This window comes from Clostridium sp. 1001271B_151109_B4 (assembly GCF_015670405.1).
In the GTDB taxonomy this organism is placed as follows: Bacteria; Bacillota; Clostridia; order Clostridiales; family Clostridiaceae; genus Clostridium.
This window is the reverse complement of the sequence record NZ_JADPBQ010000001.1, coordinates 42,271-99,941: the sequence shown is the minus strand read 5'-3', so window position 1 is coordinate 99,941 and position 57,671 is coordinate 42,271. Positions and strand designations below refer to the sequence as shown.

Annotated in this window: 56 protein-coding genes, 1 tRNA gene, 1 riboswitch and 2 other annotated features (1 of these 60 running past the window's edge); of the genes, 17 read left to right on the top strand and 40 right to left on the bottom strand. The window is 27.8% G+C overall.

Features of this window, described 5'->3' with window-relative positions; all coding sequences use genetic code 11:
- From pheT to ytxC, 6 genes are all read right to left on the bottom strand, one after another.
- Positions 1 to 314, bottom strand: the 5' portion of a protein-coding gene (gene pheT / locus I4V63_RS00480; protein WP_195999350.1) for a phenylalanine--tRNA ligase subunit beta. The gene continues 2,065 nt to the left of window position 1, outside the view; only the first 314 of its 2,379 coding nucleotides appear in the window; it begins with the start codon at positions 312 to 314; its stop codon lies off the left edge, out of view.
- Positions 315 to 331: 17 nt separating this feature from the next.
- Positions 332 to 1,351, bottom strand: a complete 1,020-nt coding sequence (gene pheS, locus I4V63_RS00475; protein WP_042401310.1) for a phenylalanine--tRNA ligase subunit alpha — start codon at positions 1,349 to 1,351, stop codon at positions 332 to 334.
- Between the two features lie 125 nt (positions 1,352 to 1,476).
- Positions 1,477 to 1,697: a binding site (T-box leader), on the bottom strand.
- 60 nt (positions 1,698 to 1,757) lie between these two features.
- Complete coding sequence (locus tag I4V63_RS00470) at positions 1,758 to 2,540, bottom strand: RNA methyltransferase (RefSeq protein WP_195999534.1); 783 nt, start codon at positions 2,538 to 2,540, stop codon at positions 1,758 to 1,760.
- Between the two features lie 11 nt (positions 2,541 to 2,551).
- Positions 2,552 to 3,223: a TrkA family potassium uptake protein gene (locus I4V63_RS00465; protein WP_195999349.1), complete on the bottom strand. Its 672-nt coding sequence runs from the start codon at positions 3,221 to 3,223 to the stop codon at positions 2,552 to 2,554.
- Positions 3,224 to 3,233: 10 nt separating this feature from the next.
- Positions 3,234 to 4,580 (bottom strand): TrkH family potassium uptake protein, encoded by a 1,347-nt coding sequence (locus I4V63_RS00460; protein ID WP_195999348.1) that lies wholly within the window; start codon positions 4,578 to 4,580, stop codon positions 3,234 to 3,236.
- A 337-nt stretch (positions 4,581 to 4,917) separates the two neighbouring features.
- Positions 4,918 to 5,808 (bottom strand): putative sporulation protein YtxC, encoded by an 891-nt coding sequence (gene ytxC, locus I4V63_RS00455; RefSeq protein WP_195999347.1) that lies wholly within the window; start codon positions 5,806 to 5,808, stop codon positions 4,918 to 4,920.
- Between the two features lie 143 nt (positions 5,809 to 5,951).
- Here ytxC and I4V63_RS00450 point away from each other — a divergent pair, with 143 nt between their 5' ends.
- A complete protein-coding gene (locus I4V63_RS00450; protein ID WP_195999346.1) occupies positions 5,952 to 6,653 on the top strand; it encodes a DUF6873 family GME fold protein in 702 nt (233 codons plus the stop codon).
- A 124-nt stretch (positions 6,654 to 6,777) separates the two neighbouring features.
- Positions 6,778 to 6,849, top strand: a tRNA-Cys gene (locus I4V63_RS00445).
- A gap of 92 nt (positions 6,850 to 6,941) precedes the next feature.
- Here I4V63_RS00445 and hslO read toward each other — a convergent pair.
- From hslO to I4V63_RS00430, 3 genes are all read right to left on the bottom strand, one after another.
- Positions 6,942 to 7,826 carry an Hsp33 family molecular chaperone HslO gene (gene hslO, locus I4V63_RS00440; protein WP_195999345.1) on the bottom strand — a complete coding sequence of 295 codons (885 nt, stop codon included), beginning with the start codon at positions 7,824 to 7,826 and terminating at the stop codon, positions 6,942 to 6,944.
- A gap of 13 nt (positions 7,827 to 7,839) precedes the next feature.
- Positions 7,840 to 8,580: a class I SAM-dependent methyltransferase gene (locus I4V63_RS00435; protein WP_195999344.1), complete on the bottom strand. Its 741-nt coding sequence runs from the start codon at positions 8,578 to 8,580 to the stop codon at positions 7,840 to 7,842.
- Between the two features lie 118 nt (positions 8,581 to 8,698).
- The gene (locus I4V63_RS00430) at positions 8,699 to 8,950 is read right to left on the bottom strand and encodes a small, acid-soluble spore protein, alpha/beta type (protein ID WP_042401284.1); all 252 of its coding nucleotides are present in this window, start codon (positions 8,948 to 8,950) and stop codon (positions 8,699 to 8,701) included.
- 184 nt (positions 8,951 to 9,134) lie between these two features.
- Positions 9,135 to 9,307, top strand: a riboswitch (Lysine riboswitch).
- Between the two features lie 150 nt (positions 9,308 to 9,457).
- Here I4V63_RS00430 and I4V63_RS00425 point away from each other — a divergent pair.
- The 4 genes from I4V63_RS00425 (at position 9,458) to I4V63_RS00410 (ending at position 12,407) form a co-directional block, all read left to right on the top strand.
- Positions 9,458 to 10,453 (top strand): aspartate-semialdehyde dehydrogenase, encoded by a 996-nt coding sequence (locus I4V63_RS00425; protein ID WP_195999343.1) that lies wholly within the window; start codon positions 9,458 to 9,460, stop codon positions 10,451 to 10,453.
- A gap of 10 nt (positions 10,454 to 10,463) precedes the next feature.
- Complete coding sequence (gene dapA, locus I4V63_RS00420; RefSeq protein ID WP_195999342.1) at positions 10,464 to 11,342, top strand: 4-hydroxy-tetrahydrodipicolinate synthase; 879 nt, start codon at positions 10,464 to 10,466, stop codon at positions 11,340 to 11,342.
- Between the two features lie 14 nt (positions 11,343 to 11,356).
- Positions 11,357 to 12,109, top strand: a complete 753-nt coding sequence (gene dapB / locus I4V63_RS00415) for a 4-hydroxy-tetrahydrodipicolinate reductase (RefSeq protein WP_195999341.1) — start codon at positions 11,357 to 11,359, stop codon at positions 12,107 to 12,109.
- 133 nt (positions 12,110 to 12,242) lie between these two features.
- Positions 12,243 to 12,407: a hypothetical protein gene (locus I4V63_RS00410; protein ID WP_172676180.1), complete on the top strand. Its 165-nt coding sequence runs from the start codon at positions 12,243 to 12,245 to the stop codon at positions 12,405 to 12,407.
- A gap of 32 nt (positions 12,408 to 12,439) precedes the next feature.
- Here the strand turns inward: I4V63_RS00410 and I4V63_RS00405 are convergent, their stop codons facing one another.
- The 6 genes from I4V63_RS00405 to I4V63_RS00380 all read right to left on the bottom strand — a co-directional run bounded on the left by I4V63_RS00405 (position 12,440) and on the right by I4V63_RS00380 (position 19,812).
- Positions 12,440 to 14,095 (bottom strand): peptide ABC transporter substrate-binding protein, encoded by a 1,656-nt coding sequence (locus tag I4V63_RS00405; protein ID WP_195999340.1) that lies wholly within the window; start codon positions 14,093 to 14,095, stop codon positions 12,440 to 12,442.
- Positions 14,096 to 14,297: 202 nt separating this feature from the next.
- A complete protein-coding gene (locus I4V63_RS00400) occupies positions 14,298 to 15,278 on the bottom strand; it encodes a dipeptide ABC transporter ATP-binding protein (protein ID WP_042401249.1) in 981 nt (326 codons plus the stop codon).
- Positions 15,278 to 16,285, bottom strand: coding sequence for an ABC transporter ATP-binding protein (locus tag I4V63_RS00395; RefSeq protein ID WP_195999339.1), 1,008 nt, complete (start codon positions 16,283 to 16,285; stop codon positions 15,278 to 15,280). The genes I4V63_RS00400 and I4V63_RS00395 overlap by 1 nt, the downstream gene beginning before the upstream one ends.
- Before the next feature lie 12 nt (positions 16,286 to 16,297).
- On the bottom strand, positions 16,298 to 17,254 hold the full coding sequence (locus I4V63_RS00390; protein WP_195999533.1) for an ABC transporter permease: 957 nt from the start codon (positions 17,252 to 17,254) through the stop codon (positions 16,298 to 16,300).
- A 26-nt stretch (positions 17,255 to 17,280) separates the two neighbouring features.
- Positions 17,281 to 18,198 carry an ABC transporter permease gene (locus I4V63_RS00385; protein ID WP_195999338.1) on the bottom strand — a complete coding sequence of 306 codons (918 nt, stop codon included), beginning with the start codon at positions 18,196 to 18,198 and terminating at the stop codon, positions 17,281 to 17,283.
- A gap of 480 nt (positions 18,199 to 18,678) precedes the next feature.
- Positions 18,679 to 19,812, bottom strand: a complete 1,134-nt coding sequence (locus I4V63_RS00380; RefSeq protein WP_195999337.1) for an aminotransferase class I/II-fold pyridoxal phosphate-dependent enzyme — start codon at positions 19,810 to 19,812, stop codon at positions 18,679 to 18,681.
- A gap of 182 nt (positions 19,813 to 19,994) precedes the next feature.
- On the opposite strand from I4V63_RS00380, the gene dapD reads away from it, so the two are divergent.
- Complete coding sequence (gene dapD, locus I4V63_RS00375; RefSeq protein ID WP_042402852.1) at positions 19,995 to 20,705, top strand: 2,3,4,5-tetrahydropyridine-2,6-dicarboxylate N-acetyltransferase; 711 nt, start codon at positions 19,995 to 19,997, stop codon at positions 20,703 to 20,705.
- A gap of 38 nt (positions 20,706 to 20,743) precedes the next feature.
- Here dapD and I4V63_RS00370 read toward each other — a convergent pair whose 3' ends face one another.
- Both I4V63_RS00370 and I4V63_RS00365 read right to left on the bottom strand, forming a co-directional pair.
- On the bottom strand, positions 20,744 to 21,412 hold the full coding sequence (locus I4V63_RS00370; RefSeq protein ID WP_195999336.1) for a single-stranded DNA-binding protein: 669 nt from the start codon (positions 21,410 to 21,412) through the stop codon (positions 20,744 to 20,746).
- Positions 21,413 to 21,527: 115 nt separating this feature from the next.
- The gene (locus I4V63_RS00365; protein ID WP_195999335.1) at positions 21,528 to 22,286 is read right to left on the bottom strand and encodes a polysaccharide deacetylase family protein; all 759 of its coding nucleotides are present in this window, start codon (positions 22,284 to 22,286) and stop codon (positions 21,528 to 21,530) included.
- Positions 22,287 to 22,411: 125 nt separating this feature from the next.
- Between I4V63_RS00365 and I4V63_RS00360 the strand changes: the two genes are divergently transcribed.
- Complete coding sequence (locus tag I4V63_RS00360; RefSeq protein ID WP_195999334.1) at positions 22,412 to 22,945, top strand: DUF4364 family protein; 534 nt, start codon at positions 22,412 to 22,414, stop codon at positions 22,943 to 22,945.
- Here I4V63_RS00360 and I4V63_RS00355 read toward each other — a convergent pair.
- Entirely contained in the window at positions 22,942 to 23,817 is an 876-nt protein-coding gene (locus tag I4V63_RS00355) for a YncE family protein (RefSeq protein ID WP_195999333.1), read from the bottom strand. The genes I4V63_RS00360 and I4V63_RS00355 overlap by 4 nt on opposite strands.
- 149 nt (positions 23,818 to 23,966) lie before the next feature.
- Here I4V63_RS00355 and I4V63_RS00350 point away from each other — a divergent pair, with 149 nt between their 5' ends.
- Positions 23,967 to 24,218 (top strand): TIGR03905 family TSCPD domain-containing protein, encoded by a 252-nt coding sequence (locus I4V63_RS00350; RefSeq protein WP_195999332.1) that lies wholly within the window; start codon positions 23,967 to 23,969, stop codon positions 24,216 to 24,218.
- A gap of 65 nt (positions 24,219 to 24,283) precedes the next feature.
- Here I4V63_RS00350 and deoD read toward each other — a convergent pair whose 3' ends face one another.
- From deoD to I4V63_RS00320, 7 genes are all read right to left on the bottom strand, one after another.
- Entirely contained in the window at positions 24,284 to 24,994 is a 711-nt protein-coding gene (deoD, locus tag I4V63_RS00345) for a purine-nucleoside phosphorylase (protein WP_195999331.1), read from the bottom strand.
- Positions 24,995 to 25,242: 248 nt separating this feature from the next.
- The gene (locus tag I4V63_RS00340) at positions 25,243 to 26,547 is read right to left on the bottom strand and encodes a folylpolyglutamate synthase/dihydrofolate synthase family protein (protein WP_195999330.1); all 1,305 of its coding nucleotides are present in this window, start codon (positions 26,545 to 26,547) and stop codon (positions 25,243 to 25,245) included.
- Between the two features lie 102 nt (positions 26,548 to 26,649).
- A complete protein-coding gene (locus tag I4V63_RS15865; RefSeq protein WP_347707707.1) occupies positions 26,650 to 26,907 on the bottom strand; it encodes a hypothetical protein in 258 nt (85 codons plus the stop codon).
- 833 nt (positions 26,908 to 27,740) lie between these two features.
- A complete protein-coding gene (locus I4V63_RS00335) occupies positions 27,741 to 27,950 on the bottom strand; it encodes a hypothetical protein (protein WP_195999329.1) in 210 nt (69 codons plus the stop codon).
- Positions 27,951 to 28,321: 371 nt separating this feature from the next.
- Entirely contained in the window at positions 28,322 to 28,549 is a 228-nt protein-coding gene (locus I4V63_RS00330) for a DUF3892 domain-containing protein (protein ID WP_042402826.1), read from the bottom strand.
- Positions 28,550 to 29,091: 542 nt separating this feature from the next.
- Complete coding sequence (locus I4V63_RS00325) at positions 29,092 to 31,734, bottom strand: valine--tRNA ligase (RefSeq protein ID WP_195999328.1); 2,643 nt, start codon at positions 31,732 to 31,734, stop codon at positions 29,092 to 29,094.
- Between the two features lie 259 nt (positions 31,735 to 31,993).
- Positions 31,994 to 32,224, bottom strand: a binding site (T-box leader).
- 192 nt (positions 32,225 to 32,416) lie between these two features.
- The gene (locus I4V63_RS00320; RefSeq protein WP_195999327.1) at positions 32,417 to 33,112 is read right to left on the bottom strand and encodes a Crp/Fnr family transcriptional regulator; all 696 of its coding nucleotides are present in this window, start codon (positions 33,110 to 33,112) and stop codon (positions 32,417 to 32,419) included.
- Between the two features lie 136 nt (positions 33,113 to 33,248).
- On the opposite strand from I4V63_RS00320, the gene I4V63_RS00315 reads away from it, so the two are divergent.
- The 4 genes from I4V63_RS00315 to I4V63_RS00300 are packed head-to-tail and all read left to right on the top strand — an operon-like array spanning position 33,249 to position 36,619.
- Positions 33,249 to 34,094 (top strand): DUF3100 domain-containing protein, encoded by an 846-nt coding sequence (locus I4V63_RS00315; protein ID WP_195999326.1) that lies wholly within the window; start codon positions 33,249 to 33,251, stop codon positions 34,092 to 34,094.
- Positions 34,084 to 34,530: a hypothetical protein gene (locus tag I4V63_RS00310; RefSeq protein ID WP_195999325.1), complete on the top strand. Its 447-nt coding sequence runs from the start codon at positions 34,084 to 34,086 to the stop codon at positions 34,528 to 34,530. Before I4V63_RS00315 ends, I4V63_RS00310 begins: the two co-directional genes overlap by 11 nt.
- A 10-nt stretch (positions 34,531 to 34,540) precedes the next feature.
- Positions 34,541 to 35,854, top strand: coding sequence for an amidohydrolase family protein (locus I4V63_RS00305; protein ID WP_195999324.1), 1,314 nt, complete (start codon positions 34,541 to 34,543; stop codon positions 35,852 to 35,854).
- Between the two features lie 12 nt (positions 35,855 to 35,866).
- Positions 35,867 to 36,619: a sulfite exporter TauE/SafE family protein gene (locus tag I4V63_RS00300; RefSeq protein WP_243280413.1), complete on the top strand. Its 753-nt coding sequence runs from the start codon at positions 35,867 to 35,869 to the stop codon at positions 36,617 to 36,619.
- 76 nt (positions 36,620 to 36,695) lie between these two features.
- Here I4V63_RS00300 and I4V63_RS00295 read toward each other — a convergent pair whose 3' ends face one another.
- From I4V63_RS00295 to I4V63_RS15740, 6 genes are all read right to left on the bottom strand, one after another.
- Positions 36,696 to 37,130, bottom strand: coding sequence for a hypothetical protein (locus tag I4V63_RS00295; protein ID WP_195999322.1), 435 nt, complete (start codon positions 37,128 to 37,130; stop codon positions 36,696 to 36,698).
- Between the two features lie 103 nt (positions 37,131 to 37,233).
- Positions 37,234 to 39,474 (bottom strand): ATP-dependent Clp protease ATP-binding subunit ClpA, encoded by a 2,241-nt coding sequence (gene clpA, locus I4V63_RS00290; protein WP_195999321.1) that lies wholly within the window; start codon positions 39,472 to 39,474, stop codon positions 37,234 to 37,236.
- 3 nt (positions 39,475 to 39,477) lie between these two features.
- A complete protein-coding gene (locus tag I4V63_RS00285; protein WP_195999320.1) occupies positions 39,478 to 39,777 on the bottom strand; it encodes an ATP-dependent Clp protease adaptor ClpS in 300 nt (99 codons plus the stop codon).
- A 227-nt stretch (positions 39,778 to 40,004) separates the two neighbouring features.
- Positions 40,005 to 40,175 carry a hypothetical protein gene (locus I4V63_RS00280; RefSeq protein WP_195999319.1) on the bottom strand — a complete coding sequence of 57 codons (171 nt, stop codon included), beginning with the start codon at positions 40,173 to 40,175 and terminating at the stop codon, positions 40,005 to 40,007.
- 20 nt (positions 40,176 to 40,195) lie between these two features.
- Positions 40,196 to 40,465, bottom strand: coding sequence for a hypothetical protein (locus I4V63_RS00275; protein ID WP_347707700.1), 270 nt, complete (start codon positions 40,463 to 40,465; stop codon positions 40,196 to 40,198).
- Between the two features lie 8 nt (positions 40,466 to 40,473).
- Positions 40,474 to 40,605 carry a CPC_1213 family protein gene (locus I4V63_RS15740; protein ID WP_260457803.1) on the bottom strand — a complete coding sequence of 44 codons (132 nt, stop codon included), beginning with the start codon at positions 40,603 to 40,605 and terminating at the stop codon, positions 40,474 to 40,476.
- A 216-nt stretch (positions 40,606 to 40,821) separates the two neighbouring features.
- On the opposite strand from I4V63_RS15740, the gene I4V63_RS00270 reads away from it, so the two are divergent.
- Positions 40,822 to 41,508, top strand: coding sequence for a hypothetical protein (locus tag I4V63_RS00270; protein ID WP_195999317.1), 687 nt, complete (start codon positions 40,822 to 40,824; stop codon positions 41,506 to 41,508).
- A gap of 97 nt (positions 41,509 to 41,605) precedes the next feature.
- Here I4V63_RS00270 and hypE read toward each other — a convergent pair whose 3' ends face one another.
- The 6 genes from hypE to I4V63_RS00240 form a co-directional block, all read right to left on the bottom strand.
- Positions 41,606 to 42,619 carry a hydrogenase expression/formation protein HypE gene (gene hypE / locus I4V63_RS00265; RefSeq protein ID WP_195999316.1) on the bottom strand — a complete coding sequence of 338 codons (1,014 nt, stop codon included), beginning with the start codon at positions 42,617 to 42,619 and terminating at the stop codon, positions 41,606 to 41,608.
- A gap of 22 nt (positions 42,620 to 42,641) precedes the next feature.
- Positions 42,642 to 43,721: a hydrogenase formation protein HypD gene (gene hypD, locus I4V63_RS00260; protein WP_195999315.1), complete on the bottom strand. Its 1,080-nt coding sequence runs from the start codon at positions 43,719 to 43,721 to the stop codon at positions 42,642 to 42,644.
- Positions 43,705 to 43,953, bottom strand: coding sequence for a HypC/HybG/HupF family hydrogenase formation chaperone (locus I4V63_RS00255; RefSeq protein WP_195999314.1), 249 nt, complete (start codon positions 43,951 to 43,953; stop codon positions 43,705 to 43,707). The genes hypD and I4V63_RS00255 overlap by 17 nt, the downstream gene beginning before the upstream one ends.
- Before the next feature lie 86 nt (positions 43,954 to 44,039).
- A complete protein-coding gene (hypF, locus tag I4V63_RS00250) occupies positions 44,040 to 46,319 on the bottom strand; it encodes a carbamoyltransferase HypF (RefSeq protein ID WP_195999313.1) in 2,280 nt (759 codons plus the stop codon).
- Positions 46,320 to 46,485: 166 nt separating this feature from the next.
- The gene (locus I4V63_RS00245) at positions 46,486 to 47,436 is read right to left on the bottom strand and encodes a carbohydrate kinase family protein (protein WP_195999312.1); all 951 of its coding nucleotides are present in this window, start codon (positions 47,434 to 47,436) and stop codon (positions 46,486 to 46,488) included.
- A 219-nt stretch (positions 47,437 to 47,655) separates the two neighbouring features.
- On the bottom strand, positions 47,656 to 51,945 hold the full coding sequence (locus I4V63_RS00240; RefSeq protein WP_195999311.1) for a 2-hydroxyacyl-CoA dehydratase: 4,290 nt from the start codon (positions 51,943 to 51,945) through the stop codon (positions 47,656 to 47,658).
- A gap of 218 nt (positions 51,946 to 52,163) precedes the next feature.
- Here I4V63_RS00240 and I4V63_RS00235 point away from each other — a divergent pair, with 218 nt between their 5' ends.
- Positions 52,164 to 52,520, top strand: a complete 357-nt coding sequence (locus tag I4V63_RS00235) for a tetratricopeptide repeat protein (RefSeq protein ID WP_195999310.1) — start codon at positions 52,164 to 52,166, stop codon at positions 52,518 to 52,520.
- Positions 52,521 to 52,529: 9 nt separating this feature from the next.
- On the opposite strand, the gene I4V63_RS00230 is transcribed toward I4V63_RS00235, so the two are convergent.
- From I4V63_RS00230 to I4V63_RS00220, 3 genes are read right to left on the bottom strand one after another with little or no spacing between them, the layout of a single operon-like run.
- Complete coding sequence (locus I4V63_RS00230; protein WP_195999309.1) at positions 52,530 to 53,585, bottom strand: transglutaminase-like domain-containing protein; 1,056 nt, start codon at positions 53,583 to 53,585, stop codon at positions 52,530 to 52,532.
- Between the two features lie 14 nt (positions 53,586 to 53,599).
- Positions 53,600 to 54,238, bottom strand: a complete 639-nt coding sequence (gene recX, locus I4V63_RS00225; RefSeq protein WP_195999308.1) for a recombination regulator RecX — start codon at positions 54,236 to 54,238, stop codon at positions 53,600 to 53,602.
- Positions 54,239 to 54,251: 13 nt separating this feature from the next.
- Entirely contained in the window at positions 54,252 to 55,493 is a 1,242-nt protein-coding gene (locus tag I4V63_RS00220; protein ID WP_195999307.1) for a pitrilysin family protein, read from the bottom strand.
- A gap of 243 nt (positions 55,494 to 55,736) precedes the next feature.
- On the opposite strand from I4V63_RS00220, the gene I4V63_RS00215 reads away from it, so the two are divergent.
- Both I4V63_RS00215 and I4V63_RS00210 read left to right on the top strand, forming a co-directional pair.
- The gene (locus tag I4V63_RS00215; RefSeq protein WP_195999306.1) at positions 55,737 to 56,423 is read left to right on the top strand and encodes a response regulator transcription factor; all 687 of its coding nucleotides are present in this window, start codon (positions 55,737 to 55,739) and stop codon (positions 56,421 to 56,423) included.
- A partial coding sequence (locus tag I4V63_RS00210; RefSeq protein ID WP_347707699.1) for a histidine kinase dimerization/phospho-acceptor domain-containing protein occupies positions 56,401 to 57,671 on the top strand: 1,271 nt, incomplete at its 3' end. The genes I4V63_RS00215 and I4V63_RS00210, both read left to right, overlap by 23 nt.

The following is a 57,671-nucleotide window of genomic DNA, read 5'->3' as shown; positions in this document are numbered from 1 at the left end:
ATTTCAGTTCCATCAGCTAAAATTGACTTATGTAGAGCAACTGGTACTATGTCTTGCTCCTTCATATTAGTAGCAGCTGTAACTATTTGTATTTCCTCATCTGCTCCTATATTAACTTGACAAACATTTAATCTATCAGCATCTGGGTGCTTTTCTATTTTTGTAATTTTACCAGTAACAACATTTTTTATGTTATCCCCTTGTATTATAACCTCTTCTAAAGCTGAACCTGAAAGAGTTAATTTATCTCCTAATGTATGTGGGTCTACGTTAACTTCAGCGTAGTCCTTTAACCAATTATATGGTACTTTCATATTACTTTACCTCCTAATTAAAATTGATTTAAAAATCTCATATCACTTTCGTATAATGCTCTTATATCATCAATTCCATACTTAAGCATAACCATTCTATCCACACCAAATCCAAAAGCAAATCCACTATATACTTCAGGATCAATTCCACAGTTTCTTAAAACATTAGGATGAACCATTCCACAACCTAAAATTTCAATCCATCCGCTTCCTTTACAAACTCTACATCCTTTTCCTTCACAAACGAAGCAAGTTGCATCCATTTCAGCTGATGGTTCAGTGAATGGGAAGTGATGTGGTCTAAACTTAGTTACAACCTTGTCTCCAAACATCTTTTTAGCAAATAACTCTAAAGTACCTTTTAAATCTGCAAAAGTAACTCCCTTATCGATTACTAATCCTTCCATTTGATAGAATATTGGTGAATGTGTAGCATCTACAGCATCTGATCTATATACCTTACCTGGAGATATCATCTTTATAGGTGGTTCTTGATTTTCCATTGTTCTAATTTGAATTGGTGAAGTTTGAGTTCTTAAAACTATATTATCATTAATATAGAAAGTATCTTGTTCACTTCTTGCTGGATGATCCTTTGGTATGTTTAAAGCTTCAAAATTATAATGATCAAGCTCAACTTCTGGACCATCTTCTATACTGAATCCCATTGAAATAAATATTTCTTTCATTCTTTCTAATGTTAAATCAAGAGGATGTCTCTTTCCTATAACTTGCTTCTTCCCTGGAAGAGATATATCAATTACTTCACTTGCAAGTTTAGCATTTTTTTCTTTAGTTTTGATTGCAGTTCCAACCTCTTCTAATTTTGCTTCAACTTCACTTTTAGCTTCATTAACTAATTTACCAACTATTGGTCTTTCTTCTGGTGTTAATGAACCCATACCTCTTAATATTGTAGTAAGCTCACCCTTTTTACCAAGGTATTTAACTCTTATTTCTTCTAATGCTCCACTATTTTCAGCAGCAGATATTTCATTAAAAGCAGCTTCTTTAATTGCTAATAATTTTTCTTGCATTGTTGTTCTCCCTTCTTACTTTAATAAAATTTTAATGGGCGTATTTATTTTTAATATCTTCATTTATTTATAAAAACTTAAATACTTTTATAAATTTTCCCATAAAAAAAGGATACCCTGCCCCACAAAGGGACGGAATATCCGCGTTACCACCCTAATTGATATGAAAAATAATTTCATATCCATCTTAATTAAATAACGGCTTCAACCGCTAACTACTACTATTACTTCACAGTTAGGACTCCTGAGGGAACTTCAATAAGATTCCATGTAAAAAGACTTCCAGTCTATGATCTTTTCTCCCTGAACACTTTCTCAAATTTACTTTCTCATTCACAGTCTTTAAATATTTATTTACAATTTATTATACAAATAACCAAGATTTTTTTCAATACCCAGTTTTAAATTAATTTTTACAAAGTTTTTGTCTTACTTTTTCGAATAAAATAATTGATGTTGCAACGCCTACATTTAAAGACTCTGCCCCACCAGGCATTGGAATCTTAACTTTCTTATCAGCTAGATTAAATATTTCATCACTTATCCCATTACCTTCATTTCCAACTGATAAAATTACTTTTCCACTTAAATCTTCATCAAAAAAGTTTTTTGATTCTTCTAGTGATGTTGCAACTAAGCTACAACCATCACTTTTAAGATTTTTCAAGAAACTTAAATCATTATCGTAAATAATAGGGACATAAAATATTGACCCCATAGTAGATCTTATTGTTTTATCATTATATATATCTACAGTACCCTTTGTTAATATTATTGCATTAACTCCTGCAGCATGGGCTGTTCTAATAATAGTTCCCAAATTGCCTGGGTCTTGAACCTTATCACATAATAAATAAAAATCCCCTTTTATATCTTTAATAGAGTTATTTATATTTACTACAGCTATAATACCTTGTGTATTTTCTGTAGAAACTAATTGTGAAAATAAATCATTTTTTAATTCATATATTTTTATATTATCCATATATTCTTGCAAATAATCATTTATTTTATCTTTTCCATGTTCATTTACAATTAAATACTCAATGTCACATTTAGCTTTAAATGCTTCTTGAACTAATCTAAAGCCTTCTATTATATATTTATTTTCTTTAGTTCTGTATTTTCTTTCTTTTAATTTTCTTGTATTTTTAAATAATGCGTTGTCTTTACTTTCAATAACTACCAACATTACACCTCTTATTTTTTTCTTACTAACATATCTTCTAAATTACTTAAATCATCTGTTGATCCTATTGCTACAATAATATCATCAGATGATAATACTTCTTCTGCCTTTGGTGAAATATCAATATTTTCACCCTTCTTTACAGCCATAATATTTATTCCGTAGCTACTTCTAAGCTTTAATTCTTTTAAAGTTTTACCATTCCATTCATTTAGTACCCTTAATTCCATAATACTATAATCTGGTGATAACTCTATAAAATCTAAAATACTTGCTGATACTAAATTATGAGCAACTCTTACTCCCATATCTTTTTCAGGTAATACTACCCTATCAGCTCCAATTTTATATAATACCTTTGCATGTAAATCGCTTTGTCCTTTTGCAATTATATACTTTACACCAAGCTCTTTAACTAATAAAGTAATCATTACACTAGCCTGAATATTTGATCCAATGGTTACTACAGCAACATCAAAATTTCTTAATCCTAATGTTCTTAATGCATTTTCATCAGTCGCATCCATTTGTACCGCATGTGTAACGCTATCTGATATTTCTTGTACTGAATCTTCGTCCATATCAATTGCTAAAACATCATGTCCTAGTGAATATAAAGTTTTAGCAACTGATTCTCCAAATCTACCTAATCCTATAACTACAAACTGTTTAGTATTTGCCATATTTATTCCCCTAACCTATTAAAATTTTTCCTTCTGGATATTTAATACCAGAGTTTACCTTTTTCCTTGTTATAGATAATACAACTGTTAAAGGACCCACTCTTCCTAAATACATCATCATTATTATTAGAACTCTTCCTACACTACTTAATTCTGGTGTTAAACCTAAAGTTAAACCTGCTGTTCCCATTGCTGAAACTGTTTCATAAAATAATGCTATAAAATTTGCACCTTTCTCTGTATATGATAATAGCATAGTGACAACAATAACTAAAGTAAATGCAACAAATAATAATGTAAATGCCTTATATACTAAATCTTTACTAAATCTTCTTTGGAATACTTCTGAATCCTCTCTTCCTCTTATTACTGAAATTACAGTTACAATTAAAACTCCTATTGTAGTAGTTTTTACCCCACCAGCAGTAGAACCAGGAGAACCACCAATAAACATTAAAATTATAGTTAAAAACTGTCCAGCTGTACTCATTCCTTCTGTAGAAATACTATTAAATCCAGCTGTTCTTGGTGTAACAGAAGCAAATAAAGAGTTCATTAATTTATCAATAAATGACATACCCGCAATAGTATTCTGATTATTATGCTCAAATAAAAACATTAATATAGCTCCGCCTACAACTAATGCAGCAGTCATTAAAATAACCATTTTTGAATGAATTGAAACGCGTCTTATACTTTTACATGTATATAATTCACTCCAAACTGTAAAACCTAATCCTCCTATCATTATTAATATAGAAATAACCATCATTACTACTATATTATTATTAAAAGACATTAAGCTATTTCCTTTTCCAAAAACATCAAATCCAGCATTACAAAAAGCTGAAATTGAGTGGAAAATACTATAAAAAATTCCTTTGCCCGGCCCAAACTGCGGTACAAATTGAGTTGACAATAATAATGCACCAAAAAATTGTACTGAAATAGTAAATATTAAAACATATCTAACCATTCTTACAAGTCCTTGAATATTAAATGTATTCATAGCATCTTGTAAAACTAATCTTTCTCTTAAGGTAATTTTTTTACCTAAAAGAATTGCAAGCAAAGTAGTAAAAGACATAAACCCAAGTCCACCAATTTCTATAAGAATCATAATTACCGTTTGTCCAAACATGTTCCAATAGCTCCCAGTATCCACTACAACTAATCCAGTAACACATACAGCTGATGTTGAAGTAAATAGTGCATCTAAAAAATCTGTACTTTCTCCACTAACACTAGAAATCGGAAGAGTAAGTATTATTGCTCCTACTAAAATTACTACCATAAAGCCTAAAGCTAATATCTGCACTCCTTTTAATTTTATATTTTTTTTAAAATTCCATTTCATTGCTCCACCTCCTAATTATAAAAATCATAATATTATTTTGTTCTATTCTTTTCTTTTTATTATTTAAAAGTTCATCATGTATTTTACCACCTTTAATTAACTTTTCATAGTTATTCCACGGTAAATTTTATACTATTTTATACTTTTAACAATAACAATCTTCTACTATTTACCCAATACTTGATTATTACTTAATTTTTCTAATGTAAAGCTAAAGAATAAAATTTAAATTACACTAATATTTAATTAATATTTTTTTATTATAATCATATTTAAATGATAAAAGGGTTGTTTATAAAATAATACAACCCTAAATTTTCAATTTTATTATTAACTTTTAAATTTTCAATTTTGATGTTTCACAATTTGTACATCCTGTACAATAAAAAACTCTATCCCCAAATACATTTACTATAGTTTCTATAAATTCTGCATTTAGACAATTTTCTTTGTGATGTATAATTACTTGCTTTGGTGCATTAGTTATTAAACCACTAATAATAATATCTTCTATTTTAGCTTCAGTATCAATTTTACATTCTGATAATTCTTTCATAAACTCATTAAAAATGTCATTTCCATATCCGTCTTTTAATTCATATCCCCCACCTTGGTGGATATAAATATTAATTTTTTCTATTTTACTTTCTTGTATATCCACAAAGTATTTCAATAGTTTTACAAACTCCTTATATTCCTTTTCTACCATGTACTCTTCTACTACTTTATCTATAATTTCTTCTATATCCTCTCTTAACTCTTTCATTCTAAATGTAATAAAGCCTTTAATATTAATTTCTTCATTTTCTTCAAGACAAGTTTTTATCTTTTCAATTATTGAATTTATTTTACTAATACAGAAAATCATTTTTTCATCTTTTAAATTTTCTTCACTTCTTAAAACCTTCATGATCATTTCTTCAACTTCTAATATTTCTTCTTGTTTTAAGAAGAAATAAGTTTCTGTCAAAAAATTAAAAAGTTCTTTTTCTCTGTATTTTTCAATTACTATATTATATAAAATATTACTTATATATAAATATATCATTCTTTTAATTTTCTCATTATAACACTCTTCATCGCACATAACCTTTATCAAATGTGAACTTCCTTCTCCACTCTCCACAAGACCTATAGTTATATTTTTCTTTTTTAGTATTTCTCTTAACTCTTGTAATTCATGGACTAAATCTATTTCATCATTATGCACTATCTTCATCACAAGCATGGATTTCACTCCTTTCTTAATATTAGTATGTATTAAAATTTTTTCTATATACTAAGTTGAGTGTACACTTATTATAAAATATTGATTTTTTTATGAATATTTTATATCTTATAATAAATACATTTATATCAAGGAGAAAAATAATGATAAGTTTTGTTGATTATAGAACCTCATTTGATGAAATTAATTCATTAAAAAATATGAATTATGAAGTAATTAAAATTCCTCGTGCTGATAATCTCTATTCAGCTATTGATGGTCATGTTGATATACAGTTAAATATTTTAAGCAAAAAAAATAAGACCGTAATTATAAATAAAGATATTAATAATAATTTTAAAAAATTATTAAATGAAAAAAATATTAAATACATAAATAGTTCTTCTTCATTACATGAAAATTATCCAAATAACATATCACTAAATGCTTATATTTCTGAAAAATATTTAATTCATAACTTAAAGTATACCGATAATGAACTTTTAAACTATTGTAAGGACAAAAAGCATATAAATATTAAACAAGGATATTCAAAATGCTCTATATTACCTCTAAGAGAAGATGCTATCATAACTAATGATGCTGGAATTTATAAAGCTTTAACTAAAATAAACTTTGATGTATTACTAATTCCATTTGGAGATATTGAACTCCCTGGACTTAATTATGGATTTATCGGTGGTGTTGGAGGTATGATTTCCGATGATTGCATGGCGTTCTTCGGATCCTTAGAACACTATGCCTTTGGTTCGATGGTCAAAGAATTTCTATATAAATATGATATAAAGCCATTATATCTAAGAAATAGTAAACTCTTTGATAGGGGAAGTTTATTAGTTTTATAATCTCTTATATAATACGTATATATAATTAAATTGTTGATTATTATTTATATTTTCTCAATTCTAATAAATTTTATTTTATGAATATTTTTATAGACATTAGCATATATTAAAGTATAAGTGATTTGGCGCTATAGCCAAGTGGTAAGGCAGAGGTCTGCAAAACCTTTATTCCCCAGTTCAAATCTGGGTGGCGCCTTTTTTACTATAAAAAATAAATAACCATAAGCTATAACTCTTTAACTAAAAAAATAAAACCAAGTAGTAAAATACTTGGTTTTATTTTTTTAGTTATTTAGTAATCTTTGATAATAGCTCTCCAATTTCTTCTTTCTCAAATACATATGTCTTGTTACAGAAGTGACATTTTAATTCTTCATTTTTTCCATCTTCATATATTTCTCTTAGATCTTTTTCTCCAATAGAAATTAAAGCTTTTTCTACTTTTTCTCTTGAACAATTACAATTAAATTCAGGTGTTATTTCTTCAAGTATTTTTAAATCCATGTCTCCAAAAATATACTCTAGTATATCATCCATGCTCTTTCCTTCATCTAACATTGTTGTTAAAGACGGAATTTCCTCTAATCTATAAGTTATTATATCAGCTAAAAATTCATCTGCTCCTGGTAACATTTGAATTATGAATCCACCAGCTACCTTAATAGAATAATCCTTATCTACTAAAACTCCTAATGAAACAGCTGATGGTGTTTGTTCAGAAACAGTGAAATAATATGCTAAATCTTCAGCAATTTCACCAGAATGTATTGGTACTTGACCAACATATGGATCTTTCATACCTAAATCTTTAATAACCATAAGTGTTCCATTTTTACCTACATATCCACCAACATCAAGCTTTCCATTTGCATTTAACGGTAAATCACCATAAGGATTTCCAATATACCCCTTTACTTTAGCACCTTCATAAGCAGTTACAACTACTCCTTCTGCATCTCCGCCACCATTTATTCTTAAAGTCATTACTTCATTTTCAGACTTTAATGTAGCTCCTAATAAAGCCCCTGCTGTTAACATTCTCCCTAATGCTGCTGAAGCTACTGGCGTACATTCATGTATAACTCTTGCATCTTCTACTAAATTAGTAGTTGTTCCTGCAATTATTCTTACCATTCCATCTTTAGCTACTGCTCTAATTATTTTATCGCTCATATTTGACCTCCAACTATTGAATTTTCTTTACAACATATACTATTCTCTCACTATTTGCTTGTACATTATCATTAGAATATCCATCAAATTTATTAATAACCTTAAAATCTAACTCTTCTAAGATACTTTCTAACTGAGACTCTTTATAAGCCCTTTCAAGATGTTCTTCTTCAAATCTTTCATATAATTCTCCCTTTTTAACAAAGAAAGTTAAAAACATGGATAATAAGTCATCTTCAAAAACATTTTCCCAAGTATAAAAGACATCTTCCTCACTATATGTATAAATATTATTACCTAGTATCTCTGATAATTTATAATACGAATTAACATCAAATATAAATAATCCGTCATCTTTTAAATGTTCATATACACCTTTAAAATAGTTTTTTAAACCCTCTATATCTGTTACATAATTTGTAGAATCTAATACCGAAGTAATTAAATCAAACTTTCTATTTAAAGAAAGCTCGGTCATGTCTTGACAGATTATCTTACCTTTAATACGTTCACTTTTTAACTTATCAAAAGCCTCTCTAAGCATATCTTCAGATAAATCTACTCCGTAAATATTTTTAAAATGTTTTGCTATTCTTACTGTAACATTACCTGTACCACATGCTATATCTAAATAATCATTAAATTCTATATTACTTTCATCACAAATTCTTAATATACAATCTACCATTTCATCATAATTTATATCTTCATTTATTAATTCATCATATATCTTTGCAAATTCTCCATAAGCCATAATATCCCCCCTCACTTCATTAAATTGTGAGAAAATCTTATAATAATGTAAATTATAATACAAAAAAATAAATTTCTATGTTTTATATTACTATGATACTAAATATTAAGTCAATCTATTATTTTCTTCCTAAAATCTGATCATTAGTTGGTAACTTTAATTCTTTTTTTCTTTTTGTCATAATTCCACCTATTCTACCTGTTTCTTCAGCAGTTAATCCTCCCCATCCACACTCATCTACTTTTTCACTTAAGCCTAATTCTTCTGCAATTTCATATTTTATCTTTTCACGCATTTTTTCTTGTGGTGTAAGTTCTTTATTAGTCTTAATTTTTGACTTTATTATCTTCTTTAGTGGTGTTTTACTCATGAAAATTCCCCCTATATAAAATTTATAAAAATATTTTCTCCTATATCCTTTATATTTATACAAAATACGCTGTTACAATTTTGTAATACATTCATATAATAAAATTAAGTATATATGAATAAATTACTAAATATTCCTTGAAAGTTTTGTATATAAAAGGTATAATCTAAATCATATAAGTTTATAAATAGATAGAGGTGCGGTACTTAAGAGTATTATTATGGATTTAAGCGTGTTAAAATAATAGGAAAGGATTTATCGCCGAAGTATATAGCCTAAGCTTTACAGCTATATAACTGGGGGTATGTATAATATGCATATTTCTGTCACATTTTTATGTGGTGAGCTATCATTTAAGGATCTTTTGTATTTATATGTACAGTATACCTTGAGTGATAACTCAAGGTTTTTTTAATAGTAAATTTAATCTTCCTAAATTTGGACAGAATATTTTCTATTATTAAATTTATATATGCAAATATTAAGAGTAAAAAAGGGGGAACCAAAATGTACAATATTGCAATTATTGGTAGTACTGGTAATGTAGGTAGAAAATTTTTAGAAATATTAGAGGAAAGAAATTTCCCTATTAAAAATCTATATCTTTTTGCTTCTCAAAGATCAGCAGGATCTTATTTAGAATTTAAAGGTCAAAAATATATAGTAGAAAATACTTGTGAAGAAAATATCAAAAATAAGAAAATAGACATTGCATTATTTTCAGCAGGTGGAGATACAAGTTTAAAATTTGCTCCTATTTTCTCATCATATGGAGCAGTTGTTATAGATAACTCAAGTGCTTGGAGAATGGACAAAAACGTTCCTTTAGTTGTTCCTGAAGTTAACCCTGAGGATTTAAAAAATCATAATGGAATTATTGCTAACCCAAATTGTTCTACAATTCAAGCAATGGTACCATTAAAAGCTTTATTAGATAAGTATGGAATAAAAAGAGTTGTGTATTCAACATACCAAGCTGTTTCAGGGGCAGGAATGCAAGGTATAGCTGATTTAGAAGATGGTTTAAATGGAGTTGCTCCTAAAAAATTCCCATACCCAATAGCTGGTAACTGTCTTCCTCACATAGACGTATTTTTAGATAACGGTTATACTAAAGAAGAAGAAAAAATGATTAACGAAACAAGAAAGATTTTACACGATGAAAATTTAAGAATAACTGCTACAACTGTAAGAGTCCCTGTTTTAAATAGCCATAGTGAAAGCATTAATGTTGAATTAAATAATCCATTTGAAATAGAAGATATATTTACATTATTTGAAAATACCCCTGGATTAACAGTTTATGATAATGTTAGCGAACTTAAATATCCAACACCATTAGAAGTATCAGGAAAAGATGATGTTTACGTTGGTAGAATAAGACGTGATTTTAGTATAGATAATGGCTTGAATTTATGGGTTGTTGCAGATAACATAAGAAAAGGAGCAGCATTAAATGCTGTACAAATTGCCGAAGTATTAATTAATAATAACTGGCTTTAGGAGGAATATAATGTCAATTTTTAAAGGCTCAGGTGTAGCTATAATTACACCTTTTAATGAAAATGGTATAGATTTTGAGAAATTCAGAGAATTACTTGAATGGCATATAAAAGAATCTACTGATGCTATTATCGTTTGTGGTACAACAGGCGAAGCAACTACAATGACAGAAAAAGAAAAAAAAGATGCTATTAAATTCACAGTTGATACTGTAAATAAACGAATCCCTGTTATTGCTGGTACTGGTGGAAATAATACCAGAACTTCTATAGAAATGAGTCTTTATGCAGAAAGTGTTGGTGTTGATGGTTTACTTGTTATTACACCATATTATAATAAAACAAATGCTGAAGGATTATTTATGCATTTCAAAGCAATTAACGATGCTGTAAAGACTCCAATAATACTTTATAATGTTCCAAGTAGAACTAATATGAACATTACAGCTGAGACATTATTAAAACTTACAGAGCTTAATAATGTTGTAGCAATAAAAGAAGCAAGCGGAAACTTAAGTCAAATAGCTAAAATGAAAGCTTTATGTGGTGACAAAATTGATATTTATTCAGGTAACGATGACCAAGTAGTTCCAATAATGTCACTAGGAGGAGTTGGTGTAATTTCTGTTGCAGCTAATATCGTTCCGAAAACTATTCATGATATGTGTAAATATTATTTAGAAGGTGATTGTTCTAAAGCAACAGCTTTACAATTAGAATATTTAGATTTAATTAACGATTTATTTATTGAAACAAATCCAATCCCTGTAAAAACAGCTATGAATATTATGGGAATGAATGTTGGCGAATTAAGATTGCCTCTTTATAAAATGAATGACAAGAATCAAGAAACTTTAGTTAATACACTAAAGAGACACAATTTAGTATAGAAGGAGTATATTTTATGGTTAAAGTACTATTAAGTGGATGTTGTGGGAAAATGGGAACTGTTATTACTAATTTAGTAAGTGAATTTCCTAATTTAGAGATTGTTGCTGGTATTGATAAATTTCCTAAGGAAGAAAAATATCCTGTATTCACTTCACCAGATGATGTTAATATAGAATATGATGTTCTTTTAGATTTTTCTAATGTCAGCACTCTACACAAATTATTAGAATTAACAGAAAAAACAAAAAAACCTTTAGTAATTTGCTCTACTGGTTATAATCAAGATGATTTAAATTTAATAAGTGAAAAAAGTAAAACTTTACCTTTATTTAAATCAGCTAATATGTCTTTAGGTATTAACCTTATTAACTCATTATTAAGAAAAGTTACTCCTTTATTATATGGAAATTATGATATTGAAATAATTGAAAAACATCACAATCAAAAATTAGATTCTCCAAGTGGTACTGCATTACTTTTAGCTGATACTATAAAGGAATCAATTTCAGATGAAACTCACTATGTTCACGGTAGAGATGGGCATAAAAAGAGAGAGAAAAACGAAATAGGAATTCATGCAGTTAGAGGTGGATCTATAGTTGGAGATCATGATGTAATATTTGCTGGAACTGGTGAAGTTATCGAATTATCTCATAAAGCAATTTCAAGAGATGTATTTGCCATTGGTGCTTTAAAAGCATGTGAGTATATGGCTACAGTATCAGAAGCTGGACTATACAATATGGATGATGTTTTAGGTTTATAAAAATAGAGCTACTTAATGTAGCTCTATTTTTATATTGTTTTATTGGCTTATGAAATATTTGGATATATATTTTTTTTGCTTTTGTATATACTAAGGTTGTAAGTTATATTATTAATATTTAGGAGGAAAAATAATGCCAAAAGATAGTCAACCAGATAACAAAGTTGCCAGAATGGAAAAATGCAATTATCAAACTCCAATTACTGAAGAAGGCCATAATCATAATCCAAATTTAAAACATAAATCTGTAAAAAGAGAAGGAGTTTCTAGCAATCATTATAATCCTGCTGGAAATTAAAAAGAGAGTCATATTTGACTCTCTTTAATTCATTATTCCTTATATGCATATTTGAAAGAAATTTTTCCTAATGTAGAAATTCTAACACCTTTAACATTTTCATTTGCAGCTGTTACTGTTGTATAGTAATATATTGGTAATATTGGCATTTCATCCATTAATATATCTTCAGCTTCTCTTAACATTTCAAGTCTTTTTTCAGAATCTGTTTCAACTTTTGCAGCAGCAATTAATTCATCATATCTAGCATTGCTAAATCCAGTGTCGTTGTTTCCTCCACTCGTAGTCCATAAATCTAGGAATGTCATTGGATCTATATAATCCCCACTCCATCCATGTCTTGCAATTTGGTAATCCCCTTGTTGTCTAGTATTTAAGAATACAGCCCATTCTTGGTTTGTCAATTCAACATTTACACCAATTTCTTCCCAATTTTGTTGGATTATTTGGCATATATCTTTATGAGCACCTTCTGAATTGTACATTAATTCTATTGTTGGTATTCCCTTACCATCTTCATAACCAGCTTCTTTTAATAACTCTTTAGCTTTTGCAATATTTCCTTCCATATCTGATGGATCATAATATTCTTTTGAAGCAAAATCATTACCATTTTCATCTGTAATACCTTGAGGAACAAAGCTATAAGCAGGTACTTGTTCAGCTTTACCAACGTTATCAATTATCTCTTGTCTATCTATAGCAAGATTTAATGCTTGTCTAACTAATTTATTACTTAATACTTCTTTTACATCTTCACTTAATGTATCTTGTTTACCAACATTTATTGCGAAATAATAGCTTCCTAATTTAGGGTTAACATGAACTAAGCCTTCTTCTATACCTGGCTCGATTTCATTTGTTGGTACAGAGTTAACCATATCAAAGTTTCCAGCTTTTAATTCTGAGTATGCAGTAGTATCATCTGAAACTAATTTAAAAGTTAAAGTTTCTAATTTAACACTGTCTTTATCCCAATAGTTTTCATTTTTTTCAAAAACTAATTGATCTTTCATATCCCATTGTACTAATTTGAATGGACCATTTGAAACATAAGTTTCAGGATTAGTTGCCCATCCTTCTGGATTAGCAGAAACTATATCTTCTCTTAAAGGAACATATGTTGTAAATGCTAATAATTGTGGGAAGTATGATGTTGGAGTTTCTAAAGTAACTTCTAATGTTTTTTCATCAATTACATTAATTCCAACTTCATCAGCTGTTACTTCTCCATTATAGAATTTTTCTGCATTTTTGATGTAGAATAATTGATAAGCATATTCAGCCGCTGTTTCTTTATTTAATGCTCTTAACCAAGAGTACTTAAAGTTATCAGCTGTTACAGCTTCTCCATCAGACCATTTAGCATCTTCTCTTATTTTAAAAGTATATACTAATCCATCTTCTGAAACTTCCATACTTTCAGCTGTACCTTCTACAGCCTGGTCATTTTCATCTAATACCATTAAACCTTCAAAAGCATTTAATATCATTGTTCCTGCTCCTGAAGAATTGTTTAATGTTGGGTCCATTGTTTCTGGATCCTCACCTAAATTAAATACTAATTGTTGGTTAGAAGAACCACTTCCACTATTAGCTGAGCTATCGCCACAACCAATGAATAAAGAAGTAGCTAATGTTGCAGCTAATACAACTGCACATAATTTCTTTAGTTTTGTACTTTTCATTTAAATTTTCCCCCTTGTTTTTATTTATCTAAATTGCGCATCGCAATTGACAACTTAAACTAAAAACTTCAAATATTATTAGTTAAAGTTATCCTTCTCATATTGAAAAGGTACTCTTTTTTTAACTGGCTAAATAATTTATTTAGCCAGTTATAATTTTTTTCAAATAATAAATGTTTTTTTAGCTCTGTTAAGATACTAACTATTTATACAAATGACATGCAACAAAATGTCCTGGTTCAACCTCTTTTAATTCTGGATTAATTTCAGAACATACCTTCATTGCATCTTTACATCTACCTTTAAATCTGCAACCTGGTGGCGGATCTATTGGTGATGGAATATCTCCTTCTAAAACTATTCTTTTATTAGCCTTTGCAACCTTAGGATCAGGTATTGGAACTGCTGATAAAAGTGCTTTAGTATAAGGATGTTTTGGATTCATATAAACATCATCTGCTGGACCTTTTTCTACCATTTGCCCTAAATACATAACTCCAATATGAGTTGATATATGTTTAACCATTGAAAGGTCATGTGCTATAAATAAATAAGTTAATCCAAACTCTTCTTGCAATTCTTCAAGCATATTTATAACTTGAGCTTGAATAGAAACATCAAGTGCTGATATTGGTTCATCACATACTATAAAATCTGGTTGAACTGCTAATGCTCTTGCAATACCAATTCTTTGCCTTTGTCCACCAGAGAATTCATGAGCATATCTATTAATGTGACTACCATTTAAGCCTACTTTATCTAATAAATATCTAATTCTATCTTCTCTTTCTTTTCCTTTAAACAAACCATGAATATCAATTGCTTCACCGATAATGTCTCCAACAGTCATTCTTGGGTTAAGTGATGCATATGGATCTTGGAAAATCATTTGCATGTTTTTTCTTAAAGATACCATCTTCTTTTCACTTAATCCTGTAATATCTTGTCCATTAAAAATTATTTGACCTGAAGTTGGTTCATATAATTTTAAAATAGTTCTTCCAGTAGTAGTTTTACCACACCCTGATTCTCCTACTAACCCTAAAGTTTCTCCCCTTTTAATTGTAAAAGAAACATTATCTACTGCCTTAACAAAGCTCTTCTTTGAAAATAATCCTTTGTTTGCAGGGAAGTATTTACAAAGGTTTTTAACCTCTAAAATAACGTCATTTTTATTTTCCATTATTCTTCCCCCCTTATTGGTGATTCAACTTTTGGTGCATTTTCATGACATAACCAACATGCTGCTTTGTGACCTTCTTCTACTTCAAATAGTGGTGGTTGTTTTTCCTTACATATTTTCATAGCATAATCACATCTTGCAGTAAATGGACATCCAACTGGTGGTTTTAATAAATCTGGTGGTTGTCCTTCAATAGGAATTAATTTTTCTCTTAATTCACTTTTTGGATTTGGTACACTTCTTAAAAGTCCCCATGTATAAGGATGTTTTCCTCTATAGAATATATCTTCAGTAGTACCTTCTTCAACTATTAGCCCACCATACATAACATTAATTCTTGAACATAAGTCTGCAACTACTCCTAAGTCATGTGTAATTAAAATTATTGATGTATCTAATTTATTTTTTAAATCTTTCATTAAATCTAATATTTGAGCTTGTATAGTAACATCAAGTGCTGTAGTAGGTTCATCTGCAATAATAAGCTTAGGTTCACATATTAAGCTCATTGCAATCATAACTCTTTGTCTCATACCACCTGAAAATTCATGTGGATATTGCTTTAATCTTTTTTCTGGACTTGGAATTCCTACCATATCAAGCATCTCCACTGCTTTTTTCATAGCTTCTTTTTTAGATATCTTTTTATGTTTTATTAAATGTTCAGTTAATTGATCACCTACTGTGAATAATGGATTTAATGATGTCATTGGATCTTGGAAAATCATTGCCATATCATTTCCTCTTATTGTTTGCATCATCTTTTCACTAGGTTTTGTTATATCTTTATCATCAAATAAAATTCTTTCTGCATCTATTTTTGCATTTTCCCCTAAAAGTCTCATTATAGTCATCATTGTTACTGACTTACCACATCCAGATTCACCAACAACACCAAGAGCTTCCCCTTTTTCTAAATGGAATGATACTCCTCTTACAGATTGTACATCTCCAATATGAGTCTTAAATGATGTTTTTAAGTTTTTAACTTCTAATAATTTACTCATATATTTCTCCTCCTATTTTTGATGCTTTGGATCTAAAGCTTCAGTTAATCCATCACCAAATAAGTTAAATGCTAAAATGATTAAACAAATCATAGCAGCTGGGAATAATAATTGATAAGGTTGAGTTGTTAACAATCCCTTAGCATCATTTGCTAGTGTTCCTAAAGAAGCAAGTGGCGCGTTTAAACCTAAACCTATGTAACTTAGGAATGCTTCAGTAAATATAGCTGAAGGTACAAATAATGTCATTGTTACTATGATTGAACCTAAACAGTTAGGAATTAAATGTCTTAATAATATTCTTGTTTTAGATGCACCTAATGTTTTAGCTGCTAATACAAATTCTTGTTGTTTAAGTTGAAGGATATCTCCTCTAACTATTCTAGCCATACCAACCCAAGATGAAATAGCCATTGCAACAATAATTGCAAACATACCAGTTGATCCGTCTTTCTTTAAAACATTCATTAATAATACTACATATATTAATGTAGGAATTGAATATAAAACATCTACAATTCTCATCATTATATTATCAACTTTTCCACCTAGAAAACCTGCGACACCACCATATAAAACCCCAATAACAAGATTTAAAACTGATGCAGCAAAAGCAATAATTAATGAATATCTTGCACCATACATAACTCTTACAAATAAGTCTCTTCCTAAATTATCAGTTCCAAACCAGTGTTGTGCATTTGGCCATAAATTAGAAGCTGTTTTATCTGTAGATTTATAAGTAAATCCATATAATTTTTCAATTAAGATTGGTCCAAATATTGCAAATATAATAATTACTACAATCATTATTAATGAAAATAATGCTACTTTATTTTGTTTTAATCTTCTCCAAGCATTTGCCCAATAACCAACACTTGGTCTTATAACATCTTCAGCTTTTTTCTCTTCAGTACTTAAAGGAGAAAATAAATCGCTATCAATGTTTAAATCTAAATTCTCTGCCATTACGTTTTTCATTATCTCTCCCCCTTTTATGACTCAAGTTTAATTCTTGGATCCACTACAACATATAGTAAATCAACAATTAAATTACAAATTACTATGAATGTACAATAGAAAGCTAAAACACCTAACAATGCTGTATAGTCTCTATTTGTTATAGTTAATGTAAATTCATTTCCTAATCCAGGAATAGCAAATATCTTTTCAACTACGAATGAACCTGTAAGGACACCTGCAGTCAAAGGTCCTAAATATGTTACTACTGGAATTAATGAATTTCTTAACGCATGTTTAAATATAACTTTTCCACCACTTAAACCTTTAGCTTTTGCAGTTCTAATATAATCTGATTTTAATACATCAATTAACTTATTTCTTGTTAATCTAGTTATAAACGCCATAGAACTTCCTGATAATGCAATTACAGGCATTATATAATTTTCAGGCTTGCTGATACCTGTAGCTCCTAATATTTTTAATTTTACCGTAAATACGAATATCAATAAGGATCCGATAACGAAACTCGGAATCGTAATTCCCAGAGTTGCAATTATCATACATATCCTATCAGGCCATTTATCTGCATTTAATGCTGCAACAACACCAAGTAAAATACCAATAACTACAGAAGCGACAATAGCAACTGCTCCAACTTGTGCTGATTTTGGGAAACCATTTTTTATAGTATCAATAACTTGTCTACCTTTATATTTCATTGATTGCCCAAAATCACCTTTTAATAAACCTTTCATATAGATAACATATTGTTCTCCCATAGGTTTATCTAAGCCATATTTTTCATTTAATACTTCTTTCATTTCTGCAGTAATCTTTTCGCCTTCAAAAGGTCCTCCTGGCATAATTCTTACAAGAAAGAACACAATTGTTATTACTGCCCAAATTGTAACTATACTAGTTAAAATTCTTTTTCCAATATACTTTAGCATTTGTGTACAACCCCCATCCAAATTTTTTAAAAGCTAAATGTTAACAATTTATATTAATTATAATATATTTATAATATTTGTCAAAATACATCGTTAAATATTTTCTTAATAAATTAGTATATTATTAAATTTAACGCATATTTTTTTGCAATATAATAAATAACGTTGCACATTTCAGGCAACGTTTACATTTACTATTTTAGCCATTTAAACCATTATATTTTAGAATATTACACTTTTTTCATTGGAAATTCTATTAATAAATTATTTACTATTTGAATTTAACTCTTCTAATCATAAACAAACATTTTCTTTTTTTTATACTACCTAAGACGGACATATTTTAATATTTTTAGTATTTTTTTACATTAATATACTTATATATTTGATATATACTCGATTATAAAACAAAAAAGACATAGATCTACATATATAATTTATAGTAAGACCTATATCTTTTAAATATTATTATAATATACACTAAAGCTTTTTAATAAACTTTTCTAATCTATTTAACGATTCATTTAGTTCTTCATCTGAGTAACAATAAGATAATCTTAAATATCCTTCTCCACCATTACCAAAGGCTGTACCTGGTACACAAGCTACTTTTTCCTCATGCAAAAGTCTTAATGCAAACTCTTCAGATGACATATTATACTTTTTAATTGAAGGAAATACATAAAATGCGCCTTTTGGTATAACAACTTCTAATCCCATTTCCTTTAATCTTTTAACTACAAAATCTTTTCTTTTCTTAAAAATACCTTTCATATATTCTACATCATTTAATCCATATTTAAATCCATCATATACTGCCCATTGACAAATTGATGGTGCACATGAAACATTATATTGATGAACTTTAATTATTTCTTCCATTAAATATTGGCTACATGCATAATAACCAACTCTAAGACCTGTCATAGAAAACATTTTAGAAAACCCACCAACATATATTATCTTTTCTTTTATTTCTTTACATTGTGCTACGCTATAATATTTTTCATAACATAATGCTTCATAAATCTCATCAGTAATAACAATTATATCATTATCCTTAATTACTCTTATCAATTTTTCCTTTTCTTCCTTAGATAGCACTGCACCTGTTGGGTTACTTGGTAATGATAAGACTAAATATTTTATATTCATATCTTTTATTTTATTCTCTATATCATCTATATTAATATTAAATTCATTATCTAAAGAATAATTAACTACTTCTCCACCTAATATAGTAACAATACTTTCATAAGCTGGATAAGCTGGTGTAGGTATTAAAACTTTATCATTTTTATTAATTAATGCTGTAAATATATTAAATAACGCTTCACTCCCTCCAACAGTGATACATATTTCATTTACATCATATGAAATATCTTTTGTATTTAAATACTTACGTATTTCATTTCTTAATTCATCTATTCCTAAATTACTTGTATATGTTGTTTTGTTTTCATTAATGGCTTTAATTAATCCCTCTTTTATCGCTTTTGGTAATTCAAAATCTGGTTGACCTAATGTTAACGAAATAGCTCCATCAACTTTCTGTACTTCATTATAAAATTTTCTAATACCTGATATCTTAACATTTTTCATATTTTCATTCATTAATATTGCCCCCTTGGCTTTATTATAACTATTTCTTCTTTAAGTAATTTTATAGTAAATAACCTAGTCAGTAAAGTTTTTTCTACTATTTTACTAATGTCTCTTTAAAAGACTCTTTATTTCTATTATAATTATATGTGCTCAGGTAAAAATTTGGGGCTTAATGCAGAAAGGATGATTTTATGAATTATAATTTAACTGATCCTTATGAAATCGCAAGATTCATTAAAGATTCAAAAAAGACGACACCTGTAAAGGTATATGTGAATGGTGACTTAAGCGAAGCTTCACTAGAAAATATCGAATATTATGGTAATGACAATTTTTACATATTATTTGGAGAAACTGATGTAATTACTGAAATAATATTAGAAAATAAACACAAAATAAAAACATTTAGAGTTGAGAATGATAGAAGAAATTCTGCTATACCAATGTTAGACCTTTTATCAATAGATGCAAGAATTGAACCAGGTGCTATTATCAGAGATAGAGTTTCTATCGGTAAAAATGCTGTTATTATGATGGGTGCTGTTATCAACATTGGTGCTGAAATTGGTGAAGGAACAATGGTTGATATGAATGCAGTTATCGGAGCTAGAGGGCAACTTGGTAAGAGAGTTCACTTAGGTGCTGGTGCTGTTGTTGCTGGTGTTTTAGAACCACCAAGTAAGGAACCTTGCCAAATTGGAGATGATGCATTAATCGGTGCTAATGCAGTAATACTTGAAGGTGTTAAAATAGGTGCTGGCGCTGTTGTTGCTGCTGGTTCTGTTGTTACTGAAGATGTTCCTGCTGGAGTAGTAGTTGCTGGTTCTCCTGCAAGAATAATCAAAAACGTAGATGATAAAACTAAGGATAAAACTCAAATCTTAGATGATTTAAGAAAATAAAAAAACTCCCAATTGGGAGTTTTTTTATTAAGCACTTTTTAAACAGCGCCTTCTTCATGATTGATATTATCTGTATGTTTAGCTTCTTCTTCAGAAACCTTTTCCATCTTAGAAATTGAAACCTCATAAGCAACTTTTTTAACAACTTCATTCTCATTAATCTTCTTTTGATATTCACGACTTTGAAGTCTTCCCCATACCCTTATATTATCTCCAACTTCTAATGTTTGACAGAATCTTGAATTTCTTCCCCAAGCAATAGTTGGAATGTAATCTGATTTATTATATGCTCTATTTACAGCTAATAACACATCAGCAATTTCCCTTCCAAATGGCGTCTTTCTATAAACTGGTTCCTTACATATATAACCATCTAAGAAAATTTCGTTTGGATTCTTGCTTCTTTCTATGCATGGTTCAATGTTTCTAGCGAAAACTGTTAATATTAATTTATTTGCTCCATCTACGAACTTATTATAAGATCTTAATTGACCTAAAACTACTATTTCCTTACCTATAGATAAATCCATATTACTTATAAGTCTTTCAGATACCGTAATGTTTAATAAATCTACAGAATCACTTAATCTAGTTACCTCCAATAGGAAAGTATAAAAACCTTCCCCATACATCTCATGACTAAACTCCATACCACTCACGATTTTTCCTTCAAGATAAATCTTGTTATTTAACATCAAATTGTCCATCTTTACCCCTCTCTCCCTTAGTAATTAATAAAATTCTTATTGCCGTAATAAATATATCAAGGATTATTTCCATTATAATACAAATCACTCATAACTTTCAATATTTTTCTAATATTTATTTTAAAATTTGTTCACCATTTTCATTTATGGTATAATTTCCATCATAAATCAGCTCGCTAATAGTAACAAATTCATATCCTTCATCGCTTAACTCTTGAATAAACTTCTTTAAGTTCTGCGGTGTATATTTTGCATTATTATGAAAAAGTATTATAGATCCTTCTTTTGCTTTTTTTATTATTCTTTCATATTCGGCTTGTGCGCTCTCCTCCTTATAATCTATTGAATCTACATTCCATTGAATGCATTCATATCCTAAGCTTCTAACATATTCAACAGCCTTATCATTATAATCTCCACTTGGAAACCTAAATAATGTTGTTTTTTGTCCAGTAGCTGCATATATAATATCTTCAGTTTTTTTAATTTCATCAGACATTCTTTCTTCTGAAATTTTAGTAAATGAAGGATGTATATAACTATGATTTCCTATCTCATTCCCACCATCATTTATTTTCATTAACTTTTCTCGGTTCTCATCGCTATAATTAATCCATCCACCCATTATGAAGAATGTACCTTTAGCATTACCTTCTTCTAAAACATCTAAAATATCATATATGTATTCATTTTCCGCCCAATTCACATCAAAAGTTAATGCTATTTTCTTTTCATCTGTCTTTACACTGTATATAGGTAATTGTTTTGTTTGGCTTGACCATGTACTTGTACTTTCTTTACTATAAACAACAGAAATAATTATAACTAAAATAAGAATTAATATGTTTATACTAGCCTTTTTATTGACTTTCATAACAACACTCCTAAACTTAATTTTCAATAATTTATATTCTAAAAATATATTATTATGACTACAATATTCCATATACTTAAATTTGTGATATAATAAAATAGACACTTTCATAATGGAGGTTAATTATGTACGAGAATTCAGCAGAACTAGCAGAAAATAAGCTTTTAGTTTTATACGTTATAAAATCATTAAGGCAGCCTATATCTAAATCTCAACTTAATGAGATTATTCTTGAAAATAATTTCATTAATTATTTTACATTACAACAATATATTAGTGAGCTTGAAACCTCAGAGTTTGTTTGTTATATTGAAAAAAATGATAAGAAGTTGATAACAATAACAAAAAAAGGAGAAAATGTATTATCTATATTTAACGAAAGAATTTCTCCAATAAAAAGAGATATAATTGATAATTATATCTCAAAAACAATCGATAATATAAAAAAAGAACTAACAATTCATAGTGATTACACTATTGAAAAGAACAATTCTTTTATTGTTGATTTAAAGGCCCTTGAAGATGAAATATTACTTATAGATTTAAAAATTTCTGTTCCAACTAAAAAGCAAGCTTCAAGTCTTTGTGCTAAATGGAAGGAAAACCCTTCAGATATTTATACCAAAATCGTTCAAGCACTTTTTAATGAAGAAGCTTAAAATAAGATCATAGCATTTGGTTCTGATTCAATTGCTATGATTTTTTCTATTTTGTTTTCTTCTAATATAATTAGCCTACCTTTTAAATAATCTCCTATATAGAGTTTATTTTCGTGCTTTAAAATTCCCTTAGGCATTCCACCTATATATAGTGTTTTTTCAAGATAATACTTTTTTTTATTTACTATGCTAATACTACCCTCAGTAAAATTTGTAATATAAATATATTCTTCATCTTCATACAAATCTATGGGAGATGTACCCACTTCTATTCTAGCCACTCTATTAAATGTTTCTGTTGAGAAAACATCCAAAAATCCACTTTCATCGCTTCCTAAAAAACTTTCACAAATATAAACAAACTTTTCATCCTTAGATACTTTTACTTTAGTTGGATATTCTGGTGTTGAGAGGGTATTTATTATTTGATAATCATCAATTCTTACTATATTAGTGCAGTTTTCTTCTAAATTTGATACAAATATTAATCCACCCTTATTACAATAATCAAGACTATGTGGCCAGCTACCTGTTTCAATTTCCCAGGATACCCTATTTTTAGATAAATCATATTCTACAATAGAATTAGACTCCCCACATATTGTATATATTTTATCATTAACTCTTAACAAATCATTTGGTTTCGGACCAATTTTTATATTTTTAGATTCAATTAAAGGATCACATGTAAAAATTGATATAGAATCGCTATAATTATTTGCAGTTAAAATTTCATTTTTATATTTTCTAATACCATGTGGACCAACTGGTGTTTCAGATAACGCAAATAATATTTTTTTCACTTCTAAAGTATCTATTTTAATAAGTGAAAGTGAATCAGCACCTGTATTGCATAAAACTATAGAACTCAATACTACACCCCCTCTAAACTTCTATGTATTTTAATATATGCAAATTCTAATTACTTGGCTACTAGTGTAATTTCATTGTTTCTCTTTATTTTTCTTTAATCTGAATATATAATAATACGGTACTTATAATTTATTTGGAGGTTTAGGATATGTTTGTTTATAAAACATCTGGAGTATGTTCTAGTGAAATACACGTTGAAGTGAAGGATAACGTAATTGAAAGTGTTGAATTTGTTAGAGGATGTCCTGGAAACTTGCTTGGTATTTCAGTTTTAGTAAAAGGTATGAATATTGATGAGGCTATAGAAAAACTTAAAGGAATTGATTGCAGAGGAAAAGGAACTTCTTGCCCTGATCAATTATCAAAGGCTTTAGTTGAATATAAATCTTCTATTGCATAGTAAAAAGTAAAAAGCGACAAGCTCTAACTTGTCGCTTACATTTTCTATAAATAATAATATAATTATTATTTAATTAATTCAAGAGCTATTTCCATCATATCAGTAAATGTATTTTGTCTTTCTTCTGGAGATGTTTCTTCTCCTTTAAAAATATGATCAGAAATTGTTAAAATTGATAAAGCTTCAACATCATTCTTTGCTGCTAATGTATAAAGTTCTGCCGTTTCCATTTCTACAGCTAAAACACCATAATCAGCCCAAGTCTTTAATGAAAAATGATTTGTATCATCATAGAATAAATCACTTGATAATACATTTCCTACTTTAACATTTGCACCCTTTGCTTTAGCAATATTATATGCATTATATAATAAATCAAAATTAGCACTTGGAGCATAATCAAGACCATTGAATCTTCTTTTATTAATTCCTGAATTTGTTGAGGCACTTTGAGCAAGGACTATATCTCTTACATTTACATTATCACTACAAGAACCTGCTGATCCTATTCTTATAAGTCTTTTAGCACCATAGAATTGAATTAATTCATTGACATAAATTGAATGTGATGGTAACCCCATTCCTGTACCTTGTATTGAAACTCTCTTTCCTTTATAAGTACCTGTATAACCATACATTCCTCTTACTTCATTATAGCACACTGCATCTTCTAAAAAGTTTTCAGCTATAAATTTTGCTCTTAATGGATCTCCTGGTAATAATACTGTTTCTGCAATAGCTCCTTCTTTAGCCATTATATGTAAATGCTTTGACATATACATTTCCTCCTTTTCTTTACTTTATTATTTAATAGTATAGTATATTCTTTTCTAATAGTAAATGTTTAACTTTTCAAGTTATTTAAAATTTTAGGTTTTATTTTTTTCTTTTTAATACTCATTTACGAGTATTTCATATAAAAGTATATTTAGCGATAATTTCTTCTGTTTATATTGTCATTGCTAGTGCATAAAAATAAGAGCCCAAATCAGTTGAACTCTTACTTTTCCGTTTATTTAATATATTATTTTTTAATATAACTTGTTATTATCTTTCTTATATCACCAATCATATATAATGATCCACTTGCTAATATAATATCATTTTCACCAGCATCACTTAAAGCTTTTATGTATGCTTCTTCATAATCATCATATGAATTGCAATTTGAATTATATTTAATTATTTCGTTCTTTAAATCCTCTGCTAACTCTGCTCTTACTGAATTAGGTGTAACAGCATATACTTTCTTTGCCATTGGTGTTATTACTTTAACCATTTCTTCAACATCTTTGTCTGCTAAAATACCTAAAATTAAATATAAATTATTATATTTAAAATATTTTTTTATATTTCTACTTAATGTTTCTATACCTTGTATATTATGTGCCCCATCAATTACAACATAAGGATTAGTTGATAATACTTCTAATCTTCCTTTCCAAGAAACATTTTTTATACTTTCAGCTATAGTTTCTATAGATATATTAATTATATTTCTTTTATTTAAAATATCAATTACTTTTATTGCTACACTTAAGTTCATTATTTGATGTTCGCCAAGTAATGGCAATAATATATTGACCTCTTTATCAGAATCAAATCTTAACAACTGGTATGGTTTATCTTCATTTTCTATTCTAATAAATCTTAAATTATTATCATCTGCTATATAAAGCTCTGAATCCATTTCAGAACACTTATCTTTAATTACTTTTAAAGCTTTCTCCTGTTGAGGATATATTACTGTAGGAATACTATTCTTAATAATTCCAGCCTTTTCTCCAGCTATTTCTTCTATTGTATTTCCTAATAAATTTGTATGGTCAAAACTTATAGATGTTATAACTTGAAGTATTGGGTTAATAACATTAGTAGAATCTAATCTTCCTCCTAGCCCTACTTCTATAACCCCAAAGTCTATATTTTCTTTTTTAAAGTATAAAAGCATTAAAACAGTAATTATTTCAAATTCTGTTGGATGATTATATCCACCCTCTATTACTTTATCAACAGCTTCCTTAACCTCATCCATTAGATCTGCTAAAGTTTCTTTTGGTATATTGTTTCTATTAATTTGAATTCTTTCTTCAAATTCTTCAATAAATGGAGATGTATACATACCTACTTTATATCCTGCGCCCATTAATATTTCTGTTATCATCGAAGTCGTAGAACCTTTTCCATTTGTTCCTGCGATATGTATAAGTTTTAAGTCCTTTTCAGGATTACCTAAGTACTCTAATAACTTATGGGTTCTTTCTAATCCGTAATTTGAACCAAAATTACCAACTTCAGTTATATATTTCATTGCTTCTTCGTATCTCATAACTTACCTCATGTTAATTTAAATTTATGTAATAATTATATACTATATTTTATAAAAGAAAAAGGAAACCTAGGTTAGGCTTCCCAATTATTAAGTATTTATTTAATTATTAATATTTCTCTTAAAAGTATAGTATGTTCCTCCAAAATAAATTATATAAAAACTAATCATTAACATCACTCCAACGATAATACTTAAAATAAATGTTTTATCTCCAACAAACACTTTGATTATATCCTTATAAAATAAGTAAAAATTATATACAAATATTGCAACACCAATCATTGCTATAACAATAGGTATTATAAAGTATATTGAAATTTGTTTTAAAATTATTTTATTTATTTCATTTTCTTCAATGCCTAATTTCCTAAGAACATTAAATCTATCCTTATGTTCAATTGAATCAGTAAGTTGGACTAAGTGATAAAATAGTTAAACTTATCATAAGAAGCACTATTCCTAAATATACCCCTAATATTCTCATAGCTAAAATTGTATTTAAAATATTATTTGTTTCAAATGATTTAATTCTTATTTTCTTGAATGATTATATATAAATATAAAATTATTCATACTTTCACTAGATAATTTATTCATAATCTTTCTCCGCCTTACTTATTCCTCTTCCTCTAATTTATAAAAATTAAGATTTAGCATTAATTGCTTTAATATACCTTAGATTTTTTATAATCAAATCTGATTTCCACCAATTCTTGCTTATATTTCATTGTTCAGGATAATCTGTCCATGACCATGTAATACTCAACGTTCCATCTGATTCTTGAGTATTTAAAATAAATGCACCTTGCCTCCATTTTCAAACAAATATCTCCACCTTGCCATATCAAGCGGTCTAGCATTCCTATAAATAAAGTTTTTAGCCTTTTCATAGCACATAGTGATACCTCTCTTTAATTCCCATCTAGTGAATTTTTTTATCATAATCAAATTCTGCTTACATTATTGCTATAAGATTATCAATATCTTTTCAGTAATTTTTTTAAATTTTATATTCCTCTTAATTCCTACTCTCACTTATTATACCATATATCAATTTTACTTTTCCATTCTTATTAATTTATTCTAATTATTGTTTGTAATTTTACACATTATTATATAATCACAATACCTTTAAAATAAAAAAGTCAGTAATAATTTTTACTGACCACCATCTATATTATTAAATTATATTATACTTCTACGTTACCTTTACTTTTCTTTATTATAGAAATTATACTTGCTGCTAATATTCCAGTAACTCCTCCAAGAGCAAAGAACAAAACTATTTCTTCGGTTATAACACCTACAATTATCCCAATTCCAACACCAGCTGCTATTCCCTTAGTTAAATACTCATAATCTTTTTCAGATAAAATTATCTTTTCTAAAAATTTCTTCATATCTTCAATACCTCTTATCATCATTATATATATTAGACTATTTATATTACCTTTTTGTTTCATAACTTATATTATTTTTTAATACGCTCTGTAAATTTAGAGTTACCTAATCTACATAATATTAAACTTGTGTACTAATTTTCTTATAAAACCCTTCTTTATTAACTTATATATAGCATTTCAATAATCAATATCGAATCTGGCAATTATTCTAAAACTTCAAATTTGGTCCAAGAAAACTTAGCATTGTAATATATCATTTATTTATTCCTATCATTGCTTAACAATTTTATTTAAAATAAAAATGACTAATAAAACTTATTTTAGCTTTATTAGTCATTTTATAAATTTATATGCTTTTAAAATTAAGTTTAGTCTTCTTTAGACATTGATGATAAATTATTTCCTTGAGTTCCATCTGGCTTGGTTCTTAAGTATTCTTCACCCTTTTTAGAGTGAGCAATAATTACACCATCAATTTGCCCATTTTTAGCCATCTCAACCCCTTGTGCTTTATCAACTGTTGTACCATTTTCTAATACATATTGCATTATTTCTCCACTACTATCTTTAATTGTTTCAACTATTTTATTACTCATATTATTATTCACCTCTTAATCTTATTTTTCACAAAATTAATATTATTATGCATATTAATATTCTATTTCTATGCTTTTTCTAATAATATGAATAAAATCTTATCATAAATATAACTTTAAGTATTTTTACTTATATTACATTTAAGAATTTTTCTTTACTAAAATAAAAGCTACAATTAAAGTTAATGCTTCACCTATAGGCATACTAATCCAAACTCCATTGATTCCAAAAAAAATAGGTAAAATAAACACACCAATAGAAACAAATAAAATCCCCCTTAAAAAAAACAATTATAAATGATTCCTTTGATAATTCTATCGATTGAAAATATGCTCCTATCACCATATTTAATCCCATTATTGTAAATGAAGTTGAATAAATTCTAATTGAATTTATTCAACTTCATTGGAAAGAAATATTTAAAATATAATTTATATACATTGTTGTCTTTTAATAAATTCATAATGTCCCCTAATTATTTTATAAATAAAAGCAAGTGACAAATCCTATTAACTTGTCACTTGCTTTATTAAATTTGTAACTATTTTAAAGTATCTATTCTAACTAATACTGCATCAAGCATTTCTTGATACTTAACTAGCTTTTCTTTTTCACCAGCAATTACAGCTTCAGGCGCTTTAGCTACAAATCCTGCATTAGAAAGTTTCTTTTCTATTCTTGTAACTTCACCTTCTAATTTCTTCTTTTCTTTATTTAATCTTTCAAGTTCCTTATCCTTATCAACTAAGTCTAAAAGTGGCATAAATAATTCCCCACCTTTAACTACTAATGATACTGCATTTTCTGGAACTAATGATGTATCTGCTATGAACTCAACTTCAGAAGCTGAACCTAGTTTTTCCATATAAGGAATTCCAGCATTAAATGCTTCCTTAGCTTCATCAGAAATGTAGCAAATTACTTTTGCTTTTCTTGATGGTGGTACGTTCATTTCAGCTCTAACATTTCTTAATCCCTTAATAGCTTCAATAACAAATTCCATATCTTTTTCAGCCTTGCTATCTGCTAAATCTTCAGCATATTCTGGCCAATTTGAAATTGCTATAGATTCTCCTTCTGTTAATGTAGTATATATTTCTTCAGTTATATATGGCATAGCTGGGTGTAATAATTTTAATCCTGTAGTTAATACAGTGTTTAATACGTTGTAAGCTACTCCCTTAGCTTTTTCATCATCACTGAAGAATACTGGTTTAACAAGTTCTATATACCAGTCACAGAACTCAGTCCACATAAAGTCATAAACCTTTTGATTTGCTATTCCAAGCTCATACTTTTCTAGGTTCTCTGTTACTTCTTTAACTACAGTGTTCATTCTTGAAAGAATCCATTTATCAGCTAAGCTGTAATCTGTACAATCAGCATACTTATTCATTAATTCTTTATCAAGGTTCATCATAACGAATCTTGAAGCATTCCAAATCTTATTAGCAAAATTTCTTGCTGCTTCAACTTTTTCAGGAATATATCTTATATCATTTCCTGGTGTGCTTCCTGTAACTAACATGAATCTTAATGCATCAGCACCATATTCCTCAATTACTTGTAATGGGTCAACACCATTTCCTAGAGACTTACTCATCTTAATACCATTAGCATCTCTTATAATACCATGCATTAATACTGTATCAAATGGAGTTTTATCCATGTTATATAATCCTGAGAATATCATTCTTGCAACCCAGAAGAATATGATATCATATCCAGTAACTAATACATTACCTGGATAGAAGAAATCTAAATCTGGTGTTTTTTCTGGCCAACCTAAAGTTGAGAAAGGCCATAATGCAGATGAGAACCAAGTATCAAGAACATCTTCATCTTGTCTTATATTTTCAGATCCACATTTTGAACACTTGCATGGTGCATCAACTTCAACCATAATATGATTGCAATCATTGCAATAGAATACAGGTATTCTGTGTCCCCACCATAATTGTCTTGAAATACACCAGTCTTGTATATTTTCCATCCAGTTGAAATATATTTTCTCAAATCTTTCTGGAACAATCTTTGTTTTACCCTCTTTAACAACATCTATTGCAGGCTTTGCTAGTGATTCCATCTTTACATACCATTGTTGTGATATTATAGGTTCAACTACAGTGTTACATCTATCATGTGTTCCTACATTATGAGTATGAGGCTTAATTTTAACAAGTAATCCTTGCTCTTCTAAGTCTTTAATCATTTGTTTTCTAGCTTCATATCTATCTAAACCTTGGTATTTTCCACCTAACTCATTAATTACACCGTGATCATCCATTACTCTTATCATTGGAAGGTTATGTCTCTTACCAACTTCAAAGTCATTAGGATCATGTGCTGGAGTTATTTTAACTGCTCCTGTACCAAATTCGATATCAACATAATCATCACCTACTACTGGTATTTCTCTATCAGTTAAAGGTAATTTTAATGTTTTACCAATTAAGTGCTTAAATCTATCATCATTTGGGTTAACAGCAACTGCTGTATCTCCAAGTAATGTTTCTGGTCTTGTAGTAGCGATTTCTAAATATCCAGAACCATCAGCTAATGGATAGTTAATATGCCAGAAGCTACCTTCTTTTTCTTCATATACTATTTCTGCATCTGATAAAGCAGTAGTACATTTTGGGCACCAGTTAGTTATTCTGTTTCCTTGATAAATTAATCCATCATTATATAATTTAACAAATACTGTTCTAACAGCCTTATTTAAATTTTCATCCATTGTAAAAGCTTCCCTTGTGAAGTCACATGAAACTCCTAATTTCTTAAGCTGATTTCTAATAGTCCCTTTATACTCTTCAGCCCATTTCCAAACTTCATTTAAGAAGGCTTCTCTTCCCATTTCCTTTTTAACTTTACCTTCTTTTAATAACTCATTTTCAACCTTTACTTCAGTTGCAATTGAAGCATGGTCTGTTCCTGGAAGCCATAAAGTACAGTATCCTTGCATTCTTTTAAATCTAATTAACATATCTTGCATTGTATTATCAAGTGCATGACCTAAATGAAGCTTACCTGTAATATTTGGTGGTGGCATCATTATTGTAAATGGCTTCTTTGTTTTATCAACAACAGGAGTGAAATATTTTTTCTCTTCCCATGTTTTATAAATTCTTTCTTCAAAATCTTTTGGATTATAAGTTGTGGCTAAATTTTTCTTTTCTTCCATCAATAAAACCTCCTGAATAGTTTTTTATATATTTAAAGTTCTTAATATAAAGACCACTTTACAAATTTAAATGAAAATATTTTTTGTTTTTAAATGTATTTATTTACTATATTAATCAAAGATTAAAACACATTTATCTCATATAAAAGTGATATTACTTTAATTATAATATCCATAATTTAATTTTTAACTCAATTCCCTTACCCTTATATCTTTATAAAATACCATAAACATGCATAAAAAAGAGCCTTAGTCCTAAAAAAAGGACGAAGACTCGCGGTACCACCTTTATTCCTACTAAGCAAATTAGCACTTTACTTCTTATAGGCTCTTAATTAATATAACGACTAGAATGCCGTCTTTGATTACTATTATTTCACCAAAGAAACTCAAAAGCTACCTTCAGGATATTTCATATAGAAGGCTTACACCCTAGACCTTCCTCTCTTAATACGTCCTATTCCTTACTCCTCTTTATCACTGTTTTTTTATATTTAGTTGTTTTTATATTATGATATTTTTTTTATTTTGTCAACAAATGTCTTATAATTTTGAAATTTATTTTAAATTATTATATACAATATTCTAAACATAAGAATCTATTAATAAATGCATAAGACATATATTTTTCTCGTTCTAGTGTACTTATTTAGGAATTGTTAAATAAAACATGAAAAATCACTTATTCTTTCATGTGCTCTAGACCCTTTTTAGCAAGTTCAAGTTGCTGCTTATTTATAGATATTTTTCCTTTCACAATATCTATAAATCCACTTTCTTTTAGTTTTTTTATTGTCCTATTTATAGTTTTCACAGATATACCAAGCTCTTCATATAACTTCTCACGAGTTAAATGAATAACTATATTTCTTTTCTCATCTATATTATTTATTTCTGCATACTGTATTATAAACTCCAATAGTATAAAATTGGGTGGATAAAAAAGCTTAGCACCACTCCTTGAGGAAGACCTATATAACTTAAAAGCTACTTTTTTAGCTATAAGGCTTAATAAGTGTATATCTTTTTTTATCCACTCCTCAAAATCATTTCTTGGAATTTGTAACAATATACACTCAGTTGTAGCTTCTAATGTAACAGATGTTTTTTCCTCTTTAGCCAATATAGTTACTTCCCCTATAAAATCAATTGGCTCATTTTTCTCAATCATATATACATTACCATTTTCAAACTCATTTATTACTCTATGCTCCCCTGAACATACAAAAGCAAAATAATCTAGTTTGTAATTCTTTTGATGAATAATTTCCCCTGGACTAACTTTTCTTATTATACAAGTTGATTTTAAATATTCTGGCATATTTTTTAAATATTCATTCATTTCAGGTATTTTTTCTAAAAGTTCTTCAAATTCCATAACATTCCCTCTTTTTTTTTCAATATAATTCATTATAATACGAAAGTTTTTTAATAAAAAGTCCCATTTGTCCTTTTTTTATTCTTTTTTCCATTGTACTATTTAAATATAAATTTTATAAAAAGGAGACTACTTTATGGAAAACTATACTTATTCATCTTTAAGCGAAAGAATAAAATCAGAGTATAAACTCTTTATCGTTGCATTTATTTTTATACTAATTGCTGACTCTATTGGCCAAATAAAAATCCCTCTAGGTCATGGACAATTAATTTTATTTCCAATATTTTATTCATTATTTCTTGGGATAATATCTGGACCAGATGTTTTTAAAATATTTAATAAAAAAGAAGTTAAAGCTGCTTCAAAGCTAGTAATTGTTGCTATTTGCCCTTTTATTGCTAAACTTGGTATAAACGCTGGCGCAAATCTTTCAACTGTTATTCAAGCTGGCCCAGCTCTACTACTTCAAGAAATAGGTAATTTAGGAACTATCATTATAGCACTTCCATTAGCCCTATTACTTGGATTAAAAAGAGAAGCTATTGGTGCAACTCATTCTATAAACCGTGAAAGCAATTTAGCTCTAATCACCAATATGTATGGCTCTGATTCTTCTGAAGCAAAAGGAAGCTTATCAATTTATATTGTTGGAGGGCTAATTGGAACTATTTATTTTGGCTTTATGGCTACTATAATTGCTTCTTTAAATTTATTTCATCCTTATGCACTTGGAATGGCATCTGGTGTTGGAGCCGGTATAATGATGGCTTCAGCAACTGCAAGCTTAAGCGAAATATATCCTGCTATGGCTGATCAAATATCTGCTTTGGCTAGTGCTAGTGAAACTTTATCTGGTATTACAGGAATCTATGTAGCCATATTCATAGCAATTCCTTTATGCAATAAACTTTATAGTATCTTAGAACCTAGAATATCTAAACTAAAAAAGGAAAAAGGAGATGTAGTAAATGAGATATAAAGAATGGATATTTTTATTATTAATAGCTTGCCTTGGAATTATAACAGCTAATTTTGTAGGATTTAAAGTATCATTAATAGAATCATTGCCTGGTGCATTAGTTCTACTAGTAATATCTTTAATTAGCATTGTACTTTCTAAAATTCTACCATTTAAGTTACCTATAGTTGCATATTGTTCCATTATAGGATTATTTCTAGCTTCACCTATTTCTCCTATTTCTGAATTTGTTATAAATTCAGCTAATAAGATTAATTTTTCAGCTCCACTAACTTTAGTTGGTGCCTTTGCTGGAATCTCTATTGGTAGTGATATAAAATCATTTGCAAAGCAAGGCTGGAAAATGATAATAATAGCTATATTTGTTATGACAGGAACATTCTTTGGTTCAGCTGTTGTATCTCAAATTATATTAAAAATTACCAATACAATATAAGGAGCATAAAATGAATAAATTATTTTGTGATATTTTAATAAAAAATACTTCTTATCTTAATGAAAATTTAGAAGTAATTGAAGATATAAATATAATAATAAAAGATAAATACATATTTGAAATAACTAAGGACTCAAGTAATTATAATCCTGAATCCATAATAGATGGTAAAAACCTATTGTGGATGCCTGGATTAACAGACTCACATATGCATACATGTCAGCAATTACTTAAAGGTAAAATATTAGATGAGTTACCAATGATTTGGACAAGAATCATGCTCCCTTTTGAAAGTACATTAACAAGATCTAAAGTAAATTTAAGCACAAGTCTTAGTAGTTTAGAAATGATAAAGTGTGGAACAACTTCCTTTATCGATGCGGGGGGAATATTTATGGATGATGCCGCTGAAGTTTATATTAAATCTGGCCTTAGAGGTGCTTTAAGTTGTTCTACTATGGATAATCAAAATTTGCCACAATCTATTAGAACTACTACTCAAGAAGCATTAAAAAATTTAAACTCATTATATAATAACTTTCATAATACAGGAGATAAAAGATTACAGGTATTTTATTCACTAAGATCTTTAATATCTTGTTCTGAAGAATTAATAAAAAATGTATTTTCGGATGCAAAAGAAAAAAATATACCCGTAGAAGCTCATATGAATGAATATCCAAATGAAATTAATTTCTTTTTAGAAAAATATCAATGTAGGCCTCTAGAATTTTTAAACAAAGAAAATTTATTAAACGATAAGTTCATAAGTGCTCATAGTATTTTTTTATCTGATAATGAAATTGATATTTTAAAAGAAAATAATTCTAGTGTTGTTCATTGTCCTTTTAGTAATTGCGGAAAAGGAATTCCTAATACTCCTAGCCTTCTACAAAAAGGAATTAACGTTTCTTTAGGCTCAGACGGAGCCGCTCATGGTGGAATGAGTATATTCCAAGAAATGAAGGTATTTCGCTCTATAATGAATTTACACTATGGAGTTAAAAACTGTAATCCCTCAATAATGCCAGCTAAATCCCTTTTAAAAATGGCTACTGAAAATGGTGGAATTACAATGCAACATAATAATTTAGGAATATTAAAACCAAATAACTTAGCTGATTTAATTGCAATTGACTTAAATCAACCTCACCTTTCTCCTACTAATAATATAGTAAACACTATAGTTGAAAGTGTAAATGGTAATGATGTTATTCATACCATAATTAATGGTAAAATTATTATGAAAAATAGAGAAGTTTTAACTTTAGATGAAGAAAAAATTCTTTATGAAGCTAAAAAATACTTTATAGATAATAAATAAAGGAGTATTATGATGGATGTTTTTATAATAGCACTGGCTAATATTATAGTTGGTACACTAGTTGGTATATCTGGTATAGCAGGATTTTTGCTTCCTATAATTTTTGTTGGATATCTTAAGCTTAACTTAAGCACAGCTTTAGCTTTAAGTTTTGCATCATTTCTTACCTCTGGAATCATAGGAGCATATAGATACAATAAGAGTGGTAACTTAAATATATCCTTTGGAATAATAGTTAGTATAGGAAGCTTTATTGGTTCTATATTAGGAGTACAGCTTAATTCCATGATTTCTCTTGAAACTGCTAAACTATTTTTATATTTAGTTGTTCTTTGCTCGGGTTTATCCATACTTATAAGAAAAAATAAAGAAAATAATAATGGTGATAGTAAATTACTCAATAATAAACTTTTTATAATATTCTTTGGAATAATTACAGGTACTATATGCTCATTATCTGGTGCTGGTGGTCCTATACTAGTTATGCCTATTTTAGTTAGCTTAGGTATGTCTATTAGAATAGCCATAGCTGTAAGTTTATTTGACTCTATATTTATTGCTTTGCCAGCTTGTATAGGATATATACTCCATGCCCGAAATGAAAATAACATATTTTTATTCTTAATAATAAGTATCTTATTCCAAACTATAGGTGTATTAATAGGAACTAAATACTCTACTAAAGTTAACGTAGATATTTTAAAAAAATGTGTTGCTATATTTTCTATACTAATAGCTATATACATGATTTTAGGATTATTATAAAAATAGAGTTTACTTATATCTCTTTGATAAAAGTAAACTCTATTTTTTTAATTTTCATATAGTAAAAAATATATTTTTATAACTTTCCAACAAACTCATTATATGTTTCTGGCTTACCATTTCCAAAAATAACTTTAAACTCATTTGTTTTTGGATTTCTATAATTAATATACGTTTTATTCATATTTAATCTTGATGTATCGCTAAAATTAAACATCCTTAAAACTTCTTCTTCACTTAAGTTTTCTCCTAACGTTCCACTTTTAGCAACTCCACTTATAGTAACTAATTTATAAGCCCCACATGGATTTGAACTTTCTGTAACCTTTTCCAAATCATAATTTTCCTCATTGCAACTGCTACATTCACATTTTTCTTCACTTATATTTTTCTCTTTATTATAAAAATATCCACAGCAAGTACAAAGTTTACTGGTTCTAAATGCTGTGCTTTCTATTCTAACTAATCCACCACAGATTTTACACTTCTCAATGTTTAATACGTTATCCATTATTTAACCCCCATATATTCTTAATTATAATAATTTATATTAATTATAATTAAAACATATGAGGGTATTTTAAAAGTAATTTCTTTTTACTTTACCAAAGGCATTAACTATAAATAAATTTATCCCCTACAACACTAACAGCTAATTCCCCGCCATTACTTAGTTTTCCGAAAAGAATTTCATCTACAAGCATTGGTTTAATTTCTTGATTAATAATTCTAAGTATTTCTCTAGCTCCATACTCTTGGGACGTTCCATTTTTGGCAATGAATTTAATACACTCCTCATCAAAGTTAACCTTAACATTTTTCTTTAATAGTTGTTCATTAAACTTCTTTAATTCTCTTCTTGCAATATTTAATGCCATTTCTTTGTTCAAATGATTAAATACAACTATTTTATCTAATCTATTTCTAAATTCAGGAGTGAAGAATTTTTTAACTTCTTCCATAATTGCTTCTCCTTGAATAATTCTTTCACCAAACCCAATTATACTTTTACCAATATCCTTGGCTCCAGCATTAGAAGTCATTATTAATACAACATTTCTAAAGTCAGCTTTTCTTCCTTGATTATCACTCAATGTTGCATAATCCATAACTTGAAGTAAAACATTTAATATATCAGGATGAGCCTTTTCAACTTCGTCTAATAATAAAACACAATATGGATTTTTCCTTATAGTATCTGTTAAAAGTCCACCTTCTTCATATCCCACATATCCTGGAGGTGCTCCTATAAGCTTAGCTGCTGCATGCTTTTCAGCATACTCACTCATATCAAATCTAATTAATTTGACTCCTAAACTATCAGCTAAAGTCTTAGCTACCTCAGTCTTTCCTACTCCTGTCGGACCAACAAATAGCAATGAACTTATTGGTTTATTTTCATTATTTAATCCGGCTCTTGAAATTTTAATACATCTTACAACTTCATGTATTGCCTTATCTTGTCCAAATATATTACTTTCAAGATTCTTTTCTAAATCCATTAATGATGAAACTTCATCTTTTTCCACAGTATTCTTAGGTATATGACATATTCTTGAAATGACATCTTCAATTGCTTTCTCGTCTATTAAGACTTCTTTTAAATCTCTTCTATTCATTGCTGAATATGCCCCTGCTTCATCAATAATATCTATAGCCTTATCTGGTAAAAACCTATCATTTATATATTTACTACTTAACTCAACAGCTACTTTTATTGCGTTATTGGTATATTTTACATTGTGATAGCTTTCATAATTTGATTTTAATCCATTTAGTATTTTAATAGTTTCTTCTATTGATGTTTCTTTTACTTCAATGATTTGAAATCTTCTACTCAACGCCTTATCTTTTTCAAAATACTTTTTATATTCATCAAAAGTTGTAGCACCTATAAATTTAACTTTTCCACCTACTAAATATGGCTTTAAAAGATTGGATGTATCTAAAGCCCCCCCATCTATAGCTCCTGCACCAACAATGTTATGAATTTCATCTATATATACAATTGGATTTTCATGTAATTCTATTTCATTTAAAACTTTCTTAATTCTTTCTTCAAAGTCTCCTCTATACTTTGTTCCTGCTAATGCAGCTCCAATATCCAATGAAAATACTTCTGCATTTTTCAACTTTTCAGGTACATTACCACTATTTATAAGCTTTGCTAACCCTAAAGTTATTGCAGTTTTTCCTACACCTGGCTCTCCTACATGAATAGGATTATTCTTTGTTCTTCTGCATAATATTTGTATTGTTCTTTCTAAAATATCTTCTCTTCCTATTAGTGGATCAGAATTTTCATCTTTTACTTGCTCATTTAAATTTACAGTTAATATTTTAATTAAATCTTTTTTGTTATTTCCATCTGTATCATCATCAATCTCTTCATTTTCTTCTGAAATTAAACCCTCAGGAATATAATCATTTCCATCATAATTTTCATGACAAAGCTTATATAATAAATCTCTTTTTTCAATACCTTTTTCTTGTAAATAGAAAGAAGCATAACTATTTTCCAAATCATATATTGCAGAAATTAAATGCTCCATTGTAATACTTTTCTGACTTGAAAATACAGCTTGTTCACTAGCTATTATAATAGCTTGCTGAAAACTATAGCTTTCAACAGGGCTATCAGTGTTTCCTTCTTCTATATACTCACTAATATATTCTTCAAGCTTTTTTCTTAAAGCTATTGCATTCCCATTTAATTCTCTTAAAGCATTTATAAATCTCTCTTCAAAAGTAATTCCATATAATAAATGTTCAGCTGTTACAAATTCATCTTTATTGCTTTTTGCAAAATCATATGCCTTTAAAATAATCTCATTAACTTCTCTTGAAATCTCCACCTTTTATTCCTCCTCAATTGTAATGTTAAAAGGAAAACCTTCTTCCTTAGCCATTCCTAGTGCAATAGCAACTTTTGTTGTTGCTATGTCATAAGGATATACTCCAACAATTCCTCTTCCAATTTTATGAACATCCATCATTATTTTATTTGCTTGATTTATATTTTTTTTAAAAACTGTCATTAATATATCTACAACAAATTCCATAGTTGTAAAGTCATCATTATGCATAATAACTTTATAGTGTTTTGGTTTTTTTACTTTAACTTTTTCTTTGTTTTCTATTAAGATTTTAGTCTCCATTTTATCCCACCTTATTTAAAATTCAAACTATTATATCTTTTATAAACTTGCAATATTATATCAAAAGTTTTCTCTTTATATTTCTTATGTTTTACATGGTAATTATAGTAATGAAACTTTATAATAGCAAGTATTTCATTAATTTTTCTTCATTTCCTGTTAATATAATACCATAATAAAAGGCTATACATTTATTTGTATAGCCTTTTTTACTTTAAATATAATTTTTATTTATCTTGCATCCATTCATAGGTCTTATAATTCTTTTTATTATGTGAATGAGCACCTATTCTTTCTCCATTTTCTATTCCAACTTCTGAATTTCCTGTTGGATCAATTTTCCTTAATTCATTTTTAGATTTAGGTCTATCCTTCATTCTATTTTTATTATTATCCATAAACTTTACCTCTTAAACAATTAATAATTAAATTTAGTTTCAACTGCATGAAAAACTTGTTTGAAAGCATCCTCATTTTTGTTAAATAATTCTGTCAACTCTTCTTTAGCTTTGATATATTTATCATCAGTTTCATCATATTTTACTATTGCACTAGATTCTTTATGAAACTTCATAAATATTATTGGATGTTTTTTTGCAAAGATCTCCATTTCTTCAATATGTCGTTCTGGTTTTTTTGCCTTTTTTAGCCATCTAAATACATAATCATATTTTTCCAATATAATCACTACCTTTGTTATATCTTAAAATCAGTAGGATCATATGTTTTAGCCTTTGGTTCTCCAAAACATGCTTTTACACTTTCTACTTGTGGGTTATGATTTACATTTTTGTGTTGATGTTTAGTTTTTTTCATTTTATTTGTCATAATAATCTCACCTCAATATTATCTTTTCCCGTAAGAATACTAATATCCTATAAGATGTTTTCCATTTGTACTTACTTTTAACTTTAGATAGATTTTAAAAAATTTTTTATAAACATAAACCTTTTAATTTTATATTAATACTTTGAACCTTTTATTATCTTCTTCATATTATGTATTATGAACAATTAAAACAAAAGATTATATGGAGATGATATAATGTCAGATTATTATTTTAATTCATGTGACTATCAAAGTGATTGCCCAAGTAATTGTATAAGTGATTGCCCAAGTGATTGTCTAAGTGATTGCCCAAGTGATTGTCTAAGTGATTGCCCAAGTGATTGCCCAAGTGAAAGTCAAAGCGATTTCTCTAATGATTTCTCTAGGAGCAACGTAAGTGATTTCTCTAGGGATTTCTCTAGGAGCGGCATAAGTGATTTCTCTAGGGATTTTTCAAGTAGCAACCAAGATAACTTTTCATGTTGTGATGTTTCTATAGAAGAAAGAACTCAACTTTCAATTATAGCAAATTCAGATACTATCTGTGATTTATTATCAGAAATAGCATGCAAAAAAATATCATTAAATGGCTATTCATATTTAAATTTAAATGATAGTTGTAGTCTATTTAATTTTGTTGTTGGAAATAATAAAAAACAAAATTCAAAAGATGTAAGAACTGTTAAGTGTATATTAGACAAATGGTGTATAAATTATATTGAAAGTAAAACTATAAGAGTTAAACTACCAAATGTTAAATCAGGAACTTTTGCTAAAATTTATTGCGCAGTTTCTGAAAACTTAGATGTATTTTCTTCATTTTATGGTGAAGATAATTCATTATATATAGAAACTTCTAATAACTGCAAAGCCATCAAATGCATTAAATCAATTTTATGTTAAGATTATAATTGCACTTTAAATAAAAAAATGACAAATAGCAAGTTTAATATAAATTATCTTATAAAGAAGTAATTTGCTATTTGTCATTTTAATTTTATTAACAAATTCTAACTAATAATTCACCATCCGGCATACTTATAATTCTTTTACCACCAATTTTAGTTTTAAGATATAATTTATTTTTACCATCATCTATAGCTTTTCCTAAAATTACTGCATCCTGACCTACTTCATTTTTTTTCATTACTTCTAGCACCTTTGAAACATCATCCTTATCAACAATTACAATTAACTTTCCTTCATTGGCTACATAAAGAGGATCTAATCCTAAAATATCACACATTGCAGAAACCTCTTTTTTTACTGGAATATTCTCTTCTTCAATCTCTATACTAATATTGCTATGCTCAATTATTTCATTTAGTGTTGTAGCTACTCCACCTCTTGTAGGATCTCTTAGTACCCTAACATTTTTGCTTACTGATAAAATATCATCTATTAAGAAATTTAATAAGCAACAATCACTGTTAATATCTACATCAAACCCTAAATTTTCTCTATTATTCATAATACACATTCCGTGATCACCTATAGTGCCACTTAATAATATATAATCACCATCTTTGACCATATCTCCACTATAATAACATCCCTCATTTTCTATTATTCCAATACCAGTTGTATTAATATATATTTTATCGCAACTTCCTCGTTCTACAACCTTTGTATCACCAGTTACAATTTTTACATTTGCCTTTTTAGCTGTATCAGCCATAGATTTCACTATTTTCTCTAGATCATTAATCTCTAATCCCTCTTCAATTATAAAACCTACCGTAATATATAACGGCTTTGCCCCACTCATAGATATATCATTAATCGTTCCACAAATAGCAAGTTTACCTATATCTCCTCCATTAAAAAATATTGGATTTATAACGAAAGAATCTGTAGATATTGCAATTCTTCCATCTATTAACGGCAAAACTGATGAATCATTTTGTTGATTTAAAATTTCATTATTAAAATATTTATAAAATACATTATTAATTAATTTATTAGTTGCCTTTCCACCACTACCATGGCTTAAAGTTATAATTTCATTACTCATAAAATCTCTCCCTCCAACTAAATTACTTATATTTATAATAAGCAGAACAAGTTCCTTCCTCTGATACCATACACGCTCCAATTGGAGTCATAGGAGTACATATATTCCCAAACAAATTACATTCTGTTGGTTCCTTTATACCCATTAACACTTCTCCACAAGAACATCCTTTATTATCACTTTCCTGTATAAGTTCAATGTCAAATTTATTTAATGCATCAAAATGACTATATTTATTTTTAATAATTAATCCTGCATTATCTAATTTTCCTAGACCTCTCCATATGCTTTCGCTTTTTTCAAAAACTTCATTTATTATATTAACTGCATTTATATTCCCATCTCTTTTTACAAGCCTACTATATAAATTAACTAAATAATTTTTATTATTCTTATTCATCTCTATTATTGTATATATAGATGCTAAAATATCATTTATCTCAAACCCAGCTATAACCATTGGAATATTATATTTCAACGCTAATTTCTTAAATTGATTTTCACCAATTATCGTTGCAACATGTCCAGGACATAAAAATGCATCAATCTTTATATTAGGATTTAATACTAAACTCTTCATTGCTTCTGGCATTGTCTTTAGACTATTAAAAACTGAAAAATTATTGATATTTTCATCACTAGCTATTTTTATACTCAATGCAATGATTGGAGCTGTTGTTTCAAATCCTATACCTAAAAATATAACCTCTTTACTTGGATTCTCCCTAGCTATTTTAATACTATCTAATGGTGAATAAACAACCCTAATATCACTTCCTAATGCTTTTTCCTTACTTAAGGTACTTTCCTTTCCTGGAACCCTCATCAAGTCACCAAAAGTAGTAATTATAATATTTTCTTTTTTTGATAGTTTTATTGCTGTATCAATATAACCTTGTGGTGTTACACACACAGGACAACCTGGCCCATTTATAAGTCTTATTTTTTCAGGCAATAACTCCTTTATACCACTCTTTAAAATTACATTTGTATGCGTTCCACACACTTCCATAATAGAAATTTCTGATATTACCTCACTTTTTATCTTATCTAAAAGCTTCTTTGTAATAGTAACGTCCTTTAGCTTATTTAGTGTGTCCACTTCTTTCACACTCCTCAATTGCCTGACTAAGCTCGCTAAATATTTCTAGTGTTTCATTAGCATAATCTTCATCTATTTTTTGAATTGCACAGCCTGCATGAACTAATACATAGTCACCCTCTTTAGGTTCATTTATAAACATAATATTCACTTTCATCTTTATTCCACCATAACTTACAGTTGCTTCATTATCCATAATAGATTCTATTCTCGCCGGAACTGCTATACACATATATTTTTCTCCTTTCAAATAAGCTATATATAAAAGCTTTAATTTGCTGAATTAAATTTTCTTACACTTTTTAAACTCATTTATATTTAATTTATTTTTTCATTTGCTATTGCCAATTGACCCAAACTAATGCCACTATCATTACAAGGAATAATTGTATGAGTTATTACATCAAAGTTATTTTCAATTAATTTAACAATAGTTCTATCAAGTAATATTTCATTTTGAAATACTCCCCCAGTAAGTATAACTTTGTTAATCTTGCTTTTTTCTCTAATCCTTTTTGCCATATCTATTGTAAATTCAACTACAGTATTATGAAATTTTGCACTAATAATATCTTTAGTAACTTTATTTCTAATATCATTAACTATTCCTATAATTATTTCATTAAATTTTATAATATATCTATCTTCTATTTTATCTATATTATATTTATAGTTACTTATTATTTCTTCATTACTTATATTTTCTAATATTATAGCTGCTTCACCTTCAAAAGAAATTTCTTCAATTAATCCAATTAAAGCAGAAATTCCATCAAATAATCTACCTATACTTGATGTTTCAGGTGAGTTTATTTTTTTATCAATAATATTCTTAATTACACTAACACTTTTATTCTTAAGATTATTGGGTATATAGTTAATAAAATCATCATTATATGACTTATATAGTAAAGATAATGCAATTTTCCATGGATTTTTAATAGAACTTTCTCCACCTGGTAAATTAAAATACTGTAAATGTCCAATTCTTACATATTTTTTTCTATTACATAGTAAAAATTCTCCACCCCATATTTTTTTATCATCTCCATATCCAGTTCCATCATATGCAATACCTATTACTTGTTCATTTATATCATTTTCTACCATACAGCTTACAACATGGCTATGATGATGCTGTGTTTCTATAATTTTAATATCATTATTTAAATTTAATTTCTCCTTTAAATTCATTTCTCTATAAATGAAACTTGGATGCATATCATAAACAATTACTTTAGGTTTTATACTATATATTTTAAAATAATGGGAAATTGATCTTTCAAACTTATTAATAGTTTCTATATTTTTTAAATCACCTATATACTCACTAATAAATACATCATTTTTATTACTAACACTTATAGTATTTTTCAATTCTGACCCTAGTGCTAAAATTTCACTTTTAGTATTCATAAATATACTTTTAGGTGAATATCCTCTAGCACTCCTTATAACTCTTTCTCTATTCTTAATAACTCTAATAACAGAATCATCAATACTCATATAAATGTCTCTATTATTTAACAAATAATAATGTGCTATATTATTTAATTTTTCTAATGCTTCATCATTTTTATAAATTATTGGCTCTCCACTTATATTTCCACTTGTCATAACTAATATTTCTGTATTTTCATCAAATAACAAATAATGCAATGGAGTATATGGAAGCATTACCCCTAATCTCTTATTATCAGATGCCAAATTTTTAGGAAGATTATAATTTTTATTCTTTTTTAATAGTACGATTGGTCTTTCATTACTTAATAATACTTTCGCTTCTTCCTTACTTAAATTACAGTATTTTTTAACAACATCTAAATCCCTCATCATTACAGCTAACGGCTTTCTTGGTCTATTCTTTTTTTCTCTTAATAACCTTATTGCCTCTTTATTTTTAGCATCACAACATAAATTAAATCCGCCTAATCCTTTAACTGCTATTATATTACCTTCTTTAATCAATTTAATAGTTTCTCTTAAAGGATCTTCACATTTTATTAATTCTCCATTACTTTTACTTAAAAATACCATGGGTCCGCATTTTGGACATGCATTTGGTTGTGCATGAAATCTTCTATTTGCAGGATTATTATATTCATCTTTACAACTTTTACACATTTCAAATTTATTCATTGTTGTTAAATTCCTATCATATGGTAGTTCTTTAATTATTGAAAACCTCGGCCCACAGCATGTACAATTTGTAAAGGGATATCTATATCTTTTATCATTCTTATCAAAAATTTCTGTTTTACATTTATCACATATTGAGTAATCTGGTGAAATATATGTGGTAGGATTTAAATTTTTTTCAGTTGATTTTATATAAAAATCCGTATGTTCTTGCTTTACCTTTTTTTCAGTAATATTCATTTTCTTTATTTTAGATAAAAGTGGTGGATTTTTACTTAATTCAACAACAAATGCCTCTAAATTATTTTCCTCTCCTTGAACATCTATAATAACACCATCACTGTTATTGTTAACATATCCGGTTAAACTGTTTTTTATAGCTAAGTTATAAACAAAAGGCCTAAACCCAACACCTTGTACAATTCCATAAACATCAATAACCTTTCTTTTTTTACTCATCTGTACCCCTCAATTTATTTAAAACTATTTAATATATTTATAGTCTTATACTATCAGTTAACATTATAATCTCACTTAATTATATCACTATAATTACCATATTTTCAATTTTAAAGAAATCATTAGTAAAAAAATAAGACTCATTAAAGAGTCTTATCTGAAAGTATTAATTTTCATTCCATCTAGTATTTTTAACAAAATCCTCAACTAAAGCATGACACATGTCAGGATTTATAGTTTCTTCATGAGTTATTGTAATTATAGACATTGCAACTGAATATTTAAGAGTATCTTTAATATTTAAATTATTCATATATCCATATCCAATTCCAGCAACAAATGAATCACCAGCTCCTGTAACGTTTTTTACATCTATCTTATCAGCACATGCAAGGGTTCCTTCTTCACCTTCACTAGTAATATAGTATATTCCATCTGCATCTAAGCTAATGAATACATTTTTTACACCTTGTTCAATGAAAAATCTACCTGCTTTTCTTAAGTCTTCATTACTTTCAATCTTAAAACCACATAAAGCTTCTGTTTCAAATCTATTAGGTTTTATTGTATGGAAGTATTTTATTAAATGACGAATCTTTCTAGCTTTTTTTGCTGATACTGGATCTAATATAAAGTTGCTTATTCCTTCATATTTCTTTAAAATATACTCTAATAAAACTGGATTATCTGAATCAAGTATAGTATATTGTGCATTTCTAAAAATACTATCTTTTTCATCTATAAAGCTTTCATCCATTTTATTTAAGCTTTCCATATCTACTACAGCTGATTCCATTTCACCTTGATGATTTAAAATTGCCATATATGTTGGAGTGCTTTCATTTTGTAAAAATAATGAATGCTCCATGTTATATCCTAATCTTTTAGAGTGATCAAAAATGCTTTTTCCATTTTCATCATCACCTAAAGTCGAAATAAACTTTGTTTCTACTCCAACTCTTGCTAGATTTTCTGCAATATTTCTACATACTCCTCCAAAAGATATTTTTATATGCCCTGGTATTGAATCCCTTTGGGCATAACTTCTTCCGCAAAACCCAAAAATATCAACAATCGAAGCTCCTAAAACTAAAATATAAGGATTTTTATCATTCATACTATCTCTCCTGCCACTAATTTAACGTATTAAAACATAAGTACATTATAGTAAAGAGATGAAAAAAAATAAAGAGGATTTAAAAAAAATGTCGAATTTTTTTAAAAATCTTCTTTATTTTAAGTTAACTTTTATTTATTTTCTTATATAAATACTATATTAATAATTTAAAATGACTAAATTATTCAAATTCCTTTTGTATAAAATTTATAATAATATTTATATATTATTAGTTCTTAAAGTATTAACATCTATTTTAATTTCTTTTCTATAACCATAGTTTTCTTGTGGCAATTTTAAGTTCTTAAATGCTACTGACATCATAAGCTTTATTCTATTTAATTGATTAACTTCTGATGCACCTGGATCATAATCTACAGCAATTATGTTTGCCAAAGGATATTTATTTTTTAATGCCTTAATCATTCCTTTTCCTGTTACATGATTAGGTAAGCATGCAAATGGTTGAATACAAACAATATTATTTACATTATTTTCGATTAATTCTACCATCTCACCTGTCAATAACCATCCTTCACCTGTTTGGTTACCTAAAGAAACAACATTAGCTGCCTTTTCTGCTAAATGACTTATAGTAGTTGGATATCCAAATCTTTCACTATCTTGTAATTCTTTCACTACAAATTTTCTATATGCTTCAATATAGGAAATTGCAATATCACACCCAGTCTTTGTTATTTTACTTCCTGATAAATATCTATTTTTAAATTTAGAGTTATAACAACAATATAAAAAGAAATCTAATAATTCAGGCACAACTACTTCTGCCCCTTCATTTTCTAAAACATCTATTATATTATTATTTGCTGTTGGATGATATTTAACCAATATTTCTCCTACTATACCTACCTTTGGCTTAACTAAATCATTAATTTCAAGAGTATCAAAGGCTTTAACTATTTCTTTAACTATTTTATTCATTTCACGTTTACTACCATTATTTATATTTTCAAATGCCTTTTCTCGATAGAATTCATATAACTTATTTGCAGATCCCTTAACAACTTCATAAGGTCTCACCCTATAAAGCACCCTCATAAATAAGTCACCATAAATGATACCCATCATAAGCTTCTTTATTAACCCATATGAAATTGTAAATCCAGGTTGTTTTTCCATACCTAATGCATTTAATGAAATAATAGGTACATTAGGAAAACCTGCCTCCCTTAAGCCTTTCTTCAAAAATCCAACATAATTAGTTGCTCTACAGCCTCCACCAGTTTGTGTAATAATTAATGCTGTTTTATTTGGATCATATTTTCCACTTTTTAATGCATGAATCATTTGTCCAATAACTAGTATTGAAGGATAGCAAGCATCATTATTAACATATTTAACACCTTCTTCAATAGCATCTTTATCATTTGCAGGTAATACCTCAATATTATAACCACTAGCTTTTGCAGCTTTTTCTACAAATTGAAAATGCATAGGTGACATCTGAGGTGCAAGTATTGTCCAATCTTTTTTCATTTCCTTTGTAAACACATTTGTTTCATAACTGTTATCAATATTTTTTAATACAACATTATTTTTTTCTCTTTCTTCCATTGCTGCTTTTAAGGATCTTATTCTTATCTTAACAGCACCTAAATTGCTTCCTTCATCTATTTTTATTAATGTATACATCTTTCCTTTACTAGCTAATATTTCGGATACCTGGTCGCTAGTAACAGCATCTAATCCACAACCAAATGATGTTAACTGTATTAATTCTAAATCCTTTCTCTCCTTTACAAATGCAGCAGCTCTATATAGCCTAGTATGATACATCCACTGATCAACTACTCTTATCGGTCTATTTAAATCACCTAAATGAGCAACACTATCTTCAGTAAATACAGCCATATTAAATGATGTTATAATATCTGTTAATCCATGATTAATTTCAGGGTCAACATGATATGGTCTACCACTTAAAACAATACCCTTCATGTTGTTATCTTCAATATATTTTAATGTTTCTTCACCTTTTTTTCTTATATCATTAACTACACTTTCTCTTTCTTTAAAAGCAGCATCCACGGCATTTATTACTTCTTTTTTAGTAACATTAAACTCTTCAAAAATTTCATAAAGCCTTTTATAAAGTTTTTCTTTATTATGCAATGATAAAAATGGTGAAAGGTATTTTATATCTTTATCTTTTAATTCATCTATATTATTTTTAATAACATCTGGATATGATGTAACCATTGGGCAGTTATAATGATTATTAGCCCCACTATCTTCTTTATATTCATAAGGGATACACGGATAAAAAATAGTTTTAATTCCCTTATTAATTAAATGCATAATATGCCCATGACTTATTTTAGCTGGATAGCAAGCCGATTCTGATGGTATAGTTTCTATTCCTAATTTAAATATATCTTTATTAGAAACTGGAGATAATACTACCCTAAACCTTAATTTTGTTAAGAAAGTAAACCAAAATGGATAATTTTCATATATATTTAAAACACGAGGTATACCTATTTCGCCCCTTACAGCTTCTTCCTTACTTAAAGATTTATAAGAAAATATTCTTTTTAACTTATATTTATATAAATTAGGTACATCTACTTTTTTTTCAATATTCCCAAGAGGTCTTTCACATCTATTTCCTGTAATATAATTTTCATTTTCACTAAATTTATTTATTGTTAACAAGCAATTGTTCCCACATCTTCCACACCTTTCACAACTTGTTTCTATTGTGAAATCATTAATTTTATCTCTTGTTATTAATGATGATATCTCACCATCTTTATAAGATTCCTTAGCTATTAACGCTGCTCCATATGCTCCCATTAGACCTGCTATTTCAGGTCTTACAACATCAATACCTGTAACTTTTTCAAAGCTTCTTAATATTCCATCGTTATAAAAAGTACCACCTTGCACTATAATATTTTTACCTAATTCATCAAAGTTTCTAATTTTAATTACTTTATATAAAGCATTTTTTATTACCGAATAAGAAAGACCTGCAGAAATATCTGCAATACTTGCACCTTCTTTTTGTACTTGCTTTACCTTTGAGTTCATAAATACAGTACACCTTGAACCTAAATCAACTGGACGTTTTGATTTTATAGCCAACTTAGAAAACTCATCAATAGAAATTCCTAGGGACTTACTAAACCCTTCAATAAATGAACCACATCCTGATGAACATGCTTCATTTAACAAAATATTATTAATCACTCCATCTTTAATCATTAATGCTTTCATATCTTGTCCACCTATGTCTAATATAAAATCTACATTAGGCATAAATTCTTTCGCACCTCTAAAATGACAAATTGTTTCTATTTCACCAATATCTACCCCTAGAGCTGCTTTAATTAAACCTTCTCCATAGCCAGTAACTGTAGCTTTTGCTATGTGTACATCTTTATTTAATAATAGATATATTTCTTTTAAAATATCTATAGTTTTATTTAAAGGACTTCCTTCATTATTGTTGTAACTAGAATATAATAATTCTCCATGTTCACCTAAAACAACAGCTTTAGTTGTAGTCGATCCTGCATCTATCCCTATAAATACTTTCCCCTTATATTTATATAAATCGCCTTTAGGAACAATACTTAAACTATGTCTTTGCTTAAATTTATTATAATCTTCCTCATTAATAAATAATGGTTCTAATGAATCATTTACTATTGTTTTAGCGCCGATTTCATTCAATCTATTTATTAACTCATTAGAATTAATTATTTCACTATTTTCTGCTAATATTGCTGCTCCTAAAGCAACATAAATTTCTGAATTATCTGGTGCAAAGTATTCACCTTCTTTTAAATTTAAAGTTTTAATAAATCTTTCCCTTAAACTATCAAGAAAATGAAGTGGCCCACCAAGAAATGCAACATTACCTCTAATAGGTTTACCACATGCTAGTCCACTTATTGTTTGATCTACAACGGCTTGAAATATTGATGCTGCAATATCACCTTTCTTTGCTCCCTCATTAATTAATGGTTGTATATCAGTTTTTGCAAAAACTCCACACCTTGAAGCTATTGGATAAATATTGGTTGCCTCTTTTGCTAATATATTTAATCCCTTTGCATCAGTATTTAATAAAATGGCCATTTGATCAATAAATGCACCTGTTCCACCAGCACATGTTCCATTCATCCTTTGATCTATTCCACCTTTTAAATAAGTTATTTTAGCATCTTCTCCCCCGAGTTCAATAACAACATCTGTTTTATTTATAAACTCTTCTACTGCCCTAGTACAAGATATAACTTCTTGCTCAAATTTACATTTTAGCCACTGTGATACTCCTATTCCACCAGAACCTGTAACAGTTACTTTTAAATTAACATTACCAATACTTTCAAAACATTCTTTTAATGAATTATTTAAAGTAGTTTTTATATCTGAAAAATGTCTCCTATAATCACTATAAATTACCTTATTATAATTATCTAATACCACAACTTTTATTGTAGTAGATCCTGCATCAATTCCTAATTTATAACTCATCATATTTTACCACTCTCTTCAATTAATATATCGAACTAATTATATCACATAAATTTGAATTTTTCATATTAAATAAACATTACCCCCAATATTTTCCTTTTGTTAAATATTTACTAACATTTGGTTGATATATATTATCTTCTAAAAAATATATTTTGTGAATAATATTATGTGGTAAAGACAATAATTAAAATATCTGAGTAAATACTTAGGAGGTTAATATGAGTTACTTTAATGAAGGAAATAAATATTATAATAATAAAGATTACTCTAAAGCAATCGAAAATTACATAGAATCTATTGAAGTAGGTGAAAATGAAAGTTGCGCTTATTATAATGCCGGTGTATGTTACATTAAACTTAAGGATTTTAATAGCGCGATTGAAATGCTTAGAAAGGCTTTAAGTATACAAAAAGAAAGTAAGTATTATTTTAATTTAGCATATTGCTATGCAATGCTTGAAAATGTAAATAAAGCACTGATTTATTTTAACAGAGCCTGGGCTTTAGATGCCTCAGATAAAGACTGTGAAAAAGCTATAAATTTATTAATTTCTAAAAATAAAAAAGCGCTTTAATAAGCGCTTTTACCATTCTCCTGCAATACTATCAGTTATATGATCTTCATAAAAATCATCATTATTAAAATAATCTCCTGCTAAATAAAAAGTGGTATCTACTGGTATCCAACTTTCTATCTCACTAATATAAACTTCGTTCCATGCATGTGGTCCATATTGTTTCCCATCATATGCTGTACCAGTTAATAATCTAACCTTTAAGTCTACTGCTCTTGCCATAGCAACATAAAGACAAGAATAATCAAAACAAATACCACTTTGGTTTTCAAATGCTGAAATAGCTCCACTATTTTCAACCTTTTCATTATTTAATGCTTTTTCTGCTCTATCATAATCATATTCTAAATTACTTCCAATCCAAGAATATAATATTCTAGCTTTATCCATATCATTTGTTACACCACTAGTTAACTCTTTTGCCTTTTCATCAATTTCATTTGTAGATTTAACTCCTTCATCCAATGTGACACCATTATAGTAAATAATTATATTACTTGTTGGTAGAAAATTTTCTACAATTTCGTCTGTAAGGTCACTATTATTTTTTGCTATTTCAGAAGATAACTTCTCATAAACCTTATTATAACTAAATAAATCAACTTTATTATAAATTCCTATAGTATTATTGTACATAATTAATGCTATAAAAAATATTAGTATTGCCACTAAGCCTTTTATTGTTCCAAATATTGATGATAATATAACAATCAAAACACTATTTGCCTTATTTAATCCCTTAAACATCGGTATAATAACTTTTCTAAATATCATATAAAACGATACTTGGAGTAAAAAGAATAACCCTACCAATAATGCTATCTTACAAATATCATTATAAACACTCGTTAATTTAAAATATGAAATTGATATTTTAGTAATACCTTTAATAATAACATCAATCCTTAAAGAAATTATTAAGATTGTAATAAATATAGAAATATAATAAAGGACCCTCTCTAGAGCAAAAGTTACATTTCTTCCATTCAATGACCTTTTTACACTGTCTGTAACTCCTAATATTATAATAAAAAAACATATAGCATAAGAGAGTATTTCATTCATTAAGATTGCTCCTTTTATTCGAAATCTTCTGATTTAACTATAGATTTCACAACATCTTTAATTAAATCATAATCATACCCCTTCCCCATTAAAAATCTATATAACTTTTGCGTTAGTTTATAATTATCATTTTCTCTTTTACTAAATACTTTGTATTTTTTTAAAGCCATTTCAAAAACAGTAACTTTAACCTCATCATTATTTATTTTTTCTAGTTCACTTTCAATAATCTCTTCATCAATTCCTTTTTGAAGTAAAGAGTACTTAATTTTCTTTTTCCCTACGTTTCTCGATCTATCTTTAACATACATGGTTGCATAATTATTATCATTTAATAAATTATATTCTTTCATAAAATTTATTGTACGATTAATTATATGGTCATCATAACCCTTTAATGCTAACTTTTGTACTAATTCCTTTTCACTTTTATAAGTTCGCTCAATTGTTTTAAGAGCTGTATTTTTGCATTTTATATAGTTATCTTCATCTGCTAACTTTTTTAAAGAATCAACATCAATTTTATCTTTAACCTTTATATTTTCTTTGTATACCAATTCAGCACTAATTGAAAAAGCATACTCTTCATCAATATAAATATTTACTCGTTCCTTATTCCTTTTTCCTACTTCAATTTTTGTTATTATATTCATAATTATTACCACCTTATGATGATTTTAGTATATGAACTGTAGGATTATTTAAAACTTTATTTGCAACTTCATATATTTCATCTGCTGTAATACTATTTAGGCTTTCCATATCTTCTAAGAATTCAAATATATCCTCACCTTCTAAGCTTTGACTTAAAATATAACTACATAATTCAACTGAATCTTCTAATGTGGAAATCACAGCTGTCTTATGAACCTTTTTCATTATATTTAAATCATTATCTCCAATTACTATTTTTTTAGTCTTTATATCTTTAAAAATCTCTTCTATTGCTTTAGAAGCATCTTCTATATCCTCTTCATCTACAGCTGTATAAACATATAATGTTTTTACATTTTTAGTAATATCTAAATGAGAGTAGATGTCATATGCTAACCCTCTATTTTCTCTAACTTCTCTAAATAGCAGAGAGTTGGCACTTTCACCTAATCTATGATTTAAAATTCGTAAAGGAAGTTCTCTTTTTTTATCTAAATCATAAAAAGTAAACAAATAAATTATTGTACTCAATTCAATGTTTTCTTTAGTGCTTACTACCTTAATATTTTTATTTTTTTCATCTTTAACCTTTAAAGCTGTTACCTCTTTAGGTTCCCATTTAGCAAAATATTTTTCTATTTCCTTTATTGCTTCATCATGTTCTCTTGATGATACCATTGTTATTAACGAATTGTTTGGCACATAATATCTCTTATAATAATTATAAAGCTGTTCTCTTGTAAATTTTTTCACATTTTCATCTAATCCAGCAACATCATACTTTAAAGAACTATGTTCAAATGCAACCTCATTAATTCTTTTAAAGCTAAAATCTTCAACACTATCTTTACTAGATCTTATTTCTGCTAAAATTACTCCCCTTTCTTTATCGACTTCTTCTTCTGGAAACCTTGAATTAATAAGCATATCACTTAATAACTCAATACCATTTATGAACTCCTCTTCTAAGCAACTAATTGAATATACTGTTTGAGAATAATCTGTATAAGCATTATATTCTCCACCTAAAGACTCTAATTCATCATTTAACTTTTGAAATGTTCTATTATCAGTTCCTTTAAAAATCATATGTTCTATAAAATGTGAAATCCCTTTTTCCTCAAGAGTTTCATTTAAGGCACCAACTTTAATTCCTATGTTAATTGATGAGATTTGGGTATTCTTTTTTATAGTAATGACTTCTAATCCATTTTTAAGAATATGCTTTTTTACATCAAAATTTAACTTAATCATCTTCTACCTTCCCCCATCTAAAATACTTTTTTCCTAGAATTATAATATAATATGTTTGCTACTTAATATCAACAATTAAGTGAATTTCAAAATTTTATATTTTATTTAATTTAATATTTGTTGTTCTAAACTTCTTAATAACTACATATTTTTTATCTTTTTGATATAAATTAACTTATTAGTTTATAATTATATAATTATGTTTTATAATTTAGTTAATAAATATATTTTGAAGGAGGCATTATGAATAAAACTATATTAATAATAGAAGATGAATTAAAAATAAGATTTTTGTTAAGAGATTACTTGAAGGCAGAAGGATTTAATGTATTAGAAGCTTCTGATGGTGATGAAGGACTATTTGTATTTAAAAACAACAAAGTTGATTTAATACTATTAGATATAATGATGCCTAAAATTGATGGTATTACAGTTTTAGAAACAATTAGAACTGTTTCTAATCTTCCAATTATATTATTAACTGCAAAAGGACAAGAAGAGGATAAACTTTTTGGTTATGAAATGGGTGCGGATGATTACGTTACTAAGCCATTTTCCCCAAAAATTTTAATAGCCAAAATTAAAGCTTTATTAAAAAGAACAACTAATAATGATGATGATTTTAATCCAACACAAAATTATAATGGATTAACTATTAACAAATTAGCTCATGAAGTTAAAATTAATGATGTTGCTCTTACACTATCACCAAAAGAATTCGAACTTTTAGTTTATTTATCTGATAATTTAGGAATTGCATTAAGTAGAGACACTATATTAGACAACGTATGGGGAATAGATTATTATGGAGATTTAAGAACAGTTGACACCAATATAAAAAGATTACGTGAAAAATTAGGGTCAAAAGCTAATTATATTGTTACAGTAAGAGGAAGTGGGTATAAATTTGAAATTCCAAATGAAGCATAGTATTTCTAGAAGAATTACATTAATAACCTTTGGTTTAATATCGATTGTATTTTGTTTAACTTTCTTATTTCAAAATATATTTTTTGAAGACTTTTATCTTTCTAAAAAGACAGAATCATTAATTTTAGATGCTAAACGAATAAAATCATTATATTCTTATCAAAACTTTGATGCTACAACACTAAGTTCTGCATTAAAAAATTATGAAGAAAAAAATAACTCAAGAATTGCAATTATATCACTAAGAGATGGTTCCTTAAAATACTTATCATATTTTGATAATAAAAACTTAGATGATATGAAATCATTAACTAATTTTTGTTCAGACTTATTATCAAATAATGATTTAATTGAAGGTGTTTTAACATATGATAAAGTACAAAGTGTCATTTTTACTAATGAAGGTAGTGATTACAAAAAAATAGGAATTGTTGCACCAATTTCAATCCAAAGTGAAAATGACTCACTACTTATTTCAGTATCTTCTATACAACCAATCAAAGAAGCTTCAAGTGTTATTCGTAGTTTCTATTTTTATTTATTAATTGGATTTTTAATATTAGCTATATTTTTATCTAAAATTTATTCTAAATTAATTAGTAAACCACTTATTAATTTAAATAAAGCAGCAAAAAAAATGTCTAATTTAGATTTTGATACAAAGTGTATAGTTACATCTGATGATGAAATTGGTAATCTTGCAAATACGCTAAACTTTTTGTCATCTAACTTAGAAAATGCTCTTCAAACACTACAAGAAAAAAATGCTCAATTAGAAAAAGATATTGAAAAAGAGCGTAATCTTGAAAATATGAGAAAAGATTTCGTATCAAGTGTAAGTCATGACTTAAGAACCCCACTAGGTATTATATGTGGATATGCTGAAGGTTTAAGAGATGGTATAGCTTCTGGAAAAGATGCAGTTGCATATTTAGATACTATTATAGATGAAGCAAATAAAATGAATTTATTATTAACTAACATGCTTGATTTATCTAAATTAGAATCTGAAACAATATCCTTACATTTAGAGTCATTTAACATAGTTAGATTACTTCAAGGTATGGTAAAAAAATTCTCATTAGATTTCCAAAACAAAGAGTTAAATGTAAAATTTAATTTACCTTCATATGCCTATGTAGAAGGTGACATAATGACATTAGAACGTGTTGTTCAAAATCTATTATCAAATACTATTAAATATACTCCTAGAAATAATGATATTATTATTATCGTTAAGGATGAAGG

Bases quoted from the DNA above. Each gene is read 5' to 3' on its own strand.
- pheS (WP_042401310.1), bottom strand. From the start codon at position 1,351: ATGCAAGAAAAATTATTAGCAATTAAAGAAGCTGCTTTTAATGAAATA.
- I4V63_RS00465 (WP_195999349.1), bottom strand. From the start codon at position 3,223: ATGGCAAATACTAAACAGTTTGTAGTTATAGGATTAGGTAGATTTGGA.
- I4V63_RS00460 (WP_195999348.1), bottom strand. From the start codon at position 4,580: ATGAAATGGAATTTTAAAAAAAATATAAAATTAAAAGGAGTGCAGATA.
- ytxC (WP_195999347.1), bottom strand. From the start codon at position 5,808: ATGCTTGTGATGAAGATAGTGCATAATGATGAAATAGATTTAGTCCAT.
- I4V63_RS00450 (WP_195999346.1), top strand. From the start codon at position 5,952: ATGATAAGTTTTGTTGATTATAGAACCTCATTTGATGAAATTAATTCA.
- hslO (WP_195999345.1), bottom strand. From the start codon at position 7,826: ATGAGCGATAAAATAATTAGAGCAGTAGCTAAAGATGGAATGGTAAGA.
- I4V63_RS00435 (WP_195999344.1), bottom strand. From the start codon at position 8,580: ATGGCTTATGGAGAATTTGCAAAGATATATGATGAATTAATAAATGAA.
- I4V63_RS00430 (WP_042401284.1), bottom strand. From the start codon at position 8,950: ATGAGTAAAACACCACTAAAGAAGATAATAAAGTCAAAAATTAAGACT.
- I4V63_RS00425 (WP_195999343.1), top strand. From the start codon at position 9,458: ATGTACAATATTGCAATTATTGGTAGTACTGGTAATGTAGGTAGAAAA.
- dapA (WP_195999342.1), top strand. From the start codon at position 10,464: ATGTCAATTTTTAAAGGCTCAGGTGTAGCTATAATTACACCTTTTAAT.
- dapB (WP_195999341.1), top strand. From the start codon at position 11,357: ATGGTTAAAGTACTATTAAGTGGATGTTGTGGGAAAATGGGAACTGTT.
- I4V63_RS00410 (WP_172676180.1), top strand. From the start codon at position 12,243: ATGCCAAAAGATAGTCAACCAGATAACAAAGTTGCCAGAATGGAAAAA.
- I4V63_RS00405 (WP_195999340.1), bottom strand. From the start codon at position 14,095: ATGAAAAGTACAAAACTAAAGAAATTATGTGCAGTTGTATTAGCTGCA.
- I4V63_RS00400 (WP_042401249.1), bottom strand. From the start codon at position 15,278: ATGGAAAATAAAAATGACGTTATTTTAGAGGTTAAAAACCTTTGTAAA.
- I4V63_RS00395 (WP_195999339.1), bottom strand. From the start codon at position 16,285: ATGAGTAAATTATTAGAAGTTAAAAACTTAAAAACATCATTTAAGACT.
- I4V63_RS00390 (WP_195999533.1), bottom strand. From the start codon at position 17,254: ATGGCAGAGAATTTAGATTTAAACATTGATAGCGATTTATTTTCTCCT.
- I4V63_RS00385 (WP_195999338.1), bottom strand. From the start codon at position 18,198: ATGCTAAAGTATATTGGAAAAAGAATTTTAACTAGTATAGTTACAATT.
- I4V63_RS00380 (WP_195999337.1), bottom strand. From the start codon at position 19,812: ATGAATGAAAATATGAAAAATGTTAAGATATCAGGTATTAGAAAATTT.
- dapD (WP_042402852.1), top strand. From the start codon at position 19,995: ATGAATTATAATTTAACTGATCCTTATGAAATCGCAAGATTCATTAAA.
- I4V63_RS00370 (WP_195999336.1), bottom strand. From the start codon at position 21,412: ATGGACAATTTGATGTTAAATAACAAGATTTATCTTGAAGGAAAAATC.
- I4V63_RS00365 (WP_195999335.1), bottom strand. From the start codon at position 22,286: ATGAAAGTCAATAAAAAGGCTAGTATAAACATATTAATTCTTATTTTA.
- I4V63_RS00360 (WP_195999334.1), top strand. From the start codon at position 22,412: ATGTACGAGAATTCAGCAGAACTAGCAGAAAATAAGCTTTTAGTTTTA.
- I4V63_RS00350 (WP_195999332.1), top strand. From the start codon at position 23,967: ATGTTTGTTTATAAAACATCTGGAGTATGTTCTAGTGAAATACACGTT.
- deoD (WP_195999331.1), bottom strand. From the start codon at position 24,994: ATGTCAAAGCATTTACATATAATGGCTAAAGAAGGAGCTATTGCAGAA.
- I4V63_RS00340 (WP_195999330.1), bottom strand. From the start codon at position 26,547: ATGAGATACGAAGAAGCAATGAAATATATAACTGAAGTTGGTAATTTT.
- I4V63_RS00335 (WP_195999329.1), bottom strand. From the start codon at position 27,950: ATGAAGAAATTTTTAGAAAAGATAATTTTATCTGAAAAAGATTATGAG.
- I4V63_RS00330 (WP_042402826.1), bottom strand. From the start codon at position 28,549: ATGAGTAATAAAATAGTTGAAACAATTAAAGATAGTAGTGGAGAAATA.
- I4V63_RS00325 (WP_195999328.1), bottom strand. From the start codon at position 31,734: ATGGAAGAAAAGAAAAATTTAGCCACAACTTATAATCCAAAAGATTTT.
- I4V63_RS00320 (WP_195999327.1), bottom strand. From the start codon at position 33,112: ATGGAATTTGAAGAACTTTTAGAAAAAATACCTGAAATGAATGAATAT.
- I4V63_RS00315 (WP_195999326.1), top strand. From the start codon at position 33,249: ATGGAAAACTATACTTATTCATCTTTAAGCGAAAGAATAAAATCAGAG.
- I4V63_RS00310 (WP_195999325.1), top strand. From the start codon at position 34,084: ATGAGATATAAAGAATGGATATTTTTATTATTAATAGCTTGCCTTGGA.
- I4V63_RS00305 (WP_195999324.1), top strand. From the start codon at position 34,541: ATGAATAAATTATTTTGTGATATTTTAATAAAAAATACTTCTTATCTT.
- I4V63_RS00300 (WP_243280413.1), top strand. From the start codon at position 35,867: ATGGATGTTTTTATAATAGCACTGGCTAATATTATAGTTGGTACACTA.
- I4V63_RS00295 (WP_195999322.1), bottom strand. From the start codon at position 37,130: ATGGATAACGTATTAAACATTGAGAAGTGTAAAATCTGTGGTGGATTA.
- I4V63_RS00285 (WP_195999320.1), bottom strand. From the start codon at position 39,777: ATGGAGACTAAAATCTTAATAGAAAACAAAGAAAAAGTTAAAGTAAAA.
- I4V63_RS00280 (WP_195999319.1), bottom strand. From the start codon at position 40,175: ATGGATAATAATAAAAATAGAATGAAGGATAGACCTAAATCTAAAAAT.
- I4V63_RS15740 (WP_260457803.1), bottom strand. From the start codon at position 40,605: ATGACAAATAAAATGAAAAAAACTAAACATCAACACAAAAATGTAAAT.
- I4V63_RS00270 (WP_195999317.1), top strand. From the start codon at position 40,822: ATGTCAGATTATTATTTTAATTCATGTGACTATCAAAGTGATTGCCCA.
- hypE (WP_195999316.1), bottom strand. From the start codon at position 42,619: ATGAGTAATGAAATTATAACTTTAAGCCATGGTAGTGGTGGAAAGGCA.
- I4V63_RS00255 (WP_195999314.1), bottom strand. From the start codon at position 43,953: ATGTGTATAGCAGTTCCGGCGAGAATAGAATCTATTATGGATAATGAA.
- hypF (WP_195999313.1), bottom strand. From the start codon at position 46,319: ATGAGTAAAAAAAGAAAGGTTATTGATGTTTATGGAATTGTACAAGGT.
- I4V63_RS00245 (WP_195999312.1), bottom strand. From the start codon at position 47,436: ATGAATGATAAAAATCCTTATATTTTAGTTTTAGGAGCTTCGATTGTT.
- I4V63_RS00240 (WP_195999311.1), bottom strand. From the start codon at position 51,945: ATGATGAGTTATAAATTAGGAATTGATGCAGGATCTACTACAATAAAA.
- I4V63_RS00235 (WP_195999310.1), top strand. From the start codon at position 52,164: ATGAGTTACTTTAATGAAGGAAATAAATATTATAATAATAAAGATTAC.
- I4V63_RS00230 (WP_195999309.1), bottom strand. From the start codon at position 53,585: ATGAATGAAATACTCTCTTATGCTATATGTTTTTTTATTATAATATTA.
- recX (WP_195999308.1), bottom strand. From the start codon at position 54,238: ATGAATATAATAACAAAAATTGAAGTAGGAAAAAGGAATAAGGAACGA.
- I4V63_RS00220 (WP_195999307.1), bottom strand. From the start codon at position 55,493: ATGATTAAGTTAAATTTTGATGTAAAAAAGCATATTCTTAAAAATGGA.
- I4V63_RS00215 (WP_195999306.1), top strand. From the start codon at position 55,737: ATGAATAAAACTATATTAATAATAGAAGATGAATTAAAAATAAGATTT.